Origin of the sequence: Methylomonas methanica (assembly GCF_001644035.1) — a bacterium.
Classification (GTDB): domain Bacteria; phylum Pseudomonadota; class Gammaproteobacteria; order Methylococcales; family Methylomonadaceae; genus Methylomonas; species Methylomonas methanica_A.
The window spans coordinates 1-54,417 of record NZ_LUUG01000115.1; the positions used below are offsets into that span (position 1 = coordinate 1).

Below are 54,417 nucleotides of genomic sequence, written 5' to 3' on the forward strand. Positions count from 1 at the left end.
TTCGCAGCTTTGATAACGCCAGCGATAGTGGCCAAACCGGATACGCCCAGCACAGTACAAATGTCCGCGCCAGCAGCATAGAAAGCACCGGCTTCGTATTCGCCAGCGTCCATGGTTTTCAAGTCAACCAACAACAATTTGTCCGGGTAACGTTGTCTCAGTTCTTTAACCAGGTTGATCCCGTTGTATTTAATGCAAGGAGTGCCGATTTCAAAAATGTCGACATAGGGTGCTACTTGATCTGCCAATGCAACTGTTTGGTTGAAATCCAGTGAATCCAACGCCATTTGAATTAATGGTCTTGCCATGTGATGTGCTCCGAAAGTTTTAATTTTTAGTAATAGCCGATTCTTGCAAATTGCCACAACCCGCTAGGCTTGTCACGTACGTGTGATGCATTTGTAACTGTAAGATAGAAATGGGATATATGTCAATGCTTAGCAACTCCGCGCAGCCTATAGATTGTAAGGACAAATTGTTACTAGACAATTCCGCGGCGTAACCTTAGGCTGAACAAACTCGCAGGCGGACCGAACGAAATTGTATTTCCATTTTAGGATTCACAGCTTACAAGCTGATAAATCTCGATATTTTTTGGTTAACTGTCTTTCCTGCCAGCAACACGGCAGCCGCCATTGACTTGACCGCCAGCTTTCAGCACCCAAATCGGCGTGTTTTGCCTGCCATCGAAAATATGAAAAAGTCATACCTCCAACTAAAAACAACCGGAGAAAGACAGCTTGAAACGTCTCTTTTTTGCCTTATGGCCGGAACAAAACATCAAGCAACAATGCGCAACTTTAACCGGCAAATTAAACCTGACCGGAAAACCAGTTAGCGAGGCAAATTTGCATGTCACGCTGTTGTTTTTAGGAAGTATTTATCCAGAACAACAGACCGTACTCACCAGGGAAGCCGGAAAACTGCCAGCACCACTGATGACGCTAACTTTTGATCGCCTGAGTTTCTGGAAAAAACCTGCCGTGCTATGCCTAACCGCCAGTCAATTCGATCAAAGCGTGTCGATATTGAACGAAAGCTTAACCAGCATAGCTAAGCAACAAGGAATAGCTCTCGAAGACAGACCATTTAAGCCGCATGTCACTTTAGTCAAAAAGGTCAATTCGGCAATCGATCTCGATTTCGCTCCTATTCTTTGGCGATCAACCGGATTCTGCTTGGTAGAATCCTGTTCAGGTGCCAATGGCGTTGAATACCGGATCATTCAACGCTGGCCGGCAAGCTAACAACCCAAAGCAGGAGATTAATCATGCCTCTTTTAAAACTCGATACCAACGTTACGTTAGACACCGAACAAAAATCAAAAATGCTAGGCGAACTATCGCAACTGATGTCCAAAGAAACCGGCAAACCGGAGCGATACGTCATGATTGGCATTGCGGAAAACAACGCCATGTTGTTTGCCGGCAGCGCAGCACCCTTGGCATATCTGGAATGTAAAAGTATCGGCCTGAGCAGTAGCCAGGCAAAAAACCTGTCCGCATCAATATGCCAATTGCTAAACACCCGACTTTCGATCCCTCAAGATAGGATTTATATTGAATTCAGTAACTGTCCGGCTGATTTTTGGGGTTGGAACGGCTCGACATTTGGCTAGACAACCCGAACGTCAAATAAATATGACTGTGTATTTCAGACAAAACAGACTTGATGAGTTGGCGCGCCAGACTCAAGCACGCCAACTCAGTCGCTTTATTTTGGTTTTTTAGGCTCTTGGGGTTTTTCCGGCTTCTCGGGCTTATCGATTTTTTCAGCAGCAGCGGGAGCAGAATCCCCAAACAGAATATTCTTCTCATTCTGTTGGACGGTTTTCTCACCGATTCCTGACACATTTTCCAAGTCTTTCAATGTCTTAAAATCGCCATGCTCCTTGCGGTATTGAACCACCGCCTCAGCCTTCTTCGGACCTATTCCCGTCAAGGCCTTGGAAATGGTTTCGGCATCCGCTTGGTTGATATTGATTGGCTCAGCAAATACGGCAAAAGAATACAGCATAAAAAGCACAAATAACTTTTTCATGAATTTTCTCCGATTGGATTTTAATGACTGCTTGGACTAAGTCAGCGCATACGCATATCGGCTGATCTTGCAAGCTAGTCAATCTTAGTCTGTTCTTTGAATTTTACAATTCAAAAACAAAAATCCACTGATTACTCGACGCTAGCCACAATCACCGCGCGAACCGGCGCTGGCAAGCCTTCGCAAGTCAAATCAGCAGAACGCGGATCGAGAAAATCAGCTAAGGAATGAAACCGCATCCATTCGGTACTACGCTGCTCTTCGACTGAAGTTTTGGAAACATCCACCAAGCGGATATTTTTAAACCCACAGCGGCGCATCCACAACATCAATGCCGCGCAACTCGGCAAAAACCACACATTGCGCATTTGCGCATAACGCCCCTCAGGCACTAACACTTGCGCGGCATCGCCTTCGACCACCAGGGTATCCAAAATCAATTCACCGCCAGAGCGCAAACAGCCCTTCAACTCCAGCAAATGATCGATAGGCGAACGCCTGTGATACAACACCCCCATCGAAAACACCGTATCGAACAAGCCCATATTGGGCGGCACATCCTCTATCCCCAGCGGCAACAAATAAATCGGCGCGTCGCCGTGCAGCTTGCGGATAGCCTGAAACTGCATGACGCTGAGCAATGTTGGGTCAATACCTACTACCAATCTCGCTCCCGAACCGTGCATGCGCCAACAATGATAACCATTGCCGCAACCGACATCCAAAACCAGTCGATTCCGTAGCGGTGCGATCTGGTCTTTCAGCCGATCCCATTTCCAATCCGAACGCCACTCCGTATCGATGTCGATGCCGAATATCCGATAAGGCCCTTTCCGCCAGGGATGTAACTGCATCAATTGCTCGCGCAAACCGGCCCGCATCTCGTCGGAAATATCCTCAGCCTGACCGATTCTGACACCATCCAGTAAATCGACACTCGACGGCGTCAATTGCGGCAATTTATCTACCGCCTGTTGCCAGCGCTTCAAATCGCCATGTGACGAATCCGCGAAAGCCGCCGCCAATTGCCCAGGTAAACGGCTTACCCAGACTTCGTCGCCGGCCGCCGCCAGCGCTTGATAAAGACCTTGGTATAGCATCATTTCAATGCAATCATCGAAGCGAAGTTGAAATACTGAAACCAGACTTCCGCGCTGGCGAACCCCGCCGCTTTCAAGCGCTGTTGATGCGCAGCAAAGGTTTCCGGAATCAGCACATTTTCCAGAGCACTGCGCTTTTGGCTGATTTCCAGCTCACTATAACCATGGGCTTTTTTGAACAAGTGATGCATATCGATCTGCAAAGCCTGCTGCCGAGCATCGTCAAACGCCAACTTTTCGGACAAAATCAAAATCCCGCCCGGCAACAAACCACGATAGATAGTCGTCAAAAATGCCTGACGATCGGCCAACGGAATAAACTGTAAGGTAAAATTCAGCACAACCACCGAGGCATTGCTAATCGCCATGTCGCGAATATCGGCACATACGATTTCTATATCCGCCCCTTCTGAGGCAACCGACAGATTTTGCCGACATTGCTCGACCATTGCCGCGGAACAATCCACCGCGACGATCCGGCAATTTTTAGTCGTGATTTGCTGATGCATGGCTAAGGTCGCCGCACCCAACGAGCAGCCCAAGTCATAACAAACGCTATCTTCCTTGGCAAAACGTGCCGCCAATAAACCGATTGCCGAGATAATGGTGCTGTAACCGGGAACTGAACGCTGAATCATATCCGGAAAGACTTTGACGACAGCTTCGTCGAAGGTAAATGCGCTGATTTCGCCCAGCGGACTGGCGTACAGAGAGTCTTTAGCGGATTGCATACTGATGATCATTCCCGGCCGCCCTGAACGGCAAAACCGGGAACATTGTAAGAAGGGGGAAAACTTATGAATTATTCTTGCTATTTAACGCTTCGGTATTGCGTTTAGCCAATTGGTTGATAACCTCTTGCAACGAACCGGTACGCTCCACTTCGTTTTTGAAGCTGGTGCGATAGTTAGTCACCAAACTCACGCCTTCGATCATGATGTCGTAAGCTTTCCATTGGCCTTTAACATTTAGCATCCGATAGTTAACGGCGATTGGCTGTAATCCAGGTTGCAAGACTTCGGTTTTGATCAGTACTTTTCTTTCGTCTTCTTCCGGGGTAATCGGCAAAAACCGCACGGACCAGTCTTTAAACTCAAAAAAAGCACGGGAGTAGGTTCTGATCAACAAAACCTGAAACTCTTTTTTAAAGCTATCTTTTTCCGCTGGCGAAGCATCCTTCCACATTTTCCCCAACACCAGCGAAGAAATCAGATCGAAATCCACATTCGGATAAATCACTTCCTGGACGAAAGCATTGATTTTTTGGAAATCATGCGGAAAGGAAGGATCCTGCAAGCGTTGCTTCAACTTGTTGGACGCATCCTCGATAGCCCGCTGCGGCTCGCTCAAATCCCCTGCCGTAGCAGGCAAAGACAAAAACATGCTGGCAAACAAGCTAAAAACCACTACAAAGATAAAATGCATATGACGTTTGATATTCATAAAAACCATCTCAAAAAAGTATCGCCGGCTAATTTCAACCGCCTTCATTCGATACACTGCTAAAATAAAGGCCGAAGCACTAACCCGGCTCCAGATTCTAGCCAGCCCATTGGGCCGGCAATTACCCCACTATATTACTATGGAAGAGATGTCATACCCTAACGACTTTTTCCCGGCCACCCGGATGCGCCGGATGCGTTATCAGGCATTTTCCCGGAGGCTGATGCGGGAAAATCGCTTAAGCAGCGACGACTTAATTTGCCCTCTATTTGTTATCGAGGGCAATAACAAACAAGAAGCGGTCGCGTCCATGCCGGGAGTGAACAGGCTATCCATCGACCTGTTGCTCAAGGAAGCAGAATCATTATTCAACCTCGGCGTTCCGGCGATTGCCCTATTCCCGGTGACCGATCCGGACAAAAAGTCATTAAGCGCGGAGGAAGCGTACAACCCTGCCGGCTTGGCGCAGCGCTGCGTTCGGGCCTTGAAAGACGCGCTACCGGAATTGGGCGTAATCACCGACGTGGCCTTAGACCCTTTTACCTCGCACGGCCAGGACGGACTGCTGAACGGCAACGGTTACGTAGTCAACGACGAAACCGTCGAAGTCCTGTGCAAACAGGCCTTGTCGCATGCCGAAGCCGGCGCCGACATCGTCGCCCCCTCCGATATGATGGACGGCCGCATCGGTGCGATCAGAGCCGTGTTGGAATCACATAGCCATAGCAATACCCGAATTCTGGCCTATTCGGCCAAATACGCCTCCAGCTTCTACGGCCCGTTCCGCGATGCGGTTGGCTCAGCGGGTAATCTCGGCGGCGGTAATAAATACAGCTATCAAATGGATCCGGCCAATTCCGATGAAGCGTTGCGGGAAATTGCGCTGGATTTACGCGAAGGCGCCGATATGATCATGGTCAAACCCGGCATGCCCTATCTGGACATCATCCGCCGCGCCAAGGATCAATTTGGCGTACCTACGTTTGCATATCAGGTCAGTGGCGAGTATGCGATGCTGAAAGCGGCGTCGCAGAACGGCTGGCTCGACGAACAGCAAGTGGTGATGGAATCCTTGCTGGCATTTAAGCGTGCCGGCTGCGACGCGATACTGACTTATTACGCTAAATCCGCTGCCCAGTGGCTAAAACAACAATAACAACCAGATAAACGGACCCGGCATGAACGAAGACTTTGATCCTGATGACAATAATTCGACTGACAATCCGCCTGAACAGCGCCGACGTTATTTCGGACTGGAACAGGCGGTATTTATCCTGCTGGTCGTTTTGTCGCTGTTAGGCATCGCTATTACCGAATTCAACCCGCACGACGGCTATGGCTACTGGCTATTCATGGTGATCGTGTTCGGCATGCTGTCTATTTTCGTGTCCTGGCTACAAACCAAAACCAACGAAAACGACTTTGGCGACATCGTCAAAGCCCAAGGTCTACATTGGCTGCACACACTGGTTGTGGTGATAGCAGCCGCATTGCTCAACAAATCCGAGCAGTTATCCGACAGGAGCGCCAGCCTGGTGATTTTGTTGATCCTGGCCTTGGCGACGATGCTGGATGGCATACGCATCGGCTGGCAATATAGCTTACTCGGCTTTTTCCTCGCGACCTGCGCGCTGATCGTGGCCTATTTTGAGAACTTTATGCCTATCAGTATAGGACTGGGCGTGCTGGTGACAGCCTGCACTTTCCTCTGGGAATATTGGCGCAGCAAATACAGTACCGATGATGAAAATTGATAATTATGCGGTGTTCGGCCAGCCGATCAGCCACAGCAAATCACCGCGTATCCATACATTATTTGCCGAACAAACCGGCCAACTCATGGACTATGCAGCCCAAGAGGTGTCTGCGGAAAATTTTACAGCGGCGACAACCCATTTTTTCGCCGAAGGCGGCAAAGGCCTGAATTGCACCGTTCCGCTCAAGGAACTGGCTTGGCAATATGCCGATCACCTGACGGAACGCGCCCGTCTGGCAAAAGCCGTCAACACCTTAACCCGCCAAGCGGATGGCAGCATTTTGGGCGACAACACCGACGGCATCGGCTTGCTGAACGACTTAACCGTAAACCACGGCATCGAGCTGAAGGGTGTCAAGATTCTCATCCTAGGAGCGGGGGGCGCCACGCGCGGCATCGTCCGTCCCCTGCTGGAACAGCAGCCATCCGCATTGATAATCGCCAATCGCAATATAGGCAAAGCGCAAGCTATCGCTGCCGATTTCACAGCGCTGGGCGCGGTGCAAGCTTGCGATTACGCTAGTCTTGTAGACCGACAATTCGATTTGATTATCAACGCTACATCGGCCAGCCTCAGCGGCGATTTGCCGCCATTACCCGAGGAGCTGTTAAGCGCGGGCGGGAGTTGCTACGACCTGGCTTACGCCAACCAAGCCACCGCATTCGTGAAATGGGGCTTAACCCATGACGCCGTGCATAGTCTGGACGGCCTGGGCATGTTGGTGGAGCAGGCTGCCGAAGCTTTTTGCATTTGGAGAAGCGTTCGCCCGCACACTGCCCCCGTAATTGGCTTATTAAACGACGAACGCAACGTAAACAGCACAAACAGATGAAACTATTGACCGGGGCGATGTCCATGGTAACAATCTCCCCAAACCGCCGCCATTAACGTGTACTGGAAGAATATGAGTGGAATCAGAGCTTTTTTTGAAAAATCCCAAGCTAAGGGCAAATCTCAGCATAGTGCGCAACGCATTACGCCGGAAACTCTAAAACAGTTATTCCCCATCAGGAATTTAAGCGACGAGATATTACAAACTTTCGCTACCGAGAATCACGTCGAAACCCTGGAGGCCGGCAGTACCTTGTTCAGCGTCAACCAGCAAGCCACTTGTGCAATGTATCTGTTGCGCGGCACGGTGATCCTGGCCGATCACAACGGCAAAAGCTATGAAATATCGGCGGGCAGTGCGCAAGCCAAGTTTCCGATCTGTAGCGGTATCAAGCACACCGCCACCGCCACCGCCAAAACAGAGGTAGACCTGCTGCGGGTATCCCTGAAAATCATGCTGACGCCGAGCCGCCAAGACCACGGCAAATTGTCCATTCCGGAAGGTTTGCATGACAACCGGCTATTGAGCTTATTCGTCGAACACTTTGAGAATAACGACCACGAGATAGAAATCCCCTCGCTGCCTGAAGTGGCGATCAATTTGCGCAAAGCCATCCAAAGAGATGTCAACATCGACGAAGCAGTCAAGATCATCCAGCTGGATCCGGCCATCTCCGCCAAATTGATCGAAGTCGCCAATTGCCCGCTGTATCTGACCAACGTACCCGCGAAAAACTGTAAGGATGCTGTCGTGCGTATCGGCTTGAATGCCACGCGCAACCTGGTAACGGCGCTGAGTATGAAGCAGATTTTCAAAAGCAAATCGCCGCTGATCAAAAATCATTTGGAAGAGCTGTGGAAGCAAAGCCTTTACCTGTCCGGCCTGTGTCATGTGCTGGCCAGCCACAGCTTGCAGCAAAATCCGGAGAACGCCTTACTGGCCGGCTTGGTTTGCGACATCGGCGTGATTCCCTTTCTGAGTTTTACCGCCAACTTACCACCCGAATACCATAACGATGCCGAAATTCTGGAAGCCATGCCCATCATCAAAGGTCCGGTTGGCGCGGTGGTGCTGAAAGAATGGGATTTTGCCGAAGAATTCATCGACGTGGCCAAATCGTCCAGCGACTGGTTTCAAAACAGCGGCGATACCTTATCGGTCACCGATATAGTGGTCCTGTCCAGACTTCATGCCCTGATCGGCAAAAAGGCTACCGCGGATCTGCCGGCGATTACCGCCATTCCGGCGGCGGCCAAATTGAAAAACTTCTCTTTGTCTCCGGAGAATACGCTGGCGATCCTGCACGATGCCAAAACCAAGATTCACGAAGCATTGAGCATTTTTTCGTCCTAGCCGCATGATCTGGAAATTTTTAAAAAAATCCCCGGATAAAACGCCGACCGAGAGCAGCCCCCCCGCAGCAACTGTCAACCAACTGCCGTTGAGCTACCTGCAAAAGCTCATCCCGCTGGGGGACTTGCCGGCAGCGGACTTGTTGGCGATACCGGTGACAATGCGAAACTTCAACCCCGGCGACATCATATTTAACCGCGGCGCCGAGGCTGAACAATTAAGCTATCTCTACACCGGCAACGTCTATCTGGAAGCTAATAATGGCGCCGGTTATACGGTCGAAGCCAATACGTTTAAAGCCTGTTATCCGCTGGCAACATCCGGCGAACACGCCTTCAGCGCGATCGCCAAATCGGCGACCCAAATCATCTACATGCCGCTGTCCAACTTGCAACACAGCAGCAAACCCGTCAACAATCCGCTGATCAACCCGGAGAGCATTCCTCCCAAGCTGCGAAACAGCTTTTTTTTCGATAGCTTTTGCGATGCGTTCAGAGCCGACAATCTGCATGTTCCCAGCCTACCGGATGTTGCCTTGCGTTTGCGCAGTGCCTTGCAAAAAGACATCAGCATCGCCGATGCGGTAAAGATTTTAAACCTGGACCCCGTTATATCCTCCAAACTGATTCAGGTAGCCAACAGCCCGATCTACCGTGGCAGCAACCCAATCACCAGCAGTCATGATGCAGTGAATCGGCTAGGCTTTAAAACCACGCAAAACCTGGTCACCAGCATCAGTCTGCACCAGCTGTTCAGAAGCCGCAACCGGAACCTGAACAACATCATTCAGATACTTTGGAAACAAAGCATCCAGATTGCCAGCCTAAGTCACACGCTGGCCGGACTTACCCGAAAAGTAAACGCCGACGAAGCCTTACTGGCCGGGTTAATCCACAACATCGGCGCATTGCCGATTGTCACCTTTGCCGAAAGCATCGACATGTCGCGGTATACCGAAGACGAATTACAGGCCAGCATCGCCTGCCTGCAAGGTTTGTTAGGCACCTATATTTTGAAAAAATGGCATTTCCCCGATAGTTTCCAGCAAATTCCCGTCAATACCACAAACTGGTACTTCGACGACGGCCAGGGCCTACAACTGTATGACGTGGTCTTGTTAGCAAAATTTCACAGCCAACTCGGCGGCGCCAATACCCAAAAACTGCCGCCGCTAAACACCTTGCCTGCCTTTCAAAAACTGGACGATAGCGCACTGACGCCGGACATGTCGCTAAAAGCGCTACAGGACGCAAAACAGCAAATTGCCGAGGCCATAAACTTTTTCAGGACATAAGATGAACTGGTTTTCCAAGCTACTGGAAAAAAATACCGCCGCCAAAAAGCCAACCCCGAGAGCAGTGACATCTGCCGCTGAAAACCCGTCTAGTCAGCCAACCGACAGCGCCGTATCCAAGCCCAGCGCCACCCATCGGCAAGCCCTCACAGTAGCGCAGCTGAAAAAATTCGCTCCCTTGCGCGATCTTGACGACGCAGCCTTAAGCTCATTACCGCATCTCAGTTTGACCTACGCCAAGGGGGCGATTATTTTTTCCTTGGGGCAACCGACTAGCAGCGTACTGTATTTGTTGGCGGGACAACTGTCCATGCAACCGGACAGCGATAGCCGCTATCAAATCGACGCCGATTCCACGCTAGCAAATCTGCCGCTGAACAGCGGTAGCCGTTGCGGCGCTACCGCCACGGCGCTCAGCGATGTGCGTATTTTGGAAATCCCTATCGAACTGAACCGCTTGTGGACGGATAAAAGCCAGGAAAGCGCCAATTGCGTGGAACTGATCGATATTCAACTACCGGAGCCGATTAACGGCAGCCGCTTCTTCAACAGCTTCGCCCAAGCCTATCGGGAAAACAAACTACGCCTACCTTCCTTGCCTGATGTGGCACTGAAGCTGAAAGATGCGGTGCAAAAAGACATCGGTATCCGTGGGGCTGCGGACATTATTCAGTTGGACCCGCCTATCGTGGCGAAATTAATCCAGGTTGCGAACAGCCCCTTGTATGCCACAGAAATATCGATCAACAATTGCCATGACGCGGTGGCCCGTATCGGCCTGAATGCCACGCGCAATCTGGTGATGGGCATCAGCATGAAACAGTTATTCAGCTGCACCGACCCGGAACTGATGAAAGGCATGCAATCATTATGGAAAAACAGCCTGTATGTCTCAAGTTTAAGCTTCGTGCTGGCACAGGAGTGTAGCAACATCAACCCGGAAGACGCCCTGCTGGGCGGTTTGATTGCCGACATCGGCGCGATTCCCTTGCTGCATTTTGCCGAACAGTTTCCCGACGGCGGCCCCAGCTTCCAGGAACTACAAACCGCGCTGCCCTATTTGCGCGGCCCGGTCGGCGTGCTGATGCTGCATACCCTCGGATTTCCCGAACAACTGGGCAACATTCCGCATCAAGCAGAAAACTGGCTTTATGATAGCGGCTCTGAATTAACAATGACCGACATCGTCATTCTGGCCAAATTGCACAGTTATTTCGGTTCCGGCAATGCCCGCGACCTGCCCTATATCAACTCGATTCCGTCTTACAGCAAACTAAATCACGGTAAACTGAACCCTGATTTTTCCTTGATGGTGTTGAAAAAAGCCCAAAACCGGGTTAACGCCGCAATGCATTTATTATCCTAATCATCCCGATATTCATATCAGACTGGCTGCCGACATGACCAATCCCTTGCTAGAAAACACCGAACTGCCACAATTTTCCAAAATTCTGCCCGAACACGTAGAACCTGCGATCAATCAGTTGCTGAGCGACGCCCGACAAGCCATCGCACGCCAGCTGGAAACCGGCGGCCCTTACACCTGGCAAAATCTGATCGAGCCCATCGAAGCCGCCGAGGACCGCCTCAACAAAGCGTGGTCGCCGGTCAGCCACATGAATTCGGTGGTCAACAGCGAAGCGATGCGCGACGCCTACAATGCCTGCCTGGGCAAACTCAGCGAATATGCCACCGAAACCGGCCAGAACCGGGCTTTATACGAGGCTTATCAGGCCATCCACGACAGCGCCGACTTTGCCGAACTCGACCGTGCCCAACAAAAAATCGTCAATAACGCCCTGCGCGATTTTCATTTATCCGGCGTGGACTTGCCTACCGAGCAACAAGCTCGCTACAAAGACATCAATCAGCAATTATCCAAGCTGGCCAGCCAGTACGAAGAAAATCTGCTGGATGCCACCAATGCCTGGCACAAGCAGATTACCCATATCGCCGACTTGGCGGGCCTGCCGGAATCGGCCCTGGCACAAGCCAAACAAGCCGCCGAAGCGGAAGGCAAGGAGGGTTGGCTGATCAATCTGCAATTTCCATCCTACCTGGCGGTAATGACCTACGCCGACAACCGCGAACTGCGCCGCGAGCATTACGAAGCCTTTTGCACCCGCGCCTCTGATCAAGGCCCACATGCAGGGCAATGGGACAACTCGGAGATCATGGAGCAAATTCTGGCCTTGCGCCACGAAAAAGCCCAACTGCTAGGCTTTAACAACTACGCCGAATATTCGCTGGCCACCAAAATGGCCAAATCTACCGACGACGTCGTGAAGTTTTTGGAAGACCTGGCCGACAAATCCTGGCGCCAGGCCCGCCGAGATTTGACCGAACTAAAAGAGTTTGCCGCCGCCGAACACGGCCTAAACGACTTGCAAGCTTGGGACATCGGTTATTACTCGGAAAAAATGCGTCAGCATTTCTACCAACTATCGCAAGAAGAAGTGAAAGCCTATTTCCCCGACAGCAAGGCCGTACCCGGCCTGTTTGCCATAGTCGAGAAACTCTACGGCTTGCAAATCAGTGAAATCAAAGATTTCGACACCTGGCACCCGGACGCGCGCTTTTACCAAATCCTGGATAAAAACGGCCAGTTGCGCGGCCGCTTCTTCCTGGACCTCTACGCCCGCGCCAAAAAGCGCGGCGGTGCCTGGATGGACGATTGTGTATGCCGGAAAAAAGTCGGCGACGCATTACAAACGCCCGTCGCTTATTTGACCTGTAACTTTACGCCGCCCACAGGCAACGACCCGGCCTTGTTGACGCACGACGAAGTGGAAACCCTGTTTCACGAGTTCGGCCATGGCCTACATCATATGTTGACCCAAATCGATCATCTTGGCGTATCCGGTATCAATGGGGTCGAATGGGATGCGGTGGAACTGCCCAGCCAGTTCATGGAAAACTGGTGCTGGGAAAAAGAAGCACTGGGCCTGATCTCCGGCCATTACCAAACCGGCGAACCTCTGCCCGATGCCTTGTACGACAAAATGCTGGCCGCCAAGAACTTCCAAGCCGGCATGATGATGGTGCGCCAATTGGAATTTAGCTTATTCGATTTCAAGATGCACCAACATTACGACCCGGCCAAGGGCGGCCAGATTTACAGCATCCTGAAACAGGTGCGCGATCAAGTGGCCGTAGTCAAGGTCCCGGACTTCAACCGCTTCGCCCACAGCTTTTCGCATATTTTCGCCGGCGGTTACGCGGCCGGATACTATAGCTACAAATGGGCGGAAGTGTTATCGGCGGACGCGTTTTCCTTGTTTGAAGAAAAAGGTATCTTCGACCAAACCACAGGCGAGGCGTTCTTGCACAACATCCTGGAACAAGGTGGCAGTAGCGACGCGATGACACTATTCAAAAACTTCCGCGGCCGCGAACCCAATATCGACGCCCTGCTCAGACATAACGGTATCGCTGCGTAAATTTTTCCCGCTTTGCCTTGATGGTGGCCATCAAGGCAAAGCGAGTTTCTAAGGAGTTAGCATGAAAAACTGCCCGCAATGCGGCCAGCCCAGATTGGGCGAGGAGTTTAAGTGTCCGAATTGCGATGTGTTCTATTCCCAGCTCGACGAATTGCTGTATGAAGAACAGCAGAAACAGGAAAGCCAGACGCTAAAAGGCGCGTTTAAACGCATTCGCGCCGCCGAAGACCGCTCGCAAGCTATGCGAGATGAGCTGAAAACCCTGTGGCGCCACACGCCTTTAAAAACCAAGATCGTGATTTGGACGGTAGTGGCGTTCGTGTTTGTGCTGGTCGTACCGATTTTTTAAGCGATTGAAACGCTCAGGTACCAAGGATTTAGCAACCCCACCCCCCCCATAGTCTCGCACAAACTTTCTCTCCGGTTAGTCTTCCTTAGGTGCCGCGGGCGGTGGCTCGGTTGGCGTATTGGTCACAGTTAAACTATTCGCATCCAGTTTCAGTAAAACCGCATTGTTCTGATGCGCCTTCAACTCAGTCAACGTGCGCCAGCCGGCATTATCCAATTTACGAAAAGCCGCAAAAAAACCCAATATCCGAGTATCAGCGGCAGGTTCGATCCGCAAGGTTTTATTCTCGCCGGGTTTTAACACCAACTCTTGCTTACGTACCAAATCCGCGCCCAAAGTGGCCTGCTCTTTATCGAATATGGCAAAAAAATCGGCTCCGTTAAAACCGCTTTGCTCCCGCAACTCGTAGATTCGTAACACCACCGGCGACGCTTTACCGTCGGCATCGGGGTTAATAGAAGCGGTGCTGTTTAGCGTCAACTCAACGACAGTAGGCGGTGGTGGGGCCGGCTGCTCGGGCACATCCGCACACGACGCCAGGATGGAAGCAAACAAAATCGGCAGTATTCTGGTTAACAACATACGATCATCCCTTAAAAAACATAAATGAATACATTCTGCCATAGACGTCCGTAGTTGGCGTAAGGATTCGATCAAAGGATCCACAAACAACCGTATTCAAAATTATTGCAAGATCGGGGCTTGGGCAGCCTGCAAATTAGAGTTCGCCCAAAACCCTAATACCCAGCCTAGCATTGCCATCGCCGCCAGTTTTGGCCTATGCTTAGCGGCTGGTATCACTTCTTCATTCGTTAGCCATGCACGTTACCCTCGTTCACGTCCACGTCAAACCCGAGCATATCGACGACTTCATCGCCGCCACCCGCTTGAACCATTTAGCTTCGGTACGGGAATCCGGCAACCGCCGCTTCGATGTACTGCAAGTCCCGGACAACCCCAGCCAGTTTATCCTGTACGAAGTCTACGCAACCGCGGAAGATGCGGCGGCGCACAAACAAACCGAACATTATCTGGCCTGGCGCGACGCGGTCGCCGACTGGATGGCCCAGCCGCGCCAAGGCGTTCCATATAAAGCCTTGTTTCCGGAGGCTTGAGCATGCAGGCTTTCAAACCGTTTTATATTGCCCGCTTGCCCAGAATTTTGTTCGGCCGCGGCCGTTTAAACGAAGCGCCAGCGCTGATCGCCGGATACGGCCGCAAAACAATGCTGGTCACAGGCAAGCAGTCGTTTTTCGGCACGCCGCGCTGGCAACGCTTTATTGACGATTTGGCCGGGCAAGGCGTCGAATGGCGGCATTGCATAGTGTCCGGCGAGCCCTCGCCGCAATTGATCGACGACATGGTGGACCAATTCCGTAACGAGCATATCGAAGTCGTGGTCGCTATTGGCGGCGGCAGCGTATTGGATGCCGCAAAGGCCATCGCCGGCTTGCTCCCCAGTGGCGACTCGGTGATGGATTATTTGGAAGGCGTAGGCCGTAACAAAACGTATCGCGGCCCCAGCACGCCGTTCATAGCGGTGCCGACCACAGCCGGCACCGGTAGCGAAGCCACCAAAAATTCGGTGCTCAGCGTGCAAGGTCCGCAAGGCTTCAAAAAATCGTTCCGCGACGAATGCCTGGTACCGGAATACGCCATCCTCGACCCGGACTTGTTGGCAAGCTGTTCGCCGGCACTAATCGCCGCCGACGGCATGGATGCGTTAACCCAATTGATGGAATCCTATGTCTCGGCCAAGGCCAATCCATTCACCGACGCGTTGGCCTGGAGCGGCATGCAGGCCGTCAAAGCCGGCTTTTTCGAGGCCTGGCGCGGAGTCGAACCGGAAGCCGGCGAAGGCCGCGCCGCGATGGCTTACGCCGCGCTATTGTCCGGCATCACGCTGGCCCAAGTGGGTTTGGGTTCCGTGCATGGCTTGGCATCGCCCTTGGGCGCCTTCTTCCCGATCCCGCACGGCGTGGTTTGTGGCACGCTAGTCGCTGTCGCAACCGACGTCAACATCCGCGCGATGCAAGCCCGCGAAGCGGCCAATCCTGCCCTCGCCAAATACGCAGCAGTAGGCCGGCTACTAACCGGCCAAAACGAACTGGACGACCAATCGGCCCGCGACGCGCTGATCGCGCTGCTAGCCGACTGGAGCGATAGGCTACAACTGGACCGCCTTAGCGTCTACGGCATCGCCGAAACCGACTTTCCACACATCGTCGCCAATGCACGGGGAAGCAGCATGCAGACCAATCCGATTGTGTTGACCGATGAGGAGATTGGTGAAATTTTACGTAAAAGGCTCTAATTCGACCTAGCCTCGATGAATGCCCACATTTATGTCGATTAGGTTACCGTCCGCAGGACAACACTTGCTGATTCAAGAAACCCTAAAGGCTGCCCCCTGAAGCGCAGAGGGTTGTCGACCGCCTTGACATCCGCCAGAGCCAGGTTGCCATAGGCGCAATAGCCGACGGACCAGACGATGCGAACTTGGCTGTCGGTCAGTTCCCAGTGCGCCGAGATTATCCAGGTGATAGTGGCGCCGCTAGGCTGAATATTGTCCTGTTCGTGTAGCGCCAAGGGCCGGAAGCTGCCTAGTTCAAATAAGTAGGTGCGGCTGCGCTGGCTATCGGTTTCCGCCAGCAGGCGCGGGCCATCGTATTGAAAACGGGTTTCGCCTTGCGCGGTGTGCTTGGCGATACGCCGGCTCAGGGCGTCGTAACTGTATGCGCTGGTCCCTTGCGGCGTTTCCGCTCGGATCAAACGATTGTCGCCGTCGTATTGATAGCGGGTGACGATTTGGCCGGCTTTGCCGCGTTTTTCTTCGATCAGGTTGCCGGCCGGACGAGGGCGCAGTTTTCATTCAGGACTTGGCAGTAAGCCAATACGCTTTCCCTGCGTACGATTATGCTGACGCTAACAGTATCTACGCGGACTACAATGTGTCAAATTTCAGCGATTCACCAGGAAAACTTCTAGGAAATACGACGCAAACCAGTCTACCGGAAAGTAACTCAAATAAAAATTCACCGAATGGCAACGCAAATTCCTGCCATTCTGGTGATCGCGCATCGTTTACCACAAGACTCCACTGATCAGGGTTACCGCAGGTACGCCAAAATAATACATCTCCATTATCAGTCATAGCAAATGGGAATATCCCCCCATCCTTTGGAAATAGTTTATATGGCAAAACCTCTCCAAAAGATTCAAGATCAGCAAATACATCTCGCTGCCTATCGAGTTGGGTTTCCAAGTTTAAATTTTCATTTCTTGAAAACGGATTAAAAATCCATAAAAAATTCGCGATCCTGCCTGTTCCGTACTTATTTACAAACTCCTTGTAATCACTCGGCAATAAAGTTCCCATTCTAGCTTCGATCTCTTGCCAATCATCGTTTTTAGGGACATCAGTAGGCCTTGAAGGCGGAGAAAGTATCGACTTAACTCTTTCAATTGTCATGCTTAGAAACCAATTGGATTTAGAATGGAAACACCTAGGTCATAACCACCACTGCCTTTTCCGACAAGAGTGACGGCTTTAGGGATCAAATTATTGCCGTTATAGATTGGCGTTGCCGAATAATCAACTACTTGCCCCCCTTCAACAGCCGCTCTTACTTGCCCTTCAAATCCACGCATCGTTGGCGTATTGGTCCAATTCTGCTGCAATGTAACCAAATTTTCCGGTATATCGCCAGAGCCTCCAAGTTGCTTGCCTAACAGATGTCCACGAGCCTCATTAAAAGCAGTTCCATTGCCCGACCAACCTGGCGGTTGAATAGCAGGATTAGCAGAAGTTCCAGTATTAATCATATCCTTCGTTATCGTGGCTTTAACTCCTGTCGGACGCCCAAGATCATCAAGTGAACCATAATCGATTGATCCAACGTTTGCACAGTCTTTCCCAGTAAGCCCCAAAGGATCAATCCAGTTCACCGGATTCGGTACATACCGATAGACGTTACTTCCACCTTGCAACCCTATCGGATCCTGATGAATAAACCTCCCCGCATTCGGATCGTAATACCGGTTCAGGTTGTAGTGCAATCCGGTTTCGGCGTCGAAGTACTGGCCTTGGAAACGTAGCGGGTTGTCGATGGCTTCGACATCGGCAAAAGCCAGATTGCCGTAGGCGCGGTAGCGGGCGGACCAGACGATCTGGCCTTGGCTGTCGGTCAGTTCCCGGGGCGTGCCGAGATGATCCAGGTGGTAGTGGTAGGTGTTTCCGCCGGCTTGGGTGTTGTCCCGTTCATGCAGCGCCAAGGGCCGGAAGCTGCCGGGTTCGAATAGATAGGTGCGGCTGCGCCGGCTATCGGTTTCCGCCAGCAGGCGCTGGCCGTCGTATTGAAAACGGGTTTCGCCTTGCTCGGTGTGCTTGGCGATGCGCCGGCCCAGGGCGTCGTAACGGTAATGGGCGGTGACTTGCGGGGTTTCGGCGCGGATCAGGCGGTTGTCGGCGTCGTATTGGTAGCGGGTAACGATTTGGCCGGCCTTACCGCGTTTTTCTTCGATCAGGTTGCCGGCGGCGTCGTAGGCATAGTGGCGGTCGCCCATCATCAGCAAACGGTCGCCTTCGATTCTGCCTCCTTCCGCGCTGGCGCCCAATAGGTTGCCGGCCGGATCGTGAACGAAGCTTTCCGGGCTGAGGCCTTCGCTGCTTATCAAGCGGGCAGCGGGGTCGTAGTGGTATTGGCTACGGCCTTGGCGCAGGTCGTCCAGTTCGCGAAGTTTGCCGGCGACATCGTAGTTGTACTGACGACCGATGATCGCCGCTTGGCCTTTGAGGGCGGCGCGTTGCCGTAATAAGCGGCCCATCGGATCGTAGTCGTAGTCGGTGTTGAGTTGCCCCTGGCTACGGCTGATTTCCCGCCCCAATTCGTCGTAGCGGTGGCTGGTGAGGGTTTGGCCGTCGAATTCGATGCTGTCCAGGTAGCGCTCACCGAAACGGTAGTCGATACGGTGCCGGTCCGGGGTCTCGGTGTGGATGCGGCGGCCCAGCAGGTCGTATTTGTGGCGAACGATGGCGCCGTTCTGGTTTTCCTGGTTGATCTGACCCAGGGCGTTGTAACCCAAAAGCACCAGACTGTCGGCATTTTTGGCCAGCTGCAAACGGCCCAGCGGATCGTAACCGTATTGGCTCAGGCTACCGTCGGCGGCGTGCTTTTTCAGCAAGCGGCCTAGACGGTCGCGTTCGAAGCGGGTGACGTTCCAATCGCCATCGGCGCCCGGTTGCAGGTAGGCTTCCAGCACGCCGGCGGCGTTGTAGCGGTAGCGCTGGATACGGCCGTCGAAGCCGATTTCTTCGACCAGATTTTCGTCGCGGTCGTAGTTAAGGCTGTAAGTTTCACCTTTCGGGTTGATCAGGCCGATCAGATTGCGCTCGCTGTCGTAGCGATAACGCATTTCATGGCCCAGCGGATCGATGCGTGCGGTGGGTTGGGACAGGCCGTCGTCGTAGCGGTATTCGGTGGTGTTGCCCAGGCCGTCGATGTAATGGGTCAACAGGCCGGCGGCGTTGTAGCGCAATTGCACGGTGCTGCCGTCTGCGTGTTGCACCGCCGTGACGCGGCCAGCGGCATCGTAGCCGTAACGGGTGGTGCGTTTGTCTTGATCGATGATAGCAACGATACGATCGTCATCGTCGTATTGGTAGCGGGTCTTAATGCCGTCGAAGCCGCTTTCGCCGACCAAGCGCAACTGTTCGTCCCACAACAGCGAGCGGGTCCGGCCCAGGGCATCGGTGATGCGTACCGGCACGCCTTGAGCGTTGTATTGGTATTGAGTGACCGCGCCGTTGGCGGCGACGGTTTCTTCCAGACGGCCGCTGGCATCGTAGCGGCGCAGCCAGCGCTGATCCAAGGCATCGATCAGTTCGACCGGATTGCCTTGTTTGTCGTACTTGACGCGTTGACTAAAACCCAACGCATCGGACACGCCGATCAAGCGGCCTTCTTTATCGTAACTAAAGCGGGTGATACCGCCGTCCGGCGCCACGGTTTGCGCCAGTTGATTGTCGGCATTGTAGCTGTGGCGGGTTTCCCGGCCTTCCGGGCTGCGCTCGGAGAGCAACAAGCCTTGCGGATCGTGCCGATACACCGCGACACCGCCGCGCGAATCGATGGCATGACTGACGCCGTCCGCCAACCACTCGAAGCGGTAATCGTAGACGCCGTTATCGCCCCAGTTGTGCAGACATTTGCCTTGCGGTGTGTCTTGATCCCATTCGAAGTAAAAGTTAAAGCCGCTAGCTAAGGTACGGCGGGCGAGGACGTGATTGCGATAGGCGTAGTTTTCGCCTTGATCGAGCCGGTCGCGAGCGCCACTCAAATCGCCTGCGTCACTATACAGATAGCTCACCAACGGCTCGCCGGCCGCCTCGAATCCGCTTCCGTTACGCTTGCCGGGACGAATCGCGACGATATGCCGGCCCTGGCGTTCCACGAGCAGATGCTTGTTCCAGCTGGCGGAGATGCGCTCGACATGGCCATTGGCATCGCGGTGAAAATACAGGCTTTGGCCCTGGCTGTTGTGCCAAGCCCGCAGCGGACAACGACCAACTCTGCCAGTAAAGGTTTTCGCCAACCCGCTTTGATCGATAAGCCGAAATTGGCCATTTTCCCGGTACAAGCGAACCTGTTCCGGCAGATTAATGCTATAGGCTCCGGGCTTGGGCAGCGGCAAATCGATACGCTGACCATCGGCATTGCAGAACGTCACGCGCTCGCCGACTTCCAGCCACTCGTCTAACGGCGTCAGCCAGCCGTAGCCCAATTGATGATCGACATCGGATTGGCTGCTACGGTAATAACGCCGCCAAGCCAAGGACAATGGGCCATCCCAAGTAAAATCGATCTTTTCCAGCATTTCCTCGCCGGTGAGCATGCTGATCGGCTCACCGGCGGTTTTGCAATCCTTACCCGGACATGCGGTTTGTTTGGAGGTGGAGGCCCCGCCCGCAGTTTCCCCCTCTGCTGCCGCACCCGCACGTGCCGGCGCTTTAGCGGATGACGATTTGCCGGTTGCTTGCGACGGCGTTACTACTTCGGAGGCGGCTCCCGATTCGGCGCGGGCCAAGCCCTTTTTCCCGCGCAGCGAGCGTACTTTCGCCAGCAGCGCGACGAAAGCCGCGACGCCGATCACCGCGATGGCGTCCGCTAGGTGTGTAGCGGCTTCGTCGAGATCTTGTTCATTACTGGCGGTGGCGGTGATCGCCAAAAATTCGCCCAGATCGCGGGCGACACCGAATACCGCCAGTCCGAACATCAGAATGCCGCCGACCAACATCAGGATGTCGACGATTTCGCCAACCCCAAACACATGGGCGCCAGCCCAAATCACTAGGGTGGCGGCAATCATCGCCAGACTTTCTGGACTGAGTAGCGCCTCAAACTCGCGGCGCATGCTGCCGGGCAGTTTCGGTGCGGTGCGGCGCAGGGCTTCTGCGAATTTGCGTTCCAACGTCCAATCCCCAACCGTTTCAACCGGCATAACAGGGGGTTTAGGCGCAGGGCTAGCAGAAGGCGTCGCAGCGCCACTCGCACTGGCGAGCGGCAACATCGCCGGCGCGAATTTAGCTTGATCGCGTTTCAGCAGATAAAACCAAGTGTCTTTACCAACGATGCCGTCTGGGTTAATACCGACACCTTGTTGATACTGGCGTACCGCGTTAGCAGTAGCCTGGCCAAACCGACCATCTAAGACCAAGTCTGGCGACGGACTAAGGCAGGCGTTTAGCAAAACTTGCAGTTGTCTGACCTCGGCACCTTGCGAGCCGGGCTTCAATATCACCAAACCACTGCGTGCCGATGTTATGCGTGGGGCCGCCTTGGCCGGTTGACCGGGCAATACGCCTATCGGCGCCGGTCGCGGCGAAGAGTCGCGAATCGTCGTGCCGGTGTCGATCTTGCGCGGCCTGATCTCAGAGCCCGCTGGCCTAGGATCTCGCCAACCGGCCATCTACGCCACCATCCTGGCAAGCGTTTTGGGAACAATAAACGAGTAGGCGCCCCGACCCAGCTTGATGCCTGCTCGGCGCTGCTTATCCCTGTAGTATTTCGACATAATCCTTACTTAATCCTGATTGTTCCGAGCGACGGCAAAATGACCATCAGTTGATCATGACCATCCCGCCTTTGAGGGTCAACATACCATCGCCACTGACCGTGGTTTGTAAGCCCTTCAATTCGGCTTGAGTATCCGCCTGGATTTTAACGGTCATGCCTTTGATCGTAACGCCGCTTTGGTCGATTTTGATGCTGTTGGAGCCGACTTTCAGCTCTATTGACTGTCCCGCTTCCTCGGAAATGCTACCGGTATTGACTTTGATGGTCCGGTTTCCCTGACTAACCGTCAGACTGTCGTTGCCTTGCTCGATTTCGACAGTGTGATTGCCGGTCTTGACCGTCAATTTGTCGTTACCCTGGTCCAACGTAACGGTACGGTGATTGTAGATGTCCACAGTTTGGTCGCCGGCATCTTTTTTCTCGAAACCGATTTTCTGCACGTCGTTGTTTTCCACGATACGCGTAAAGTTTTTCTCGGCGTGCATGTAAAACTCTTCGCTATCTTTCTTGTCTTCGAAACGAATTTCGTTAAAGTTTTCGGCAGAGCCGTTGGGAGTGCTGCGGGTTTTGATGCCGCTTTGGGTTTTGTTGGCATCCAAGGCATAGGGCGGCATTTGTTGGGCGTTATAGACCCGCCCGGTGATGATCGGGTTATCCGGATTGCCTTCCAGAAAATCCACAATCACTTCCTGCCCGACGCGCGGAATAAACATCGAACCCCAATTATTGCCGGCCCAAATCTGCGCAACCCGCACCCAAAACGAGCTGTTTTCATTTTTTGTGCCTAGCCGATCCCAGTGAAACTGGACTTTAACCCGCCCATATTGATCGGTAAGAATTTCGTCGCCACTCGCCCCCACGACTATGGCGGTTTGTACCCCCTGCACTATCGGCACGCGGGTGCGGCGAGGCGGGCGATAGGCGTATTCGGTACTGATAACGGAATAGGTACATTGAAACTCGTCCATGCCGCCCGCTTCGGCAATACCATAATCATTGTTTTGAATCTGGAATTGGGTCGATACCGTGAGGTATTCGCGGTTTTGATCGGCGCGCGGGAATTGCGACAGGGTAAATTTTTGCCCCACTGCCAGCGTACGTACCGTGCCGATGGCCAAGGTTTGCTCGTGCTCGGCGCGCAGCTCTTCCATACGCAGACGCGAATAACGCTCGCCCTCGCTATCTACTTTGAATTCACCCGGATAGTCGTAGACTGCTTTACTGGACTGAGCATGTTGACCGGTAATGTCGGTGACTTTATCCAAAGGCGCGGTCGTTGCCTCGAAATCGAAATCCTTTAAGCGGTAACTGCCGGAACGGATTTGCCGCCCAAGCCGCCATTCGTAAAAATGTTCTTCATCGCGGTTATCCTGATTTGCACCGGGGTAGTATTTAACCGTGGCCGGTGATGCGGCCGTCAACTGCGTGATGTCATCGCATAAAACCAGTGAATGAATGCTATCGGTATGCGTAAAGTAATAGTAGATACCTTCTTCTTCGAGCAGCCGGCTAATGAAATTGAAGTCGGTTTCCCGGTACTGCACACAAAAATCGCGGGGCTGATAAGTCGTGGAAAATTTTGTCGTCACGTCGGTATAACCATGCTCGGCGAGGACAGCCTTGACCATGTCCGGAACATTTTTCGTTGCCGGCGCCGGCGATAACACCCGGCAGTTACTGGATTGCGTCAATAACCACACTTTCGGGTGCACGATAGCCCGATAGAAATACAGGTCGCCGAGCATACCGAATTGATTAATCTGTGTGACAATGCCGTTGAACGGGCGTAGCGCGCCGTTATCAAGTTGCAATTTGACGGTAATACTGGTGCCCAACACTGTTTGCAGATCAATATCGCCGTCCTCGCTTAGCAATTCCAATTCGTACTCGAACAAACTGCTCAGTTGCTCCCTACCGGTCATCCGATACAGCACAAATGTATCCGCACCAGCGGCTGTAACCACCGAAGCGGCACGATGATCTTGAGAAAGTGGCATGGTGAAATCCTAACGCTAAAACGATAATTTTTTGATACAACCGGCGTCAGCCACCGATCAGTACCGTAGGGTAACCGAGAACAATGGTGCCGCCATGGGCGCACATGTCGCCCATTCTGGCAGCCGGCATATTGGCTATCAAAACCGTTGCCGAGCCTTTCGCGATGGTATCCGGCGGCCCAACACAGACCAACATATCCGTAGCGCGCGCCGCAGGCATATTGCCGATCATGACGGTCGGTGCGCCTGGGCCGCTTATCGGGCCGCCAACATGCGGCACAGGCCCTGTAAACATAGGGCAAACATGCATATCGGTTAAACGTGCGGCCGGTTGTCCCATCGCAATCTCCTTAAGCAGCCTGCCAAATACGGCCGTTACCGCCATTGGCAATATCAATAGCCTGCTCTATAAAAAACTGGTATTTCTCATAAGCCTTTTCCGGCTGAGTCAATACCGCGGCCAACATCACCGCACCGGCAACCGCTTTCGCAGTGAGGTTATCGGCGGGCGGCACCGATGGCGCATCTTCCGGAGCCATACTGCCGTCGCTCCAAAAGGCGGCCATGGCAGCCCAAGCGGCAGGATTTTCAAACGACGCACTATGTGCGGCGGCGTTGGCAGCCCGCCGATTCGGCTCGGTTGGCTTAAATACCCACAACTCCGCGGCATCAAGGGCTTTAACGACTTCGGGGGAGGTTTGCGGACTCACCACGCTACGCGCGGAAAGACAGGCCCACCAGGTCGCTTCGCGCTTGGGTAAAGCTCGGGCCAAAAAGCGGACCGCATCGGGATAGAGTTGCTGTTCGATCAGCTTATTCAAAAAATCAACCGGTGCAGGGTCGGCAACCAGACCTGCAACTGCCTGCTGATCCAGTTGAATATCCCGGCAAATCGCCGAAGCTTTAGGAACTGATACTTTTGTTAAAGATGCCGCGCCAGCCATGTATTCCCCACTTTCCATTCACCTTATCAAATATAAATCGAAAAACCGTTCGCCTATTATGCCGATTCTCTCACTGCCCAGGCTCATCATCGTCATTCCATTCCTTTTCATATCCGGCGTTAATCAGATAGGATCTTAATGTATTCATGATGTACTCATCATAGGCTTGAAGATCGCGGTGACCAGCTGCATCCAAGCCCTGCTCCGCATCTTTAACCGACTCGTCGACCATCTGCCAGAAAAACGCCGTTAGCAGTTTGGCCTCGTTGGCGTTTTTGACGTATCCATTGTCAATAATCTCGATGATGTCATTGGCTTTTAGTTTACGAGCATAGTGCATGAGTATTTCTTTTTCCTCAGGATACTTGTAAGCAATCATTTCAAGAACATCTTCGTATTTGGATAGACCTCGATGATCATCTACTTAGCAACCCGTTAGTACCAATAGCTTTAAACTTTTCCGCGTCAACGAATTAAGCTTATATTGTTAGCACCTAACCAACCTTTGACAGGTTACACGCTACGACACTCACAAGCATATCCAGAACAAATTGCCACAACGTCACAAATCCCATGGTGGAATGCCTAATGGCGAATTCACTCTATAAATAATCCACCATACGGGGCCAATAAAGATTAGATTCGATGCGGCATAGTAAGTGGCCCCCATACTCCAAGTTTGCCAGAGGCTTTTTGGGGAGCAACATCCCTGCGCACCACGGGAGGGCCTACATGACCTTTCACTTTAAGGTCAGACGAGCCAGCGTTCTGACCATCCACATTGAAGACGATCCCACCGTTGACGCAATACAGCCCCGTACCAATAGTCATCCCAAATGACGGGATGAGTAAGATTTGAATTGTGTCAGCATATGGTGCAAGCCGACCGCCCGAATTCGGCGTCGCGCTCGTATGCGAGTGGTCGAGACAAATTTCCATGCCAAAGGTGATCCCATCGATCGTAAAGATACCCCCTCCCATACGCTCGTCCTTAAACTTCGAGACAAAACGGCTCTGGCTACTCCCGGCGGGAGGCACATACCAATTCGTCTGATCGGTCTTGCTCTTGCCCTGACCAACGGTGACCGTCACCTGATCAGCCTTGTAGTCGATTCCCGATACGTACTCCTTAACGACCATATGGGTATCTTGCCCCTTTTGAATCAGGGCAACATTTTGAACCTCATTACCATAGCTGCCCTCGGCCGTTGCGTGGGCCGGATTGTTCATGCATTGGGGAATCGTTTTCGCAGGATTTTTCGGGTCTTTGACGAACTTGATCTTGAGATTATTGGGAGGAAGACAGACTGTACAAAATGTCTGGGTATCTTCGCTTGCCGCGACCGCAGTGCCGAATACGAACAACCAATGTTCGTAAATGCCGTTCTCCGTGCCGAGCTTTTTCATCGTGGGAATAATGTCGGCGACCAAATCATAGGAATATGCGCCTTTAGCCCCGCGAAAATAGAACTCCGGAGCCATGAAGATTTTGAGGGTACTATCGTTGTCGCCGTTGAGAACCAGATTGTTGCGGGCGCTTTCGATAGCGTGCATCATCTCGTGGCATTTCCCTTGTTGGTCACCGGAGTCCTTATCGACGAACCTGAAATAATCCCCAGTCATTGTGCTACAAGGCCTTTCCCATCCGATTAAGGTTACTTGGCTGTATTTATGCGCCAGAGCACCAAGCTCGCGAAGCTTCTTGGCGATGATTTCCTTGAGTGCTTTTACCGCGACGTGACCGGAGACCGTCGAATATTGGATCTTCTCCCAGCTGACTATCAATTGGGACAACGAGTTGAGTACATTTCGTTTCGCCATGTTAGAGAAGGCTTTCTGATAATTATCGATATCCGCGTCAATTTTGGCGATCACGCCCCCAGCCGTCTTGCGAAAAATCTGAGTGTCATTTTTCCATTGGACAAGTTTTGGAAGATCTTGGTCATACATAGCGCACCTCGATGCAAAAGATTTATAGGGAACCGGTAAAGAGATTTCGCGACAGCAAACTGCCATCCGAAATATTAATAAACGTACCCATCCGCTCAGTTTATGTTGGGACGCCTAACGGCGAACCCGCCTCACATTAATCCACCAATCGGCCATCAAAACTCATAAAAAAACTCCCCGTCGACAACCTGCACATGTACCCGCTCAATCGCGCAGCCCTCCATCATCCTTGTCAAAAACTCCTCGCTGATCTTCGGCAAAACCGTATTGGTCAAGATCGCATCTATCATCCGGCCGCCGCTTTCCAGTTCTGTACAACGGCTGGCAATCAGTTTGATGACTTCGTCGTCGTAACTGAATGGCACTTTGTGCGATTCTTCGACGCGTCTTTTGATCCGGCCCAATTGCAGACGGGCAATCGCCCCTATCATTTCGTCGTTGAGCGGGTAGTACGGAATCACCACCAAGCGGCCCAGCAACGCAGGCGGGAACACTTTTAACAAGGGCTCCCGAAGAGCCTTGGCAATGCCTTCGGGCTCCGGCATTAAATCCGGGTCTTTGCACAAGCTGGCGATCAGGTCGGTACCGGCGTTGGTGGTCAGCAAAATCAAAGTATTTTTGAAATCGATCACTCGGCCTTCGCCGTCTTCCATCCAGCCTTTGTCGAACACCTGGAAGAAAATTTCATGGACGTCGGGATGGGCTTTTTCCACTTCGTCCAGCAACACCACGCTGTAGGGCCGGCGTCTTACCGCTTCGGTCAACACACCGCCCTCGCCATAACCAACGTAGCCCGGAGGCGCACCTTTCAAGGTGGAAACGGTATGCGCTTCCTGGTATTCGCTCATGTTGATGGTGATGACGTTTTGTTCGCCGCCGTATAAGGTTTCGGCCAGCGCCAGCGCAGTTTCGGTCTTACCCACACCGGAAGTACCGGCCAGCATGAATACGCCGATAGGTTTGTTCGGGTTGTCCAACCCGGCGCGCGAGGTCTGGATGCGCTTGGCAATCATCTCCAACGCGTGGCGTTGGCCGATGATGCGCTGTTCCAAAAGGTCCGGCAGTTTCAACACAGTCTCAATTTCGTTTTTGACCATCCGGCCAACCGGGATACCGGTCCAGTCTTGAACAACGGCTCCCACGGCCTGTTGATCGACGGTAGGCAGGATTAACGGCGACTCGCCTTGTTGCTCATGTAATTGGGCCTGCAAGGCTTTCAATTCGGTTAACCAGGCGTCGCGATCATTGGCCTCGCTACCAGCATCGCCTTCCACCGGCTCTGCTGCATCAACTGCATGTCCTGCCGATCTGAGCTTGCCGCGCAATTCCAAAATTTTGCCAACCAATTCTTTCTCGGCATTCCAACGTTCTTCCAAACCGGCTAGACGTTCCTGTTCGGCTGCCAATTTTTCGTTCGCCAATTGCTCCCGCGCAGTTACTTCAACGCCCACTGCTTTTTCCCGACCGATGATCGCCAACTCGGTTTCCAAGGCTTCGATACGCTTGCGACAGTCATCCACTTCGGCAGGCACCGCATGCTGACTGATACCGACCCGGGCACAGGCTGTGTCCAGTAAACTGACCGCCTTATCCGGTAATTGCCGGGCCGGGATATAGCGGTGAGATAGTTTGACGGCTGCTTCCAACGCTTCATCCAGAATCAACACCTGATGATGTTTCTCCTGCACCGAAACCACGCCGCGCATCATGCCAATTGCTTTGGCTTCGCTAGGCTCCAGCACTTGCACGACTTGAAAACGCCGAGTCAACGCCGGGTCTTTTTCGATATGTTTTTTATATTCCGCCCAGGTGGTGGCTGCCACGGTACGCAATTGACCGCGCGCCAGCGCCGGTTTTAATAGATTGGCAGCATCGCCGGTACCGGCTGCTCCGCCCGCACCCACCAAGGTATGGGCCTCATCGATAAACAAAATGATGGGTTTGGGCGAGGCTTGCACTTCTTCAATGACTTGCCGCAAGCGGTTTTCGAATTCGCCCTTCATACTGGCGCCGGCCTGCAACAAACCAACATCCAAGGTTCGCAAGGTGACGTCGCGCAATGACGGCGGCACATCGCCGGCGACGATTTTCAATGCAAAGCCCTCGACTACCGCAGTCTTGCCGACGCCGGCCTCGCCGGTCAGAATCGGATTGTTCTGGCGGCGGCGCATCAGAATATCGATGACTTGCCGAATTTCCTCCTCGCGGCCAACAATAGGATCGATTTTGCCGTTACGCGCCTGTTCGGTCAGGTCAACGGTAAATTGTTTCAGCGCCTCCTGCTTGCCCATCGCCGCCGGCGCAATCGCGCCGCTGGCTTCGCCCGGCGTGGCGCCGACTAACGAGCCATCATTGGCGACCAAACCATCTTCCGGCGAACCGGCGACGATCTTGGGTAACTCGTCGGAAACGGTATCCGGTTTGAGTTTATCGAACTCTTTGGAGATGCCCAGCAACTCGTTGCGCAAGGATTTGGTTTTTAACATGCCGACCAGTAAATGGCCGCTGCGTACTTGGGCCTCCCCGAACATCAGCGTACCGAATACCCAACCGCGTTCTACGCTATCCTCTATATGCGGCGAGAAATCGGAAATAGCGGTGGAACCGCGCGGCAAGCGGTCCAGGGCTGTAGTCACGTCCTTGGCAATCACCGAAGCGTCCAAACCGTAATGCTTGACCAAGCGGTGCAAGTCGGAGTCTTGCAGTTGCAGCAGTTGACTCAACCAATGCACCAGCTCGACATAGGGATTGCCTCGAAGTTTGCAAAACACCGTCGCTCCCTCGACAGCTTTGTAACAAACCCTGTTCAACTTCCCAAACAACTTGACTCGGCTAATTTCCGCCATGGTGTTTATTCCTCGCTAAAGTTTAAGTGTGGTTCAGCAGGCGCCAGCAGCCTGTATGAACGGATTAAGCGTTAAATCATCGGCATCGCCTTTGTCTCGGCGCGGCCCCAGCCAAGTACTCCAACCCAATTGGGCGTCGCCATTCATGCTACTTGCGCCGGTCGTTTCAGGTATACCTAAGCTCAGCTCTTCCGGTACTTCGGCTTTTTCCAGGATTAATTGCGCATCCCAGACCAGTTCATCACCGACATAATTGCGGACGATAGCCACCAGTTTAGGCAACAACGCTCCGCCCGGCAGCAATGCCAGATAGATGCCGAGACGTAATGGCCCGAGAACGACGCGAAATTTATGTTGGCAACCCCATACACTGGCACCGATTACCACCGAGCTTCCCAGAGAACAGGTGTCGGGGCTCCAGCCCAAACGAGTTTGCTCGCGGGGCTGAATGTCCATCCACTCGCCAACAAATTCAGCAACGCGGACTGGCACTTTGAAAATATCCGACACAATGGCTTGTAAGCCTTCGGGATGTTTGGTCTGCGCGGCAAAATGCCCGGCATAGAACAATTTACCCCGGTCGGTCAATGCGTCCCGATGCTGAAACGGCTTACCGGAAATACCGAGCATGGCGCCAACGTAAAAACCGAAGCGGTCGGTCTCCGGCCGGTCGTAGTGCACTTCCGGACGGGCGTTGGCCCAGGCCCGGTAAAACAAACTGATCATCCGATGATGAAATACATCGGCGAAACGAGCGAAAGTCGGATCGTGGTGGTGACGCTGCCGTTCCCGGGCATATTCGGTCAAATGCAGCGGCAGCGGACCGTTGGGACCGAACAAGCCCATAAAATTTACTGCCAGTCTCGGTTTGCCCGTGCCAGCGTCGCCAGGAGAATAGTGATCGACTGCGGTAGCAGGAAATTCCAGCTCAGGTTCCTGAGAAAAACGCACTGCGTCATCAGCAGCTTTTACACTGGTGCCGAAGCGCGGCTTGTCGCTGTTCATGCATTCGATTAAGCGCACCGCCTCGAAAAAATCGAAGCGCGAGGCATCTTTCGTCAAGTCGCTGATCAGATCGTGTGCCGACATCCCATCCTCACAGGCCAGCGCGCCACTTCGCCGCGATCAGTAGTACGTATGACGGTTTCTACGAAAGAATTGATTGATACGTAGCGCGCGAAAAAGCGCTCCAATACCGTCGCCAGCAGAAAATAACCGCCGCCTTCAAACGCCGACTCGTCCAACGTGACGGTAATTTCCAAACCGCGCCCGAACACCATCGGTCCCTTGGCATCAATGCGTCTGACCACATTTTTCGAAGCCACGGAAATGACGCCCTCGATCTGTTTCTTGATGGCCGGTTCGCGTTGATCGGCATACAGCCCCAACAACTCCCGCAATGCCGCCGCACCGGTCTTGACATCGGTATCCAGCAACGACAGATAGTTCAATGACAAATGATTGATTAAGCGCCAGACGGTATCCGCCTCATAAGCTGCAGGCAGCGGCCGAGTTGGGCCAGCGATGCAGCGTACGGATTTTACCGGCGCACTCACCTGCAAGGTAAAATCGGTTTCGCCCTGGCCTACCGGCATCACCAGCGGTAAATCGCGGTTGGTACATAGGGTATCCAAGCCCAATTGCGCCAATTTGCTGGAATACGGCGCCTGCGCCGCATCGACCAATGAAATGAAAACCTCGCTACCGATATAACTGGAACGCACCCCTTTACGACGCTGATTCGACGACAACACACGATTCACGCGCCGTAGGCTGAAAAACGCGGTCTCACCGGCATGCTGATAGGACGCCTTGGAACCGTAAAAGGGTAGAAAGGTTTGCTCGTTGCCTTGGTCGGCCCCGAATCCGACGGCTTCATTGACGCTATGGATTTCATAATCCATTGGCCGGCTACGATCCACCACGATGTGATATTCCGATTGGCGCTGGTCGATATGGATCCGATCAGCGCGCTTGGGAAACAAGTTGATGGCCGGCACACAGAACAAAGCCAAATTATTCTGATCCAGTACATTGATCAATTGCGGTTCGCTGCGATCAAACAGCACGAACAATTCAATCTGTTCGCTGTCGCAGGTGGACGCTAGCTCTTCCAGTCCGCCGAGCTCGACAAACAGGTAGCGATCCGGGAAAGCGAAATATTCCTGCAATATTCGATAACCGTCGAACGAGCGCGGTGTCTGTCTCAGTAATGCCTCATCCGGCTCGAATCCCAAACCGCGGATTGCACCACCGGGCAGCGCACGAATTTCGGTCGAGACACCATTATTGAAGCTGCCGACGATGCCGGTTGTATTCGCCAGCAATTGCTCGTAAAGGCGATACGGGATATTACCGACTCCACGCAGGAATAGCGGCAGCCGGTCCAGGGCAATTTCGTTGAACTTTAAACCACCGACACTGTTCAGGACGATACGTAACGCCGCCTTGACTGGTCCGCGAAAATGCTTAGCCGTCAGGCCACGACTGGAAACGGCAGCCAGACTCGGTAGATATTCAATCTGACCAATCTGCAACGGCAACAGTTGCAAGGCTTGCGCAGTACGGTACTCGCAGGCGGTTTGTTCGCCTCTGGCAATCTGGCTACGCAGCACCGTATCTTTGGCTATCGTTACCCCGTCAGCGAGAGCCGCTTCGGCAAAATCCGGTTTTAACTCCACCACGGTCATTGATGGTGTCGCAGACAGATAGTGCGGATAGATAATCTGCAATAATTGCTGGGTAAAGTTGGGAAATTCGGAATCGACTTTCAATTGAACCCGAGCAGCCATAAAGGCAAAGCCTTCGAATAGGCGCTCTACATAGGGGTCGGAACATTCGAACGTATCCAATCCTAAGCGATTGGCTATTTTCGGAAATTCGGCGGCAAACTCCGCGCCCACCTCACGGACGTATTGCAATTCGCGGTTATAGTATTTAAGCAGCCGGGGATCCATCGTTAACCGTCCAATTCCTTCACGCTGATTTCGCCAGTTTCCAGATCGAGGTCGCTGCGAATGTATAAATGTATGGGCAACGGCTGTGCCCACAAATCCCCCTCGATTCGAAAGGACAGCGCCTTGTGATTCATTTGATCATCGGCTTTCGCCAATTCCACCGACAGCGAATCCGCCAAGATTCTCGGCTCGAAATCGTTAATCGCTTGCCTGACTTTGCGTTCAATCTTTTTAACGTCAATCCCGGTCAGCGATACGCCGGACAAGACCGGCGTCCCGTAATTCAGTACCGACCGAGCTACAAACGGATAGTCGGCCAAATTAACCATGCTCTCAAACGCTGCGGTGTTAAGTAGCCAGCTTAAGTCGCGCAAGACGCTCTGCCGTAATTGGCGTAAGGACATAACGCGTTGTTCGCGGGTTTCCGCGCGTTTTTCCGGCGCTTCATCAGTCAACCGATCCAACAAGGATGGTTGGAGACGTTCCGCGTGCAGTAAATCGGCCATTATTCAAGCCCTGCCGCCGGGTTAAATTCGATAGTGCGGACATCCAGCAGGGCGTAATCGTCGACGTCGGTGGCCAGTAAGCGCTGTCCGGTGCCATGCATTACGCCATCGGCGACTTCGTTCCATTCGGTTAAACGGGACAGGCGGATGCGGGCGTCCGAAGCCGTTTCAGAGCCCGGATAACGGCAAGGTATCAAGCCGCTTGCTTCACCGCCATTGATCCAGGTAAATTGCGCCGGTATCCATACCAAATCGCGTAAATCGGTGGGTTTTTCCAACTGAATCTTGCTGATCTGCATAAACGGCACCCAATAGTATCGACCGTTGACAATGGCCTCCAAGACGGGTCCCAAACGGCTATCAGCATCCGCCATCCATTCAAACGGCGTGCCGTCGAGCGTTCCAGCAGTAGCCGGCGCCTGTTGCAAGGCCTGAGTTCGTAACTGCACGGCTTGCTGAAAATCACCGCTGCTTTCCCGCATAAGCGCTTCGAGAAGCAAGGCCAACCACGCAGGTGGTTCTCCAAAGATCAGCGGCGTTTTGCGCGCAGCGAAAACATCCTTACGTAGCGCTTCGCAGAGTAAAACTTGTTCGTAAGTACTAACCATCAGCAAGGTGGAGGCATCCAAATCACGCAGCACATTGAGTTGATTTAGCGCCTTGTCCCATAGGCCCTGCACGCAATACAACTGAAACAGCAGGATACGGGATTTAGGATCGGCCGGGTTTTGCCTGATATGTTGCTGGGTCTGCTGCAATGCCGCGTCCAATTCGCCGTCGGCAATCAACCGTGAAACGTCCTGCATGGGAATCTCCGATAAATAAAAAACCCCCGGCTATCAGGAAATAGCCGGGGTCACGCTTTAAGGAGCTGCGTTTAGCTTCAAGTCCCAAGCTTTTAGTTCTCCAGCCACCGGCGCCGTGCCTTCGCCAAAAGTGCTGTACTTGGTAGTGATCTTGTTGAAGTTGATGGAAATGCTCTCGCTGGGACGATCACCGCCACTAGAGGCGCTGTAACCGCTAATAATGGCTTCACCCAATTCGATTTCGTAATAGACTTGAACCTTGGAATCTGAGCCCGCAGTTTGGATGAAATGTATTGTGGCGGTGCCCAAACTTTTACCGCAGATGGCTTGTCTCCAAAGCTCTGTGGAGGCAATGTCCATGCTTTTGGTAATAGTCACTTCGGAAAACGAAGGATTGCTGGTGTCACGGTCTTTGCCGGTACCGCTGGTTGAGATGGCGCGGCCGACGCCCATTTGCAAAGAGTCGAGGGTAATCCAATCTTTGTGCCCTTCGACTGTGCTATCGCCTTTAATTGCTGTTGCGAAATTTAATAAAATCATAATACTCTCCTTTCTAAGTTACTGATAAAAAACATAAACGGGTACTCACCCAAAGATTTACAGCGCCGGCAAGCCGGCATATAAAACAACCATCGCCAGTCCCGGGAAATTCGCATTACCGACCCGACAATTAGCATACTTCCTAGCCTTATTCAGCGAACAGGGCTTAACCTTTTTGCGACGGTAATTTAGACGTCAGCCGCAAGGAAACCGTCAACCCTTCCAACTGATAGTGCGGTCTCAGGAAAAACTTGGATTGATAATATCCAGGATTGCCTTCCACCTCTTCTACCACCACCTCTGCCCCAGCCAACGGCCGCCGGGCTTTATCTTTTTCAGTCGCCACCGCCGGGTTGCTTAGTACATACTGGCTAATCCAAGTATTCAGCCAAGCTTCCATATCCTGCCGCTCCTTAAACGAACCGATCTTGTCGCGCACGATACATTTGAGGTAATGCGCAAAACGGCAAGTCGCAAATAAGTAAGGCAAACGCGCGGCCAGATTAGCGTTGGCACTGGCATCCGGGTCTTGGTACTCGAACGGTTTTTGTAAAGACTGCGCACCAATAAACGCGGCAAAATCGGTGTTTTTCTTATGCAGCAAGGGCATGAAGCCACTTTTCGCCAACTCTGCTTCGCGCCGGTCGGTAATAGCGATTTCGGTCGGACACTTCATGTCGACGCCGCCGTCGTCGGTCGGGAAGGAATGCACCGGCAAGCCTTCCACCGCGCCACCGGACTCGATACCGCGAATCTGCGAACACCAGCCGTATAACTTAAAAGAACGATTAATATTGACCGCCATGGCATAAGCCGCGTTGGACCATGTATATTTGCTGCTGTCGGCGCCCGAGGTATCTTCCTCGAAATCAAACTCCTCGACAGGATCGGTTTTCGAACCGTACGGTAACCGGCTGAGGAAGCGCGGCATAGCCAAACCGAGGTAACGCGAATCTTCGGATTCCCGCAATGAACGCCAGGCCGCATATTCGGGCGTTTGAAAAATTTTGGTCAGATCGCGTGGATTCGCCAATTCAGACCAACTCTCCATTTGCAGCACGGATGGCGCCACACCGGAAATGAACGGAGTGTGCGCAGAGGCGCTGATTTTCGCCATCTCGCCCAACAATTCCACATCTTGCGGACTGTGGTCGAAATGGTAGTCGCCCACCAAGCAACCGAACGGTTCGCCACCAAACGTGCCATATTCTTCTTCGTAAAGTTTTTTGAATAGCGGACTTTGGTCCCAAGCCGTACCCTTGAATTTTTTCAGGGTTTTACCCAACTCATTTTTGGTGATATTTAACACGCGAATTTTCAACATTTCGTCGGTTTCGGTGTTGTTAACCAGGTAATGTAAGCCGCGCCAAGCACCTTCCAGTTTTTGAAAATCAGGATGATGTATGACTAAATTCAATTGCTCGGTGATCTTCTGGTCAAGGCTGGCAATAATCGACTGGATAGTTTTAATTGCGTCGTCGGATACTTTTGAAACATCCTGTAATGCGTATTGCGCCAAGGTAGTTACCGCAGTATTGACCTGATTGGCAGCTTCTGTTCCTGGCTTGAACTCCTTGGACAATAATGCGGAAAAATCGTCCAATTCCAGAGTTTGAGTTGCGCCCTGTCCGCCTTGAGTTTCTAATTCGGCCATGGCTTACTCCCCTTTTCCTTCGGCAGCATCACCGCCGGCTTCCGTCGGTTTCGCCGAAGCAGCCAAGGTTTGCAACAATGCTGGGTCGTTAACTAACTTCGCGATTAATTCCTCGGCACCGGTTTTACCGTCCATGTAAGTGATCAAGTTGGACAATTGGGTTCTAGCTTCCAAGACTTTATCCAAGCCTGCCACTTTTTTGGCAACCGCTGCGGGGGAAAAGTCATCCATACTTTCGAAGGTGATATCGACATTCAAATTGCCTTCACCGGTCAACGTGTTGGCAACTTGAAATGCAACCCGAGGTTTCATCGATTTCAACCGCTCGTTGAAATTATCGACATCGATTTCCAACAATTTACGATCAGCTACCGGCGCCAATGGCTCGGAAGGCTTGCCCGACAAGTCCGACATCACGCCCATCACGAACGGCAACTGCACCTTTTTTTCGGAACCGTAGAGTTCGACATCGTATTCAATCTGTACCCGGGGTGCCCGGTTCCGTTGTATAAACTTCTGACTACTTTCAGCCATTGTATTCTCCGCTTGACATTAAGAAGGACTACCAAAAAATCGTTTTTTAACTCGGGTCCGGCCCCTTTATGGTACTTATTTGGGAAAGCGCATCCGGCATTAAGTTCTGAACGATTTCCATAAAATCCGCAGTTGCGAGATGCTTGGCCCTGCGCAATAGAATGGGTACAGGGCTAGACGGTTCGTAGTCAGCATAATATTTACAAAGCGCGTCCAAGGTTCTCACCACATCTTGACGCGACTCGATAGCTCCACTAACCGCCGATCTCGATTTGACCGGTTTTACATCATTACTATCTACCTCGGTACCGGTTTCATTTTCGATTGCCTCGCTCTCGTTACCGCCAGCCAACCGCGATCCCGCGTAATGATCAAAATCATCCCGAACTTCCTTGAGTAACGCTTTCAAGGGCGTCAACACTGCGCCTTGGCTGGCACCGACTTTTTCGTTAACGAAAGTATCGATCTGCTCAATTATCTTGATACTCTCGAGTAATGCCTGATAAGTATCGGTCAAAGCGGTATCATCTACATCCAGAAAAGCCGCTTTGATAGCTGCATTGTCCGGCTTTGTCAGATCCTTGGGCACTTCCAGACGATCAGTGGCGTATTGGATATCGCGCAAACAAAAGCGGCCAACGGCTTTTGACTCAACCAGTACCGCCAAACTTAGGGGCCTGAGTATCAGGTCGAAGCTGGCCAGCTCTTCCAAAATATTGACTCGCGACGTCGGATCCATACCATCGTCGGGATCGAGCTGCGGATAGATAGAGTCCCAATAACGGGATATAGATTCCTCCAGAAACGCCAGTCCATCGCGAAAACCTCTCCAACCTTCCACATTGATCAGCGTCCGGATCAAGTACAAGATGACCTGTAGATCCTTTGAGCGTTGTAACAATGCGAACGCCTCCTTGTAGACTTCGCGCCAGTTGGGTGGTAGCGCTTTCTCTCCGGAAAACTGATTCTCCGGGGTTCCTAAAATATTGCTGTCCAACGCCACTCTGGCGCTGTCATATTCAAGGTTATCTCCACAAGGGTGCTCGGCCGAAACGGGTTCTAGTAATCCGGACAAATCTGCCATTTTCACGCCTCTCTCGTCATGCAATTGTTAACGTCAACCGATTGAACCGCGATAACGAAACTTTGTGCCCTGCGTTCCGTTTCTTACAATCGACACGATTCTATTCTGCTCCGGACTTGTTACACCAGTATTTAGTCCAAAACCAATCCGCATTAGTCTAGTCGCTTTTTTATGTCCCGCTTTAAACTAAAGAACAGTGCCTGTCACAGTTTCTTATATCTATCAATTTGCATTTGCCGATTAATAGATAACCTAGCTATACCATTTAGCATGCCAACCCACGAACACATTAATCACGCGCTTATAAGACTATGATATAAAACAATTTATAAGTTAAATAGGCCACCATATCGCGAATTTGAAGCCCTATTGCAGAGACAAATCAGCACGATATTTCGTATCGGATACGATATTTGGTACTTGCGGAGATTCGTTAACGAGATGCTGGATAACGATTTAAATTCAGAAACTCCCAACTGGCGCTAAAACTCGCACATCGTTACACTGCGGCGTTGATCAGCTTGCGTTTAACTTTGCGTCGCCTGGTCCATACTAATGAGCAACGGAAGATAGACTGCGCCCAAAGCAACGCCGATGGAGTAATACCGGCCTATGAGTAATGGCGGTTAATCGTCAGCCTGATCGTATATTTATATTAAGTCCGCCGGAACCCTGCATAAACTCAGATGTTCCGCGTCTAAAACAGCATTGTGAATTCTGTCTTAACCAATAAACTCTGCAACCAATACGGTAATGTTATCTCGACCGCTTCTGCTCAACGCCTGATTTATCAGGGCTTCTGCGGCCGATTGGCAATTACCTGCGGCCATCAACTCCGCAATTTCGCTTTCCGACAACTCTTTATCCAAACCGTCACTACATAACAGATAACGATCACCGCTGGCCGCCTGAAAGCGAACCACATCCAAGGCCAAGGTCAATTGTCCACCAACCGCGCGCGTGATTACATTCGCCCCGACTTGCTTTGCCGCCACTTCCCGGCTCATTACGCCGGAATCCATCAATTCGTCGATCAAGGTATGGTCGCGCGTAATCTGCGTAAACGCGCCGTTACGCAGTTGATATAAGCGACTGTCCCCAGCCCAAACCGCCGCACATTCTGCTTCTTTTGCAAGCAAAGCTACCACCGTGGTACCGACAATACTACCCTGTTGAATGCCCGAAGCAAAAAGGCATAAATCTTCGTTGATCTTATGCAATCTATTGCAAACTGCTTCAACCTGACTATCCAGGTTTTGGTTAAATTCCAAGGTCGATAAGGAATCCACCACCAAGCGACTGGCAACGTCGCCGGACTGATGCCCGCCCATACCGTCAGCAACCACCCATAAACCAAGGGACGGGCAATCGAGCAAAGCATCTTCATTGTGTTTACGCTTATTGCCGACCACCGTGACCCCGTATGAAGTCCACGCGGGCGAGTTAGGAAGCCCTAAAGAATCACCCGCTAATGCGTCCGCCCTGGCTAGGCTTGGCATCCGCTCTGATTTTTTAACACTTTGACTTTGTTGATAACTCTGCATATGCCAAGATCTGCCAGCCTGCGGCATACCTTGCAAAAAACTCGCGTAAGCATCGATCGGCGGCAATCCTTCGCAAAATAGCAAGCTAGGTCGATTCGACTGGCCACCCTCGCTCGCCCAAATACTGTGTCCCGGCAAAAACCGTTCTATCAGACACTGGCTCAAGCGCGGAAACAGTACTGCGGCCTGATCCAAGCCCTCTAGATCGAAACGAAACGCTAGCTTACCGTTAGCCGTCCCACTGCTAGAGTCGGCTTGAAAACACTGTATGGTAGAGTCAGCTGAGCCGATTTCAATCAGCCTTTTATCGAATTTATCCAGGTCACCGGCCTCGTTCAACACCGACAGCGCGGCGTCTTCCAGTTGCGCAAACCAATCGGACTCCGGCAAAAACAACTGTAGCAATGCGTCTGCGGAGACTGCTTGCGCCAAGGTCAACGGATAATAGCGACCGACTCTATCGACGCTAGGCATCATGACACCGGCCCAGGCAGTTGGGCCGCATACACCGGGGCTAAGCGCGAATCGCCAAATCGGGCTAACCAAAAACAACGATAGCCAGTTGTCGCCCAGAGTTTCCTGGCTAGCGCGCATTGCAGCTTGTAACCACTGATCCCATGGCTCGATAAAATGCCTGGGCAAGCGCCGACTGACAAAATCGCCCAAGCCCGGCACTTTTCCAAAAAAACCAACGCTCAGCCCGTCCAGAGAACTCATAAGGACTCCGGACAACGGAAGCTTTGATATTCGCTGATACCAAATGGATTATTAACGCTGGCCGCGCGCAATTCGAACTTAGCGGTATAGCCTTCCAGTTGCACGGTCAAATTAAAGCGACCCGGCAAACCAGTGGGCTGGATATTGAACTCGTCGAACATTCTGAATAATGCCCAGGCACCTTCCTTGGATTTACTGACTTGTTTGCCGTCCAACGCTTCAAACACCACTCTAACGCCGGCACTATTGTTGGTGCCGGGCCACTGAAACTTGGTGAGTTGTTCCGGACCATGGCGGTACACCAATTCCTGGCCTTCGACGTTTAATCTGAAGGTGCCGACTTTGTCGTCCAACGTCAAGGGCTTTAACTCGAACTGCACTTGCGGCACCGCGCCGCCGCCGGGAAAAAATGCGTCACGGATTTTCGAGGCGATCTGGAATTGGCGAATACTGGCCGCTGATAAGCCCAAAGCCTTATCGGAACTGAGCTCCTGCCACTGTACCGCCGCAGTATCGACAAACGCCTTGAGGTTAGTGTTAAAAAACTGATCGACAATGCCGTTAGCGGCAAAGACTTTACCGAAATCAGCCATCAACACATCCTGCTGGGTATTTTTTGCAAACGGATAACGTCCGGCCAAAGCGCTTTTGCAGGGCATGGTCACCGCGGTTTTCAGCATTTCGTTTAACTGGACTTTCGCACCGGTTTTGATTTGCTGTCCGCCCGTGCTGGTCAGGGCATTCAAGGAGGCCGCAACCGGGCCGGGCAAACGGGCAAACTCCATTTTGGCGGCTTGGAGAGGATCTACACCGCCGCCGGCGAACCGCGCCGCCTCGGTAGACAAGGCTTGGCCGCCGCTATTCGGCGCCGAACCAATCTGCATCAGATAATCGTGCAGGTTTTTAATACTCGCCAAGGTTGCGGCGATGGGAGCCGGCCTATCGGCGGCACCCCGCACTTGCATATTGTAAGGCTCGAAATAAGTCTCCAAGGCCTTAACCGGATCGACGCCACCGTCGCTTTGCTTAGCCATCGCCAGCAGTTTTTGGGTGGCAGCCTCCGGCACGGCCAACGCACCGCCAGTGGATTTTGCCAACGCATCGGCCAATTCGGAAGAGAGCTTGCTCAGCGCGGTATTTTTTTCGACCAGTTCCAACAACAGCTTCAGCGGCGAATCAGGACGCGACAGCAGATCCAAGGTATCTACCAGCTGATTATTGCTGGGCTGCGGGCGGAATTTAACCGCTGTCAGCACGCCATCCCAGGTCTTTTGATAATCCCCCAAATACAGACGTTTGAAATCGCTATATAAACGATCAATTTCGACAGGCGTACTGGCACCGTTTACGCCGAGCACCCAGTTCTGCTCACTGGCTTCATTGACGTAAACCATGCCTTTCTTCAGAAACAGCTCCGTATAGCCGTAACTGCTAAACAGACCGGGCACAACCAGCGTATCCAATTCCTTGCCGTTTGCTGTAAACACTCGGCCACCGTTCGGCGCCAGTTGTCCGGCGACGGAAATGTCGTGACTGCGATCAAACAGCGCCTCGCTTTTAAAGCGGCTATAAAGTTGATTGACCATGGGAATTTGCGTCAGTTTATTGCGCACTGCGTCGACAAACCCGTTATCAAGTGCTGCCGGATCCAAATTCAAAGCCAACAAGTTATCCAGATGTAACTGCAATTTGGCTTGGGTTTCCGGGTCGGTGGCAAACATTTGCTCCCAATCCAATTTCACCCAGGGTTGCGCAACCTTGGCGTCCATCCGTTGCGGCTCGCCGAACATCAGATAGACACGCAGCAGTTGATAGAGCACATCCAGATTTTTGCCTTCATCGCTTTGCATACGCTCTTTCAAGCGCAGCGCGACCAAAGCCTGAAAATTTTCGCGAAGCAAGCGTTGATAGGAAATATCGACAGCGGAATCGATTTTATCGCCTTGATATAATCCAAAGCCGCTGCTCCAGCCGGTTTGTCCATACACATCCTTGGCGGCTTGCAGGGCATTTAGCTTAGGCAGCAACGCCAAAAAACCGGAACGTGAATCTGTTGGAGCAAGATTACTGGCTCGGTAAATTTCTATCTGTTTTTCGACATCGGCAATCGCCGACTTATTGGTGGCAAAACTGACCATCCACACCACCACGGCTATCGCTACAATCGCAAAGGTGGCGGCAAAGCCTGCGAGGTTCATCAAACGAAAACGCCGTTCGACCTTTGGATCCACACCAACCAAATCGGCTTCTGGAAACACTACTTGCTTCAAGAGTTTGGTCAGAAAATAACTTTTTCCGCGTCCGCTCATTAATGGCGTCACTTGTCTTTCCAATCTAAAGCTTGAGGCCAACGCCGCCATCACTCGGTCTATCGGTGTGCCTTCCTGGGTGCCGCTGCTGAAATACACGCCGCGCAACAGGAAAGGCTCTTCGTAGCGATTGGTGGAAAACGCGGCGTCCAAAAACCCGATTGCCACCGATTTGAACAGCATCATTTGCTGCGGAAAATCGAAAATAGCGTTACGGCGCTGCACATCGCGCTCTTCCTGGATACGCTTCAAACGGCGCTGCACCAGCCTTTCGGTCAATTCGTCGTAGGCCTTTTCGAATTGCAGTAAATGGGCTGCCAGATCTTCTTTATCGTTGTCGGCACGAATAAACGTCTCACCCCACACCTGGCTGCGCTCGTCTTCGGTTAAATTGGCGAAGAAATCACTAAAACCTGCCACGAGGTCGGCTTTGGTGAACAACACATACACCGGCAATTGCACACCCAATTGCGCATTGAGTTCCGTAACCCGCCGCCGAATCGCCGCCGCATGCTGGCGCAACTCTTCCTCGGTCTGCTGTATCAAATCGCTAACGCTCACCGCCACAAACACACCATTCAGCGGTCGGCGTGGTCGGTATTTTTTTAACAATTGCAGGAATCCATGCCAGGCTGTAGCGTCCACTTCTTGATGACTATCTTGCGTGGTGTAGCGGCCAGCGGTATCCAACAACACCGCTTCGTCAGCAAACCACCAATCGCAATCTCGCGTGCCGCTGACGCCTTTTACCGCGTGCTTGCCCAAGCGTTCCGCCAACGGAAATTGCAATCCGGAATTGATTAAGGCTGTGGTTTTGCCGGACCCCGGCGCACCGATAATCGCATACCAAGGCAATTCGTAAAGATATTGCTTCCGTCCGCGTTGCTTGGAGCTGGTGGTTTTCAGCAAAGCCAAGGCCTCATCGAAACCACGATTCAATACATCCAGCTCCGCCGCCGAGGCCGATTGCGCATCGTTTGCATCGGCATCGCGAGCCAAATCGGCCATAAGGCGCTGCTCACGCTTACGCGACAACAGCCAAGCGACCAGCCGGTAAAGCAACCAACATCCGACTATTACGCCAATAGTTATGATCCGGCTTAAATCGGACTCCAACGGCACACTGCCGGCGATCGCAATTAAAGGCCCGATAAACCAAATTAGTACCGACAAAACCACGATACCGATCAGCTCAAGCACCCACTTTGTTTTAAAAAAACTGATTATCCGTTCCACGCGGTATTCTCACTTTATCAAGATGTCGACGCGCCGATTTAAGGCTCGATGTTCAGGAGTATCATTGGGTGCCAAAGGTTCGCCGTCAGCCCGGCCTTCTGCTCTGGCCGAACCTTTTAGCTGGGCGGATGCGGTCAAAATCGCCAATACGTTTTTAGCGCGTGCCGCGGACAGGTGCCAATTGGACGGAAAACGCGCCGACACGATGGGTTTGTCGTCGGTATGCCCGGTTACCAAAATCGAGTCTTGTTCATTCTCAAGCTCCTTAGCGATTTTTTTCAACATGGGCAGAAACTCCGGCTTGACTTGGTCACTACCCGAGGGAAAGGAGTTACGGACGCGGATGATGCTATCGTCGACCACTTCAACCATATTCTGGGCAATTTCGTCGCGCAATAATGGCTTAAAGCGTTCCAATCTGTTTGCAATAGCGGGCGCAGGTGGTGGGGTTATAGTTGCTGCCGCCGCAACTTGTACAGGCTCCTTGGCCAATTTTAGTAACTCACGATACGTCGGATCGGATGCCGAATTAATAAAAAACGCAAAACCCAGATAACAAAGCAGTAATAAGCCGCCGGCTACGCTGGCGAACACCCATAAGGGTACTTGCGTAATCAACGAGCTATTGCCGCTCTTTTGCCCATGCCAGCGCGGCGACAGTTCCGCTGGAAAATCCCCTCTCACCCGCTGAGTCAACTGATACAGTTCCAGACGTTGTTTTTCCAGTTCGTTGGAGCCGTTGGTCATGACCCGATATTTGCCCTCGAATCCAAAACTTAACAGCACATAGCAAAGCTCGATGAGCGGTAAGTTTTGCGCAGGCTGTTTCACCAGATGTTCGAGTATTTGGAAAAAGCGTTCGCCGCCCCAGGCTTCTTTATGAAAAAGGATAAGTAGACTTTGATGGCCCCAATTACTCTGCGAGCCCCAGGGCGTGTTTTGGATAATTTCATCCAGAAAAGTACATAAACCGTAGCTCGCCATGCGTATGGTTTCTTGCTGAAACCCCGCATTCAAGCCACGATTCTCAAATTCCCTGACTTCTTTGGCCAACTTTTGTTTTAGTTCATCAACGCCGGCATAACTAACGGTTGTTCTAAGCCTAGCCGCCAAGGAAAGTATGCCAGCCGATAGAGTCAATAAAGAACCGCTATCCGCTCCTGAAAGCACGCTCAGCGAAGGAATGTTGATATTTGCAGTCGGCTGCTGGGGTGGCGATGGTGGTACTTGCGTGAATGACGGCTGTTGAGGCATTCTTCCGCCAGGCGAAGGCCGTAACACTGTTTTGTCGTCATCGCCGAAAGGTCCTTGTTGCGCCATGTCATCACCCTTTTTTTATTGCCCAGAATTCCAACTCCAATCCCGGAAAATTACCGCCAATATGAAATGCAAAGCCGCCGGAATCCATCATTTTCTTCCAATAAGGGCTTTGTTTGTCCAGTTCGAAATAAGAGCATCCGGCGTGATACGGCAATTGCCTTGGCGCCACGGGCAAAGGGTGAATTGAAATACCCGGCAGTGCAGCAGTTACCAGTTGGGTGATCTCTTCGACAGGACCAATTTTTACCTGGGGTGGAAAATGTGTACGCAACATTTCCGACGATACTTGGGCACTTGCAGCCAGGATGTAGATTGCCTGCTCCAATAATTTCACATCCGGGCGACCCGAGTAATACACCGACTGGCTATGCTTGGTTAAAGGAATTTGAATGGCATTTTGCTCAAGCACCATGCTCAGCAAGCGTCGCAACTCGTCAATTAACGGTATAAAGCAAATACGCAAGTCGTCATGCCGATATTCAGGCAACACCGCAGGCCGTTTAGTTTGGCGGTAGAAAGTCGCCAGATCTCCCATCATCTGCAAGCATAAGGAAAATAACGCTTCCGGATGGAGGAGTGTATTTCCAGCCAAATGTGCCAGTAATGGCTCATAACGATTGATGGTTTGCAGCAACATAAAGTCTGCCACCTCCGCCACACCGGCACCTTGTGAAGTACCAGCAACGCGTGCTGCTAAAGCCTCACCTCTGGTATGCAGCAAACCTTGTAGTTCCCGAACAAAGCCGTTCAAAATACTACTGGCTGCCGATTGCAACACCACGGGGATGTATTTGTCATCCAGTACGACAGTTTTGTCGGCGCGCACCTCAACAATATTGGCAACACCCAGACATAGATAGCCTGATCGTTCTTGATTGCCAAGCATAAGTTTCGGACGAATGCTGCCTATCTGCACGGGGTAACGAGCATCATAACCGGCGTTGTTGTCTCTGACGTCCCTATGGGTAACGCGGTATCTCGCCAATCCGTCGGGGTTATTGTCGCTGTCAACCTCAACAGCGTCCGGACGACTCAGCGGCAATGCTAAATACACCACTTCATTAGCGACGCCTTCAGAGACATCCAGTGGTAAAGGCAGCTCATCTTCGTCAGGCAAATGAAACGGAGTACCGTCCTGGAAAATGCCTCTGGCAGCAATCAGAGTGATTTTTCCGATTGCCAATTGTGCTCCATCCAGCTTTAGCGAGGAAAAACCCCAGTCGTATGCCCTAATTCCATAACATCGACCATCGATTCTGCTTTCCAGATAACGATCATGTTGTTGAAAGTGCTGCGGCCTAAGGAACATGCCTTCCGACCAAACAATCCTGTTATTGATTGACATACTGTATTCGGTACCGTTTAGTATTTAAGAACAATGACTTATAAAAACTGCGCTGCCAACCCAATAAACTTGCAAACTTTCACCGCCTCGCAAATAGACGCATCTGTTTTTCATAAGCTTCAGCGAACTCTTCCCCAAAAAATCCTTCAATTGCTTGTGTTTTTAATTCCGGATATTTTTCGCAAAAAAGCTCCCAACACTTGGCTTTTCTTTGAAAAACAATGCCTTCACCCAAAGTCTTCTCAAAACTCTCTGGATCAAAACGATGCAAGATCTCTGCTAATGCGGCCTGAATACCGGCTGTCATCGCTAGCTGGTGAAATTTGACATCCTTGAAAGCTTCATTTATTGCATCATTTGAATTTATAAACGCGGGATTATTCGGCGCGAGCATTAGCTTAAGCACACTTTCCACATCAGGATTGAATTTTAGCGGGTTATTGTCAAAAGAGCGGATTGTGGTGACGGAAACTCGAAATTCACTTTTCATTTCCGCGCGTGCGCGCAAAACGTCCATCAAGCCTTCGATCAAATTTCGGAACAACACACCGGTAACTTTCATCGCCTCCGGCCACTGATCTTCTGTTAAGAACGCGTGATCTTTTATTCCCGCACCATCCAGAAACATCTTCATGAGTGATACTTCACCCGTTTTCGAACTGGTATAGCGGTCCTTATTCGGTGTTAGCGTAAACTCTATTTCACTGTCTTGCGGAACCACGGTGGGTTCAACCTCACGCTCAATATTAGACGCATTTTGGAATACGTCTTCAGAATCCAGCGCTGTATGCGAAGGAATAGGCTTGGATAAATTTATTGGTTCAAAATTCGGAAACTCTACTTCGGGAGACGCATTGAAAGGTGTATCCAATGTGCCTAATGAATCTAACCCTTTTAAGAATTCGGCAATATCTTTACCACCATTCTCGGGAGATATTACCTCGGGCGGGGTAAAGCTATCGTGAAAAGGGGATGCTGGAGGACGCTCTCCGAACGGAGAATTCGCTGCGCTATGCGGAATCGAGAAATTCAGCGGTTCATTTACTATTGACTGTTGATCGTTTGGAAACGATTCGGCAAATGGTGAAGGCGAAAGACTCTCGATACTAATGGGTGAACTTGGCAATATTTCGGCTGACTGTTCCACAATAACTTCATATTCGCCGATACGTAAAACTTCACGATCTAGCAATCTTGCTTGCGCATCATTTATATTCAATCCGGCCTTAGACAAAAATGTACCATTTTTACTTGTATCCTTTATCAAGTAACCGCCGTCCTGGTAAATGATTTCAGCGTGATGCCCTGATACAAAGTTTTCTGTGTCTGGTAACACCAGAGTGTTTCCCGCCTTTCTGCCTATCGTTCCTCCTAACTGATTGAATTCGGCACTCAATTCAGTAGGTAATGGCAAACCCTTGTAAGAAAGTACTTTTAAGATAATTGGCACGATTGTCGTCCTACCGTTAACATTAGTTAAATAGCTTAGCAACTTACGTCAGCTTTTATCAAAAAAGCTTAGTCATTTTTGCAATCTAACTTTATCACTTTGCTCGATATTCAATCATAAGAGCCGTCATCGCGGATTGTTTAAGTCTCCAAAATAACGGCGGCAAAGCCTCGCTTACCTATTGTCAAAATATTTATCGTTCTTCAATCAAGTATTCGGGTCTGAATCCGATGGCTTTGCCTCGTTTCTACCACAACATTAAAGTACTTTGACCCAATTAGAAAGCCAGCCATTAACTTGATGTCCCGGCGAGCTGAGCAAAGATGCAGTGATAAATAGTTTGGTGGGATATGCTAACTTATCACTTTGGGTGTAAAACTCCTAAGGAAACTCTGATTAATTCGCTATCTCGAACTTAAACTTAAGCACCTACTGATTCAATTGCTTGCTCATCGTTTTTCTTGAAAAACTGAATTAATTAGAGACTCCCTAAAATCGGGACGATTATTTGCAGCGCAGCGCTCCAAAAGACCTATGATAACGACGGCGATGATGTAATAAGTTATCGTGCCGTTTCCGCAATATTATCGGACCTTTTACTACATCTCTAATATCAATGCCTTGCTGATATAAACTCCTCAGTACTTCATTGTTTTAACCTGAAGAGATACTTGTAATTTTTGGAATACACTCCCAACGTGGGACTCACTTGCATTTGGGTTTTGTACTTCACTTTAGAGTGATAACTAAAATAGGTTCCGTAAAAAATTTACATTTTACTCACCCAATTAAATTCCGAGTGGTTTGCTACTTTCCAAGCTTTATCGTCAATCCGTTTGAATTCGTCGTCAGGTTGTACTATTTTGCATTTTTTAATTTTTCTTCACCACCAGTCACTAATCCAGACATACATTCGACTACGCTTTCGACGTAATTTGAATGTGCTTCTGCAAGCTCTTTGGCTGCACCAAAACTTTCTCGTAATTCAGTTAGGGTCTTCTGCGGATCCTTAGACTTATTAAGATCTAACATTTTGGCATAATTTTTATACGCCTTGCGTCTTTCAGGATCTAGTAAGAATAATCCTGGCATATCATTTGACGAAGTATCGACGACACATTTTGTCATTGTTTCCGGCTCAATTCCGTAGTCCTTAATATCTTTATCCTGCTTCATTTGCTCCAATACTACGGACTGATACTCTTCTTTTTCCGAGCAACCGCTTAATACTAATACCCCAACAATTACTAACATTTTTTTCATTTTTTATATTTTCCTGCATTTTCCGAGCATATTAACCAAAAAAAACCCCCGCTATCTTTCAATAGCGAGGGTTTTCAGTTTCTTCCTAAGTATTTCGACTTAGGAAACTTTCACTATTAGATGAAAGTTGGGATCAGAGGAGCATCAACTGTTACCAATTGACGGTTACCTTTTTCATCCCAGAAGAACAACAGACCTGCGAAGCGGCTGTCTGGATCGTAAATCAAGTCAGCTAAGCGATATACTTCCCAAGCAGCGTCAGAAGCAGTAACTTCGACAGTGCGTGTTTCGCCTGGAGCCAGAGGGCTGTTATCGCTAACAGTTAAGCCTTCTTCAGCCAGCAAATCGTCTGGGTAAGCAGTATCATCTTCATGAACCGCTGGATCTAAGAAACGTACACCTGCTGTGTTGAACTCACCCAAACGAACAGCTGAATCACCGTTGTTTGTGATGGTCAAAGTCATTTGCATTGCACGACCTGGAACACGGTATGTGGCATCATCAACTTTAACTGAAACGTTAGCTTCAGGCATTTGATAAGTTTTCATACCACGCAACAAACCAGCTTGCAAAGGAGTAGTTACAGGGTATTTTTCGTTGGTAGCGCCCATAGAAGCAGCAACGATAACCAAAGTACCTACGCCGAACAGCATACCGATTTTTTTGTCGCCAGCTGAGATCAGAGAATCTGCTTTGCCAGTGCTAACAGCGATATGACGTGGAACGAACAATGGACGTTTGATCCAGAACAACAACCATGCGAACGCGATTGCGAACCATACTGCGTGCCAGAAATAAACGTTGTCCAGAGCGTAGTTTTCCAAGTTGATTGTTTGACCAGTCAATGTTGTGACTGGGTTAACAAACTCGCTCATAGAACCAGTAATGGTTACCCATTTGCCTGGGCCGATGATAGGACCACCGCCTTGTACGTTCATCATTGAGTGAACGTGCCAGTCGCCTGGACGACGAGCTTTCAGCAGAACTTTAAACTCGTAAACTTCGCCCAATTCCAAAGACACTGAACGAGGAACCAATTGACCACCAATCCAAGAACCTGCACGGATAAATACAGGACCAGGGATACCAACGTTCAAAAATGAAACTTCTGGTTTATCAACAGTTTCTGGCCAGCCTGCGAATACCAGGAATTTACCAGAAATTGTCATAGTTTCATTAACAGGCACTTCTTCTTTTGACCAGTTCAGGTCAAACCAGTGAATCGTCCGCATACGCATGAACGCAGCCTGTGATTTTTCACCGTGAGCAGATGCTGTTGGAGCATAGAACATCGCTGCTGTCATTGCGACCAACAGTGCGACAAAGGACAGTTTTGCAACTTTGTCTTTTATTATTTTCATATTTCCTCCTCTATCACTAGAGAATTTTAATTAAGACTTTCTGGTAGCTATCTAGAACCACCAGGTTCATTTTCTTACTATTCTTCTAATTAAGACGCGTCGTCAGCGATGAAGTCGGTTTTAGCGAACCATCTGCCGAAGAAGTGCCACAAGAAGTAAATAATGATAGAAACGAATCCAGAGAAGAACGCTGATACTGGAGCAACGTCTTTACCGAAAGTTCTTAATGTACCTTTCTCTACCATACGGATGTACTCAGGTGTACCGGTACGAACATAGTGGTAACCTTGTAAGTCAGCCAAAGTCATCATCATGCCGTTATATTCTACAGGCACGTGCAATGGAGCGATAACAGGCCAGTTACCTGGGTAGAACAACAGACCATAAGCCAAACCACCAACAACAGCAGTCAGAGTCATGCTGTTACCCATCATCAGGATAACGTCAAGAACGATCGCACCTGGCAACAGGTTAGATGGGAAGCAAATGTTTACTGGGAAGTATGTCCAGCCCCAGAAGTTCATGTAACGGTTGATCCACTCACCAATCATCAGAGCAACAACAGACAAAGTTGCGCCAATTGGTAAACGGTATCTCCACCACAAGCATGCTTGAACAGCCGCAGGGAACGTAATAGAAACGATAGGAGCTACGGTTACCCATAGACGTCTATCTTTCCAGTCGGTCCAGAAATCCCAGTCACCGCCAGTCAACATATAGTGAATGTGGTAACCGCCCAGAACCGCTGTGAACAGTGTAAAAAGAATCATCCAGTCGAACGTACGGGAAACTTGTACCGCTTCCGCACGTGAACGTACAGCTGATTGAGATGCGCTCATTAGCTTACCTCCTAAAGAATTAAAATTATATTTTTTTCACTTCTCTTTATCCTACCGCCACTTAAAAAAAGCAGCGGCAGGAAAGGAGATAGTATTTTTACTTTTAAAGATAAGCTATTAAGCCAGATCTTTTTTCAGCAATTTTGCAATTGCCATTACTTCGGTGTTCACAACACCCATTATAGCCAGAGCAGCCCAACCAAAGAATACGAAACCGTAGTGCAATGGAGCAACGAACAACTCTTCCATAAACCAGAATGTGTGACCCCACTCGTTCAAACCTACGTTAGGCAAGATCATGAATGGACCGATAACCGCAATCAGATACATCAAGTGCAGACCTTCGTGGTATGTAGGCAATCTTGTTTTTGCATACATGAAAGAAGCTGAACCAGTGATGATGTAGATTGGGTATGACAGGTAGAACTCGATGATGTGACTTGGAGTAAAGTCAGTATCACGAACGATAGTTTGGTGCCATGTACCGTCTTGCTCTGTGAAGTAAGAAGCACCCCAGTAGATAGCCCAGCCGTAGCAAACCAACCATGTCCAGTGTGTAAAGTGTCTTCTCAACTCTTCACGTGGAGTGATTGACATAACTTTACGGTCACGAGTTTTCCAGATATAGCCATTGATACCAGCAAACAGCAGCACTTCGATAACGATCTCGATGTACAACATATTCATCCAGTATGTTTCAAACTCTGGAGCAAAAGAGTCTAAGCCAGCTGACCAGCCGTAAACACCTTCATACCAACGAATGAAAGAATAAAAAACCAAATACAGGCTGATACCAGCCCACAGGTTTTTTTGATTTAAAAGCGGTGCTTCCGCAGCATCAGCCTTAACTGATTCAGTTGTAGCAGCCATTTCTACCTCCTAAAAGATTATCTAAATCCCCGATCAAATCGGGAGTTCTTTGTTTTTCCTTGTTATTTAGCCTTCTTATTGAAGACACCCCGGTCCCTTGAGGTGCGTGGCAGTCTACCACTTGCCAAATCCTTGTCAAGATAAATTAAGCTATTTTATCTAAGCGCTTGTTGTCTCCAATTCGCAAACCCGAGATCAAGCCCCTACCCCCTATTCACAGACACACAGTAGCGGGCAATCCCGCTATAACCAACGGGTCTTATGAAAACTAACCGTTCCATTCAACAAGCAATCAGGTCCACGCAATATTCGTCACAGTTCAAGTAGCAAAAGCCGTGTTGGCGCCAGTTGAATATTGATTATCTAGAAGACGTTGTACCGATCGAAAATTGACCGGGTAATCCACGTATCCTGCTGTGATTTTAGGCAGGAGCAAAACCTGAGTGCATTCCATGTCAATGTTCGCAAAAGTTCGTCGGATGTTTCATCGCGACCACCTCACCATCAGTGAAATTCAGCGCCGGACTAGTCTGTCGCGGAATACGATCAAAGCCTGGCTCAAAGAAGGCAATCCCGATTACTACAAGTATCCTAAAAGACCGCAGGTCACGAGCAAGCTAACCCCTTTTATTCCGACGTTATTACTAGCCTTGGAAGTGGACTCACGCCGCGCAAAACGGGATCGCCGCACCGCTTTGATGTTATTTGATGCCATTAAACAGGAAGGGTATTCCAGTGATTATTCCCTAGTGACGGATTATGTTCGCCACTGGCGCAATGATGCCAGCACGTCCAGTCGATCGGCTTATGTGCCACTCAAGTTCGAATTGGGCGAGGCTTTTCAATTCGATTGGAGTGAGGAATGGCTGGTGATCGGGGGTATTCACCGTAAAATCCAAGTCGCCCATACCACCAAGCTGTGCGCCAGTCGGGCTTTTTTCTTGTCGGCTTATCCCACTCAAACCCAGGAGATGCTGTATGACGCGCGTTCTCGGCGCTGGGCGGCATTGCCAAACGCGGCATCTACGACAATATGAAAACGGCGGTCGACAAGGTGACTAAGCGTAATGGTCGGGTGGTCAATGCCCGCTTTTTGCCATGACAGCGCACTATTTGTTCGAGCCGGATTTCTGCAACGTGGCATCTAGCTGGGAAAAAGGTATCGTCTTCGGTATTACGACCCAATTCCTGCAGCAGCTCCCGACAGTCAATACTGGATCGACACGTGTAGCGATGGACAAATATCACGGCTTATTCGGTCTTGGGTGGAAAGGCCCTGTACCATAATCTCAATGGGAGCCTTTTTCCCTGTTTCTTGTTAACGCCACACACCGCGAAGGCGACTTAATTTGCTTGGCTCGAATGGAATGTTATTGTTCCGTTGATTACGAGATTCTATGGTTTTCGTCAAGCCACATTGTTGAGGCAGCCTAATTTTTGAGCGTCGAATCTGGCACCGCCGGCTTGTTGCCAAAGCGAGAATGCGATGCGTAATAGTTTTCTGGCGATAATCACCAGCGCCTGGATTGCCGAGAACTCTCTGGCTCGTAACTCATGGTAATAGGGTTTCTACACAACCGTTTTAGCGGCCGCCTGGGCACAGTTGTACAACAGTCTTCGCAGTTCGCCCGGCCCGCGTTTAGATAGGCGCCGGCGGCATCACTGCGGCTTAACGGGACGCGGTCAAACAATACAGCCAGCTGTGTTGAGGTTTGCCGGCCAATACCCGGTATACTTTCAAGACGCCGGACTTGGGCTTGCAAGTGCCGGCTGTAATGTCAACACACCCTCCAACTGTTGATCGATATGCTTCAGCAAAACATCCAAGGCGGCCAAGGTGTCAAAGAGTGGCGCTTCGAGTCGGTTCACGCTTCGCAAAGCTTTTTGCAGGGCTTGACGATGCTTGACCACCGTCGCACGGCGCCGTTGCAGTAAAGCCAATTGGCGCTGTATCGCCGAAGCAGGTTGATAGGGACGTAAATGACCCCGTTCAGTGGTGATAAATCGCCGGATCATGTGGGCGTCCACTCGATCCGTCTTGCCCCGTCTGCCCAAACCCAGGGCATAATGGCGCATATCCCGTGGGTTCAGCACATAGACGACCTTGCCCATGGATACCGCTCGCTCTGCCATGAGTTGATGTTAATCGCTGGGCGCTTCCAGACCGATATAACTCTCGGTCGGTAACGTCTTCAGCCAGGCATCGATGGCCTCTGCTGTATTGGCAATAGTCAGCAACTCCTGTTCTGAATCAATCACCAGCTCATCTTTTGCCGCATCGATACCGATCAACATTTCGCTTGTCATACGACCTCCCGTTGTTGAGAATAAGAGAGTCGGGGTGGTGCGTCTACCGAGTAAGCTTGTGCACAAATCGGCGGTTAAACCGCTAGATTCTTCATCGACTCTGGAAGACGCGATGGAATGAATTCTCAGCGAGGCCTGTCTTAGCAGATACTTGCCGACGTCCCTCCATCCCGACTCCCAAAGTTTCCCCGATTCTCTTAACCTTTACCATACAAGCTTGTCGAACCATGAACGGAATCAACTTGTTCAGAGATTCCTTAAATTTGTCACTCAGAGAACATTCCGCGAAATAGGGGCAAGGTCAGAACTTGGACTGCACGCCTAGTGCGTCGCGCCAACGTTAGCCAGCAAATTA

46 protein-coding genes and 2 pseudogenes are annotated in these 54,417 nt (G+C 51.1%); 13 read left to right on the forward strand and 35 right to left on the reverse strand.

Annotation, left to right across the window (positions count from 1 at the left end; all coding sequences use genetic code 11):
- Window positions 1-308: orotidine 5'-phosphate decarboxylase / HUMPS family protein (locus tag A1332_RS20845; RefSeq protein ID WP_197491526.1), on the reverse strand; the 308-nt coding region annotated here is incomplete at its 3' end.
- Window positions 309-740: 432 nt separating this feature from the next.
- Here A1332_RS20845 and thpR point away from each other — a divergent pair.
- Window positions 741-1,247, forward strand: coding sequence for an RNA 2',3'-cyclic phosphodiesterase (thpR, locus tag A1332_RS20850; protein ID WP_064010348.1), 507 nt, complete (start codon window positions 741-743; stop codon window positions 1,245-1,247).
- A 23-nt stretch (window positions 1,248-1,270) separates the two neighbouring features.
- Window positions 1,271-1,618 carry a phenylpyruvate tautomerase MIF-related protein gene (locus A1332_RS20855; RefSeq protein WP_064010349.1) on the forward strand — a complete coding sequence of 116 codons (348 nt, stop codon included), beginning with the start codon at window positions 1,271-1,273 and terminating at the stop codon, window positions 1,616-1,618.
- Between the two features lie 95 nt (window positions 1,619-1,713).
- Here A1332_RS20855 and A1332_RS20860 read toward each other — a convergent pair whose 3' ends face one another.
- The 4 genes from A1332_RS20860 to A1332_RS20875 all read right to left on the reverse strand — a co-directional run bounded on the left by A1332_RS20860 (window position 1,714) and on the right by A1332_RS20875 (window position 4,583).
- Window positions 1,714-2,040, reverse strand: a complete 327-nt coding sequence (locus tag A1332_RS20860; protein WP_064010350.1) for a ComEA family DNA-binding protein — start codon at window positions 2,038-2,040, stop codon at window positions 1,714-1,716.
- 131 nt (window positions 2,041-2,171) lie between these two features.
- Window positions 2,172-3,143 (reverse strand): tRNA 5-methoxyuridine(34)/uridine 5-oxyacetic acid(34) synthase CmoB, encoded by a 972-nt coding sequence (gene cmoB, locus A1332_RS20865; RefSeq protein WP_064010351.1) that lies wholly within the window; start codon window positions 3,141-3,143, stop codon window positions 2,172-2,174.
- Window positions 3,140-3,883 carry a carboxy-S-adenosyl-L-methionine synthase CmoA gene (gene cmoA, locus A1332_RS20870; RefSeq protein WP_231886627.1) on the reverse strand — a complete coding sequence of 248 codons (744 nt, stop codon included), beginning with the start codon at window positions 3,881-3,883 and terminating at the stop codon, window positions 3,140-3,142. Before cmoA ends, cmoB begins: the two co-directional genes overlap by 4 nt.
- Before the next feature lie 52 nt (window positions 3,884-3,935).
- Window positions 3,936-4,583 (reverse strand): MlaC/ttg2D family ABC transporter substrate-binding protein, encoded by a 648-nt coding sequence (locus A1332_RS20875; RefSeq protein ID WP_231886626.1) that lies wholly within the window; start codon window positions 4,581-4,583, stop codon window positions 3,936-3,938.
- 139 nt (window positions 4,584-4,722) lie between these two features.
- Between A1332_RS20875 and hemB the strand changes: the two genes are divergently transcribed.
- The 8 genes from hemB to A1332_RS20915 all read left to right on the forward strand — a co-directional run bounded on the left by hemB (window position 4,723) and on the right by A1332_RS20915 (window position 13,608).
- Window positions 4,723-5,739, forward strand: coding sequence for a porphobilinogen synthase (gene hemB / locus A1332_RS20880; RefSeq protein WP_064010352.1), 1,017 nt, complete (start codon window positions 4,723-4,725; stop codon window positions 5,737-5,739).
- A 22-nt stretch (window positions 5,740-5,761) separates the two neighbouring features.
- Window positions 5,762-6,337 (forward strand): hypothetical protein, encoded by a 576-nt coding sequence (locus tag A1332_RS20885; protein WP_064010353.1) that lies wholly within the window; start codon window positions 5,762-5,764, stop codon window positions 6,335-6,337.
- Window positions 6,324-7,172: a shikimate dehydrogenase gene (aroE, locus tag A1332_RS20890; protein WP_064010354.1), complete on the forward strand. Its 849-nt coding sequence runs from the start codon at window positions 6,324-6,326 to the stop codon at window positions 7,170-7,172. The genes A1332_RS20885 and aroE overlap by 14 nt, the downstream gene beginning before the upstream one ends.
- A gap of 72 nt (window positions 7,173-7,244) precedes the next feature.
- The gene (locus A1332_RS20895) at window positions 7,245-8,525 is read left to right on the forward strand and encodes an HDOD domain-containing protein (protein ID WP_064010355.1); all 1,281 of its coding nucleotides are present in this window, start codon (window positions 7,245-7,247) and stop codon (window positions 8,523-8,525) included.
- 4 nt (window positions 8,526-8,529) lie between these two features.
- Window positions 8,530-9,819: an HDOD domain-containing protein gene (locus A1332_RS20900; protein WP_064010356.1), complete on the forward strand. Its 1,290-nt coding sequence runs from the start codon at window positions 8,530-8,532 to the stop codon at window positions 9,817-9,819.
- 1 nt (window position 9,820) lies between these two features.
- Window positions 9,821-11,185 carry an HDOD domain-containing protein gene (locus A1332_RS20905; RefSeq protein WP_064010357.1) on the forward strand — a complete coding sequence of 455 codons (1,365 nt, stop codon included), beginning with the start codon at window positions 9,821-9,823 and terminating at the stop codon, window positions 11,183-11,185.
- A 34-nt stretch (window positions 11,186-11,219) separates the two neighbouring features.
- Window positions 11,220-13,259, forward strand: coding sequence for an oligopeptidase A (gene prlC / locus A1332_RS20910; RefSeq protein WP_064010358.1), 2,040 nt, complete (start codon window positions 11,220-11,222; stop codon window positions 13,257-13,259).
- Window positions 13,260-13,320: 61 nt separating this feature from the next.
- Window positions 13,321-13,608 carry a hypothetical protein gene (locus tag A1332_RS20915; RefSeq protein WP_064010359.1) on the forward strand — a complete coding sequence of 96 codons (288 nt, stop codon included), beginning with the start codon at window positions 13,321-13,323 and terminating at the stop codon, window positions 13,606-13,608.
- Between the two features lie 75 nt (window positions 13,609-13,683).
- Here A1332_RS20915 and tssJ read toward each other — a convergent pair whose 3' ends face one another.
- Window positions 13,684-14,190, reverse strand: coding sequence for a type VI secretion system lipoprotein TssJ (gene tssJ, locus A1332_RS20920; protein ID WP_064010360.1), 507 nt, complete (start codon window positions 14,188-14,190; stop codon window positions 13,684-13,686).
- 236 nt (window positions 14,191-14,426) lie between these two features.
- Between tssJ and A1332_RS20925 the strand changes: the two genes are divergently transcribed.
- Both A1332_RS20925 and A1332_RS20930 read left to right on the forward strand, forming a co-directional pair.
- Window positions 14,427-14,723, forward strand: a complete 297-nt coding sequence (locus A1332_RS20925; RefSeq protein ID WP_026147042.1) for an antibiotic biosynthesis monooxygenase — start codon at window positions 14,427-14,429, stop codon at window positions 14,721-14,723.
- Window positions 14,724-14,725: 2 nt separating this feature from the next.
- Window positions 14,726-15,922 carry an iron-containing alcohol dehydrogenase gene (locus tag A1332_RS20930; RefSeq protein ID WP_064010361.1) on the forward strand — a complete coding sequence of 399 codons (1,197 nt, stop codon included), beginning with the start codon at window positions 14,726-14,728 and terminating at the stop codon, window positions 15,920-15,922.
- 38 nt (window positions 15,923-15,960) lie between these two features.
- Here the strand turns inward: A1332_RS20930 and A1332_RS20935 are convergent, their stop codons facing one another.
- From A1332_RS20935 to amoC, 26 genes are all read right to left on the reverse strand, one after another.
- Window positions 15,961-16,380: a hypothetical protein gene (locus A1332_RS20935; protein WP_064010362.1), complete on the reverse strand. Its 420-nt coding sequence runs from the start codon at window positions 16,378-16,380 to the stop codon at window positions 15,961-15,963.
- 172 nt (window positions 16,381-16,552) lie between these two features.
- On the reverse strand, window positions 16,553-17,080 hold the full coding sequence (locus A1332_RS20940; RefSeq protein ID WP_082879809.1) for an SMI1/KNR4 family protein: 528 nt from the start codon (window positions 17,078-17,080) through the stop codon (window positions 16,553-16,555).
- A 2-nt stretch (window positions 17,081-17,082) separates the two neighbouring features.
- Window positions 17,083-21,576 carry an RHS repeat-associated core domain-containing protein gene (locus A1332_RS20945; RefSeq protein WP_082879810.1) on the reverse strand — a complete coding sequence of 1,498 codons (4,494 nt, stop codon included), beginning with the start codon at window positions 21,574-21,576 and terminating at the stop codon, window positions 17,083-17,085.
- 151 nt (window positions 21,577-21,727) lie between these two features.
- The gene (locus A1332_RS20950) at window positions 21,728-23,680 is read right to left on the reverse strand and encodes a type VI secretion system Vgr family protein (RefSeq protein WP_064010363.1); all 1,953 of its coding nucleotides are present in this window, start codon (window positions 23,678-23,680) and stop codon (window positions 21,728-21,730) included.
- A 46-nt stretch (window positions 23,681-23,726) separates the two neighbouring features.
- Window positions 23,727-24,020, reverse strand: a complete 294-nt coding sequence (locus tag A1332_RS20955; protein WP_036279913.1) for a PAAR domain-containing protein — start codon at window positions 24,018-24,020, stop codon at window positions 23,727-23,729.
- Between the two features lie 10 nt (window positions 24,021-24,030).
- Entirely contained in the window at window positions 24,031-24,624 is a 594-nt protein-coding gene (locus tag A1332_RS20960; protein WP_064010380.1) for a DUF6931 family protein, read from the reverse strand.
- Between the two features lie 70 nt (window positions 24,625-24,694).
- Window positions 24,695-25,003 (reverse strand): hypothetical protein, encoded by a 309-nt coding sequence (locus tag A1332_RS20965; protein WP_064010364.1) that lies wholly within the window; start codon window positions 25,001-25,003, stop codon window positions 24,695-24,697.
- 257 nt (window positions 25,004-25,260) lie between these two features.
- A complete protein-coding gene (locus tag A1332_RS20970; protein WP_064010365.1) occupies window positions 25,261-26,574 on the reverse strand; it encodes a hypothetical protein in 1,314 nt (437 codons plus the stop codon).
- A 155-nt stretch (window positions 26,575-26,729) separates the two neighbouring features.
- Window positions 26,730-29,420, reverse strand: coding sequence for a type VI secretion system ATPase TssH (gene tssH / locus A1332_RS20975; RefSeq protein WP_064010366.1), 2,691 nt, complete (start codon window positions 29,418-29,420; stop codon window positions 26,730-26,732).
- A 33-nt stretch (window positions 29,421-29,453) separates the two neighbouring features.
- Window positions 29,454-30,509, reverse strand: a complete 1,056-nt coding sequence (gene tssG / locus A1332_RS20980; protein WP_064010367.1) for a type VI secretion system baseplate subunit TssG — start codon at window positions 30,507-30,509, stop codon at window positions 29,454-29,456.
- On the reverse strand, window positions 30,491-32,377 hold the full coding sequence (gene tssF, locus A1332_RS20985) for a type VI secretion system baseplate subunit TssF (RefSeq protein ID WP_064010368.1): 1,887 nt from the start codon (window positions 32,375-32,377) through the stop codon (window positions 30,491-30,493). Before tssF ends, tssG begins: the two co-directional genes overlap by 19 nt.
- A gap of 2 nt (window positions 32,378-32,379) precedes the next feature.
- Window positions 32,380-32,883: a type VI secretion system baseplate subunit TssE gene (tssE, locus tag A1332_RS20990; protein WP_064010369.1), complete on the reverse strand. Its 504-nt coding sequence runs from the start codon at window positions 32,881-32,883 to the stop codon at window positions 32,380-32,382.
- Window positions 32,883-33,689, reverse strand: coding sequence for a type VI secretion system accessory protein TagJ (locus tag A1332_RS20995; RefSeq protein WP_020483718.1), 807 nt, complete (start codon window positions 33,687-33,689; stop codon window positions 32,883-32,885). Before A1332_RS20995 ends, tssE begins: the two co-directional genes overlap by 1 nt.
- 57 nt (window positions 33,690-33,746) lie before the next feature.
- A complete protein-coding gene (locus tag A1332_RS21000; protein ID WP_020483719.1) occupies window positions 33,747-34,229 on the reverse strand; it encodes a type VI secretion system tube protein Hcp in 483 nt (160 codons plus the stop codon).
- 166 nt (window positions 34,230-34,395) lie between these two features.
- On the reverse strand, window positions 34,396-35,883 hold the full coding sequence (gene tssC / locus A1332_RS21005) for a type VI secretion system contractile sheath large subunit (RefSeq protein ID WP_020483720.1): 1,488 nt from the start codon (window positions 35,881-35,883) through the stop codon (window positions 34,396-34,398).
- A 3-nt stretch (window positions 35,884-35,886) separates the two neighbouring features.
- Entirely contained in the window at window positions 35,887-36,417 is a 531-nt protein-coding gene (gene tssB / locus A1332_RS21010; RefSeq protein ID WP_064010370.1) for a type VI secretion system contractile sheath small subunit, read from the reverse strand.
- A gap of 46 nt (window positions 36,418-36,463) precedes the next feature.
- Window positions 36,464-37,501 carry a type VI secretion system protein TssA gene (gene tssA, locus A1332_RS21015; RefSeq protein ID WP_064010371.1) on the reverse strand — a complete coding sequence of 346 codons (1,038 nt, stop codon included), beginning with the start codon at window positions 37,499-37,501 and terminating at the stop codon, window positions 36,464-36,466.
- 722 nt (window positions 37,502-38,223) lie between these two features.
- Complete coding sequence (gene tagF, locus A1332_RS25090) at window positions 38,224-39,762, reverse strand: type VI secretion system-associated protein TagF (RefSeq protein ID WP_082879811.1); 1,539 nt, start codon at window positions 39,760-39,762, stop codon at window positions 38,224-38,226.
- Window positions 39,759-43,271, reverse strand: coding sequence for a type VI secretion system membrane subunit TssM (tssM, locus tag A1332_RS21025; protein ID WP_231890379.1), 3,513 nt, complete (start codon window positions 43,269-43,271; stop codon window positions 39,759-39,761). Before tssM ends, tagF begins: the two co-directional genes overlap by 4 nt.
- A 45-nt stretch (window positions 43,272-43,316) precedes the next feature.
- Window positions 43,317-44,627, reverse strand: coding sequence for a type IVB secretion system protein IcmH/DotU (gene icmH / locus A1332_RS21030; protein WP_064010373.1), 1,311 nt, complete (start codon window positions 44,625-44,627; stop codon window positions 43,317-43,319).
- A gap of 4 nt (window positions 44,628-44,631) precedes the next feature.
- A complete protein-coding gene (gene tssK, locus A1332_RS21035) occupies window positions 44,632-45,972 on the reverse strand; it encodes a type VI secretion system baseplate subunit TssK (protein WP_064010374.1) in 1,341 nt (446 codons plus the stop codon).
- 79 nt (window positions 45,973-46,051) lie between these two features.
- Window positions 46,052-47,422 (reverse strand): type VI secretion system-associated FHA domain protein TagH, encoded by a 1,371-nt coding sequence (gene tagH, locus A1332_RS21040; protein ID WP_064010382.1) that lies wholly within the window; start codon window positions 47,420-47,422, stop codon window positions 46,052-46,054.
- Window positions 47,423-48,280: 858 nt separating this feature from the next.
- Window positions 48,281-48,685 carry a hypothetical protein gene (locus A1332_RS21045; RefSeq protein ID WP_020483728.1) on the reverse strand — a complete coding sequence of 135 codons (405 nt, stop codon included), beginning with the start codon at window positions 48,683-48,685 and terminating at the stop codon, window positions 48,281-48,283.
- A 116-nt stretch (window positions 48,686-48,801) separates the two neighbouring features.
- Window positions 48,802-50,046 (reverse strand): bacterial ammonia monooxygenase, subunit AmoB, encoded by a 1,245-nt coding sequence (amoB, locus tag A1332_RS21050; protein ID WP_020483729.1) that lies wholly within the window; start codon window positions 50,044-50,046, stop codon window positions 48,802-48,804.
- An 89-nt stretch (window positions 50,047-50,135) separates the two neighbouring features.
- Entirely contained in the window at window positions 50,136-50,885 is a 750-nt protein-coding gene (amoA, locus tag A1332_RS21055) for a bacterial ammonia monooxygenase, subunit AmoA (protein ID WP_020483730.1), read from the reverse strand.
- 117 nt (window positions 50,886-51,002) lie between these two features.
- Window positions 51,003-51,755, reverse strand: a complete 753-nt coding sequence (gene amoC / locus A1332_RS21060) for a bacterial ammonia monooxygenase, subunit AmoC (RefSeq protein WP_020483731.1) — start codon at window positions 51,753-51,755, stop codon at window positions 51,003-51,005.
- A gap of 458 nt (window positions 51,756-52,213) precedes the next feature.
- Here amoC and istA point away from each other — a divergent pair.
- A pseudogene (istA, locus tag A1332_RS21065) lies at window positions 52,214-52,922 on the forward strand (IS21 family transposase); the annotation flags it as partial.
- 402 nt (window positions 52,923-53,324) lie between these two features.
- Here istA and A1332_RS26590 read toward each other — a convergent pair.
- The 3 genes and pseudogenes from A1332_RS26590 to A1332_RS25440 form a co-directional block, all read right to left on the reverse strand.
- Window positions 53,325-53,402, reverse strand: a pseudogene (locus A1332_RS26590) (hypothetical protein); the annotation flags it as partial.
- A 90-nt stretch (window positions 53,403-53,492) separates the two neighbouring features.
- Window positions 53,493-53,888: an IS110 family transposase gene (locus tag A1332_RS21070; protein WP_082879813.1), complete on the reverse strand. Its 396-nt coding sequence runs from the start codon at window positions 53,886-53,888 to the stop codon at window positions 53,493-53,495.
- A 9-nt stretch (window positions 53,889-53,897) separates the two neighbouring features.
- Window positions 53,898-54,062 (reverse strand): hypothetical protein, encoded by a 165-nt coding sequence (locus A1332_RS25440; RefSeq protein WP_157204075.1) that lies wholly within the window; start codon window positions 54,060-54,062, stop codon window positions 53,898-53,900.
- Window positions 54,063-54,417: the final 355 nt, after the last annotated feature.

Coding starts and splice junctions, on each gene's coding strand:
- A1332_RS20930 (WP_064010361.1), top strand. CDS start 14,726: ATGCAGGCTTTCAAACCGTTTTATATTGCCCGCTTGCCCAGAATTTTG.
- amoC (WP_020483731.1), bottom strand. CDS start 51,755: ATGGCTGCTACAACTGAATCAGTTAAGGCTGATGCTGCGGAAGCACCG.
- tssF (WP_064010368.1), bottom strand. CDS start 32,377: ATGGATCCCCGGCTGCTTAAATACTATAACCGCGAATTGCAATACGTC.
- icmH (WP_064010373.1), bottom strand. CDS start 44,627: ATGGCGCAACAAGGACCTTTCGGCGATGACGACAAAACAGTGTTACGG.
- amoA (WP_020483730.1), bottom strand. CDS start 50,885: ATGAGCGCATCTCAATCAGCTGTACGTTCACGTGCGGAAGCGGTACAA.
- A1332_RS21045 (WP_020483728.1), bottom strand. CDS start 48,685: ATGAAAAAAATGTTAGTAATTGTTGGGGTATTAGTATTAAGCGGTTGC.
- hemB (WP_064010352.1), top strand. CDS start 4,723: ATGGAAGAGATGTCATACCCTAACGACTTTTTCCCGGCCACCCGGATG.
- A1332_RS20945 (WP_082879810.1), bottom strand. CDS start 21,576: ATGGCCGGTTGGCGAGATCCTAGGCCAGCGGGCTCTGAGATCAGGCCG.
- A1332_RS20925 (WP_026147042.1), top strand. CDS start 14,427: ATGCACGTTACCCTCGTTCACGTCCACGTCAAACCCGAGCATATCGAC.
- tagF (WP_082879811.1), bottom strand. CDS start 39,762: ATGAGTTCTCTGGACGGGCTGAGCGTTGGTTTTTTTGGAAAAGTGCCG.
- A1332_RS20995 (WP_020483718.1), bottom strand. CDS start 33,689: ATGCAGGACGTTTCACGGTTGATTGCCGACGGCGAATTGGACGCGGCA.
- A1332_RS20960 (WP_064010380.1), bottom strand. CDS start 24,624: ATGGCTGGCGCGGCATCTTTAACAAAAGTATCAGTTCCTAAAGCTTCG.
- A1332_RS21000 (WP_020483719.1), bottom strand. CDS start 34,229: ATGATTTTATTAAATTTCGCAACAGCAATTAAAGGCGATAGCACAGTC.
- A1332_RS20900 (WP_064010356.1), top strand. CDS start 8,530: ATGATCTGGAAATTTTTAAAAAAATCCCCGGATAAAACGCCGACCGAG.
- A1332_RS20950 (WP_064010363.1), bottom strand. CDS start 23,680: ATGCCACTTTCTCAAGATCATCGTGCCGCTTCGGTGGTTACAGCCGCT.
- tssC (WP_020483720.1), bottom strand. CDS start 35,883: ATGGCCGAATTAGAAACTCAAGGCGGACAGGGCGCAACTCAAACTCTG.
- tssE (WP_064010369.1), bottom strand. CDS start 32,883: ATGGCCGATTTACTGCACGCGGAACGTCTCCAACCATCCTTGTTGGAT.
- A1332_RS20955 (WP_036279913.1), bottom strand. CDS start 24,020: ATGGGACAACCGGCCGCACGTTTAACCGATATGCATGTTTGCCCTATG.
- amoB (WP_020483729.1), bottom strand. CDS start 50,046: ATGAAAATAATAAAAGACAAAGTTGCAAAACTGTCCTTTGTCGCACTG.
- aroE (WP_064010354.1), top strand. CDS start 6,324: ATGATGAAAATTGATAATTATGCGGTGTTCGGCCAGCCGATCAGCCAC.
- A1332_RS20905 (WP_064010357.1), top strand. CDS start 9,821: ATGAACTGGTTTTCCAAGCTACTGGAAAAAAATACCGCCGCCAAAAAG.
- A1332_RS20965 (WP_064010364.1), bottom strand. CDS start 25,003: ATGATTGCTTACAAGTATCCTGAGGAAAAAGAAATACTCATGCACTAT.
- A1332_RS20895 (WP_064010355.1), top strand. CDS start 7,245: ATGAGTGGAATCAGAGCTTTTTTTGAAAAATCCCAAGCTAAGGGCAAA.
- cmoA (WP_231886627.1), bottom strand. CDS start 3,883: ATGATCATCAGTATGCAATCCGCTAAAGACTCTCTGTACGCCAGTCCG.
- A1332_RS20875 (WP_231886626.1), bottom strand. CDS start 4,583: ATGAATATCAAACGTCATATGCATTTTATCTTTGTAGTGGTTTTTAGC.
- A1332_RS21070 (WP_082879813.1), bottom strand. CDS start 53,888: ATGGCAGAGCGAGCGGTATCCATGGGCAAGGTCGTCTATGTGCTGAAC.
- A1332_RS20860 (WP_064010350.1), bottom strand. CDS start 2,040: ATGAAAAAGTTATTTGTGCTTTTTATGCTGTATTCTTTTGCCGTATTT.
- A1332_RS20915 (WP_064010359.1), top strand. CDS start 13,321: ATGAAAAACTGCCCGCAATGCGGCCAGCCCAGATTGGGCGAGGAGTTT.
- A1332_RS25440 (WP_157204075.1), bottom strand. CDS start 54,062: ATGACAAGCGAAATGTTGATCGGTATCGATGCGGCAAAAGATGAGCTG.
- cmoB (WP_064010351.1), bottom strand. CDS start 3,143: ATGATGCTATACCAAGGTCTTTATCAAGCGCTGGCGGCGGCCGGCGAC.
- tssG (WP_064010367.1), bottom strand. CDS start 30,509: ATGTCGGCACACGATCTGATCAGCGACTTGACGAAAGATGCCTCGCGC.
- tssB (WP_064010370.1), bottom strand. CDS start 36,417: ATGGCTGAAAGTAGTCAGAAGTTTATACAACGGAACCGGGCACCCCGG.
- A1332_RS20940 (WP_082879809.1), bottom strand. CDS start 17,080: ATGACAATTGAAAGAGTTAAGTCGATACTTTCTCCGCCTTCAAGGCCT.
- tssJ (WP_064010360.1), bottom strand. CDS start 14,190: ATGTTGTTAACCAGAATACTGCCGATTTTGTTTGCTTCCATCCTGGCG.
- tssA (WP_064010371.1), bottom strand. CDS start 37,501: ATGGCAGATTTGTCCGGATTACTAGAACCCGTTTCGGCCGAGCACCCT.
- tssH (WP_064010366.1), bottom strand. CDS start 29,420: ATGGCGGAAATTAGCCGAGTCAAGTTGTTTGGGAAGTTGAACAGGGTT.
- A1332_RS20855 (WP_064010349.1), top strand. CDS start 1,271: ATGCCTCTTTTAAAACTCGATACCAACGTTACGTTAGACACCGAACAA.
- A1332_RS20885 (WP_064010353.1), top strand. CDS start 5,762: ATGAACGAAGACTTTGATCCTGATGACAATAATTCGACTGACAATCCG.
- prlC (WP_064010358.1), top strand. CDS start 11,220: ATGACCAATCCCTTGCTAGAAAACACCGAACTGCCACAATTTTCCAAA.
- A1332_RS20970 (WP_064010365.1), bottom strand. CDS start 26,574: ATGTATGACCAAGATCTTCCAAAACTTGTCCAATGGAAAAATGACACT.
- tssK (WP_064010374.1), bottom strand. CDS start 45,972: ATGTCAATCAATAACAGGATTGTTTGGTCGGAAGGCATGTTCCTTAGG.